Origin of the sequence: Saccharopolyspora antiqui (assembly GCF_052246905.1) — a bacterium.
Taxonomy (GTDB): Bacteria; Actinomycetota; Actinomycetes; order Mycobacteriales; family Pseudonocardiaceae; genus Saccharopolyspora.
Map to the genome: position 1 here is coordinate 973,136 of NZ_JBQQBO010000001.1, position 43,591 is coordinate 1,016,726.

General features: G+C 68.4%; 37 protein-coding genes (1 of these 37 only partly in view). 20 read left to right on the forward strand and 17 right to left on the reverse strand.

The window, feature by feature from the left end; all coding sequences use genetic code 11:
• Positions 1–1,042, reverse strand: the 5' portion of a protein-coding gene (locus tag ACTWQN_RS04200) for a thiamine pyrophosphate-binding protein (RefSeq protein ID WP_443201959.1). Its footprint begins 1,271 nt before the window's first position; 1,042 of the gene's 2,313 nt are visible here — the first part of the coding sequence; its start codon is at positions 1,040–1,042; the stop codon falls past the left edge of the window.
• A gap of 117 nt (positions 1,043–1,159) precedes the next feature.
• Between ACTWQN_RS04200 and ACTWQN_RS04205 the strand changes: the two genes are divergently transcribed.
• A complete protein-coding gene (locus ACTWQN_RS04205; protein ID WP_443201960.1) occupies positions 1,160–1,651 on the forward strand; it encodes an Lrp/AsnC family transcriptional regulator in 492 nt (163 codons plus the stop codon).
• 78 nt (positions 1,652–1,729) lie between these two features.
• Here ACTWQN_RS04205 and ACTWQN_RS04210 read toward each other — a convergent pair whose 3' ends face one another.
• Positions 1,730–2,746, reverse strand: coding sequence for a DNA polymerase IV (locus tag ACTWQN_RS04210; protein ID WP_443201961.1), 1,017 nt, complete (start codon positions 2,744–2,746; stop codon positions 1,730–1,732).
• Positions 2,747–2,934: 188 nt separating this feature from the next.
• Between ACTWQN_RS04210 and ACTWQN_RS04215 the strand changes: the two genes are divergently transcribed.
• Positions 2,935–3,423, forward strand: a complete 489-nt coding sequence (locus ACTWQN_RS04215; protein ID WP_443201962.1) for an NUDIX hydrolase — start codon at positions 2,935–2,937, stop codon at positions 3,421–3,423.
• Between the two features lie 183 nt (positions 3,424–3,606).
• Complete coding sequence (locus ACTWQN_RS04220; protein WP_443201963.1) at positions 3,607–4,764, forward strand: MalY/PatB family protein; 1,158 nt, start codon at positions 3,607–3,609, stop codon at positions 4,762–4,764.
• On the opposite strand, the gene ACTWQN_RS04225 is transcribed toward ACTWQN_RS04220, so the two are convergent.
• Both ACTWQN_RS04225 and ACTWQN_RS04230 read right to left on the reverse strand, forming a co-directional pair.
• Entirely contained in the window at positions 4,750–6,087 is a 1,338-nt protein-coding gene (locus ACTWQN_RS04225) for an MFS transporter (protein WP_443201964.1), read from the reverse strand. The genes ACTWQN_RS04220 and ACTWQN_RS04225 overlap by 15 nt on opposite strands.
• Positions 6,088–6,286: 199 nt before the next feature.
• A complete protein-coding gene (locus ACTWQN_RS04230; RefSeq protein WP_443201965.1) occupies positions 6,287–7,105 on the reverse strand; it encodes an alpha/beta fold hydrolase in 819 nt (272 codons plus the stop codon).
• Between the two features lie 76 nt (positions 7,106–7,181).
• Here ACTWQN_RS04230 and ACTWQN_RS04235 point away from each other — a divergent pair, with 76 nt between their 5' ends.
• Positions 7,182–7,718, forward strand: a complete 537-nt coding sequence (locus ACTWQN_RS04235; RefSeq protein ID WP_443201966.1) for a CGNR zinc finger domain-containing protein — start codon at positions 7,182–7,184, stop codon at positions 7,716–7,718.
• A gap of 63 nt (positions 7,719–7,781) precedes the next feature.
• Here ACTWQN_RS04235 and ACTWQN_RS04240 read toward each other — a convergent pair whose 3' ends face one another.
• Positions 7,782–10,145 (reverse strand): xanthine dehydrogenase family protein molybdopterin-binding subunit, encoded by a 2,364-nt coding sequence (locus tag ACTWQN_RS04240; RefSeq protein WP_443201967.1) that lies wholly within the window; start codon positions 10,143–10,145, stop codon positions 7,782–7,784.
• Positions 10,146–10,484: 339 nt separating this feature from the next.
• On the reverse strand, positions 10,485–10,910 hold the full coding sequence (locus ACTWQN_RS04245; RefSeq protein ID WP_443201968.1) for a DUF4383 domain-containing protein: 426 nt from the start codon (positions 10,908–10,910) through the stop codon (positions 10,485–10,487).
• A gap of 188 nt (positions 10,911–11,098) precedes the next feature.
• Here ACTWQN_RS04245 and ACTWQN_RS04250 point away from each other — a divergent pair, with 188 nt between their 5' ends.
• The 5 genes from ACTWQN_RS04250 (at position 11,099) to ACTWQN_RS04270 (ending at position 15,888) form a co-directional block, all read left to right on the forward strand.
• A complete protein-coding gene (locus ACTWQN_RS04250; protein ID WP_443201969.1) occupies positions 11,099–12,499 on the forward strand; it encodes an Nramp family divalent metal transporter in 1,401 nt (466 codons plus the stop codon).
• 261 nt (positions 12,500–12,760) lie between these two features.
• The gene (locus tag ACTWQN_RS04255; protein ID WP_443201970.1) at positions 12,761–14,161 is read left to right on the forward strand and encodes an Nramp family divalent metal transporter; all 1,401 of its coding nucleotides are present in this window, start codon (positions 12,761–12,763) and stop codon (positions 14,159–14,161) included.
• 135 nt (positions 14,162–14,296) lie between these two features.
• The gene (locus ACTWQN_RS04260; RefSeq protein WP_443201971.1) at positions 14,297–14,788 is read left to right on the forward strand and encodes a GNAT family N-acetyltransferase; all 492 of its coding nucleotides are present in this window, start codon (positions 14,297–14,299) and stop codon (positions 14,786–14,788) included.
• A gap of 44 nt (positions 14,789–14,832) precedes the next feature.
• Positions 14,833–15,333: a GNAT family N-acetyltransferase gene (locus tag ACTWQN_RS04265; protein WP_443201972.1), complete on the forward strand. Its 501-nt coding sequence runs from the start codon at positions 14,833–14,835 to the stop codon at positions 15,331–15,333.
• A gap of 24 nt (positions 15,334–15,357) precedes the next feature.
• The gene (locus ACTWQN_RS04270; protein WP_443201973.1) at positions 15,358–15,888 is read left to right on the forward strand and encodes a GNAT family N-acetyltransferase; all 531 of its coding nucleotides are present in this window, start codon (positions 15,358–15,360) and stop codon (positions 15,886–15,888) included.
• Positions 15,889–15,950: 62 nt separating this feature from the next.
• On the opposite strand, the gene ACTWQN_RS04275 is transcribed toward ACTWQN_RS04270, so the two are convergent.
• A complete protein-coding gene (locus ACTWQN_RS04275; RefSeq protein WP_443201974.1) occupies positions 15,951–17,624 on the reverse strand; it encodes an acyl-CoA dehydrogenase family protein in 1,674 nt (557 codons plus the stop codon).
• Positions 17,625–17,772: 148 nt separating this feature from the next.
• Between ACTWQN_RS04275 and ACTWQN_RS04280 the strand changes: the two genes are divergently transcribed.
• Complete coding sequence (locus ACTWQN_RS04280; protein ID WP_443201975.1) at positions 17,773–18,261, forward strand: SixA phosphatase family protein; 489 nt, start codon at positions 17,773–17,775, stop codon at positions 18,259–18,261.
• 186 nt (positions 18,262–18,447) lie between these two features.
• Here ACTWQN_RS04280 and ACTWQN_RS04285 read toward each other — a convergent pair whose 3' ends face one another.
• From ACTWQN_RS04285 to ACTWQN_RS04310, 6 genes are all read right to left on the reverse strand, one after another.
• Positions 18,448–20,022 (reverse strand): alkaline phosphatase D family protein, encoded by a 1,575-nt coding sequence (locus tag ACTWQN_RS04285; protein WP_443201976.1) that lies wholly within the window; start codon positions 20,020–20,022, stop codon positions 18,448–18,450.
• Between the two features lie 150 nt (positions 20,023–20,172).
• The gene (locus ACTWQN_RS04290; protein ID WP_443201977.1) at positions 20,173–22,683 is read right to left on the reverse strand and encodes a M14 family zinc carboxypeptidase; all 2,511 of its coding nucleotides are present in this window, start codon (positions 22,681–22,683) and stop codon (positions 20,173–20,175) included.
• A 188-nt stretch (positions 22,684–22,871) separates the two neighbouring features.
• On the reverse strand, positions 22,872–24,983 hold the full coding sequence (locus ACTWQN_RS04295; protein WP_443201978.1) for an acetate--CoA ligase family protein: 2,112 nt from the start codon (positions 24,981–24,983) through the stop codon (positions 22,872–22,874).
• Complete coding sequence (locus ACTWQN_RS04300; protein WP_443201979.1) at positions 24,980–25,372, reverse strand: Zn-ribbon domain-containing OB-fold protein; 393 nt, start codon at positions 25,370–25,372, stop codon at positions 24,980–24,982. The genes ACTWQN_RS04295 and ACTWQN_RS04300 overlap by 4 nt, the downstream gene beginning before the upstream one ends.
• 3 nt (positions 25,373–25,375) lie before the next feature.
• On the reverse strand, positions 25,376–26,521 hold the full coding sequence (locus ACTWQN_RS04305) for an acetyl-CoA acetyltransferase (RefSeq protein WP_443201980.1): 1,146 nt from the start codon (positions 26,519–26,521) through the stop codon (positions 25,376–25,378).
• Positions 26,518–27,690 carry an acyl-CoA dehydrogenase family protein gene (locus tag ACTWQN_RS04310; RefSeq protein WP_443201981.1) on the reverse strand — a complete coding sequence of 391 codons (1,173 nt, stop codon included), beginning with the start codon at positions 27,688–27,690 and terminating at the stop codon, positions 26,518–26,520. Before ACTWQN_RS04310 ends, ACTWQN_RS04305 begins: the two co-directional genes overlap by 4 nt.
• 242 nt (positions 27,691–27,932) lie before the next feature.
• Between ACTWQN_RS04310 and ACTWQN_RS04315 the strand changes: the two genes are divergently transcribed.
• The 7 genes from ACTWQN_RS04315 to ACTWQN_RS04345 all read left to right on the forward strand — a co-directional run bounded on the left by ACTWQN_RS04315 (position 27,933) and on the right by ACTWQN_RS04345 (position 35,117).
• The gene (locus tag ACTWQN_RS04315; protein WP_443201982.1) at positions 27,933–28,562 is read left to right on the forward strand and encodes a TetR/AcrR family transcriptional regulator; all 630 of its coding nucleotides are present in this window, start codon (positions 27,933–27,935) and stop codon (positions 28,560–28,562) included.
• Positions 28,563–28,790: 228 nt separating this feature from the next.
• Positions 28,791–29,597: a thioesterase family protein gene (locus ACTWQN_RS04320; RefSeq protein WP_443201983.1), complete on the forward strand. Its 807-nt coding sequence runs from the start codon at positions 28,791–28,793 to the stop codon at positions 29,595–29,597.
• A 127-nt stretch (positions 29,598–29,724) separates the two neighbouring features.
• Entirely contained in the window at positions 29,725–30,480 is a 756-nt protein-coding gene (locus tag ACTWQN_RS04325; protein ID WP_443201984.1) for a DddA-like double-stranded DNA deaminase toxin, read from the forward strand.
• A 2-nt stretch (positions 30,481–30,482) separates the two neighbouring features.
• Positions 30,483–30,929 (forward strand): Imm1 family immunity protein, encoded by a 447-nt coding sequence (locus ACTWQN_RS04330; protein WP_443201985.1) that lies wholly within the window; start codon positions 30,483–30,485, stop codon positions 30,927–30,929.
• Positions 30,930–31,093: 164 nt separating this feature from the next.
• Positions 31,094–32,608, forward strand: a complete 1,515-nt coding sequence (locus tag ACTWQN_RS04335; RefSeq protein ID WP_443201986.1) for a DHA2 family efflux MFS transporter permease subunit — start codon at positions 31,094–31,096, stop codon at positions 32,606–32,608.
• 89 nt (positions 32,609–32,697) lie between these two features.
• Complete coding sequence (locus tag ACTWQN_RS04340) at positions 32,698–33,291, forward strand: cysteine hydrolase family protein (RefSeq protein ID WP_443201987.1); 594 nt, start codon at positions 32,698–32,700, stop codon at positions 33,289–33,291.
• A 917-nt stretch (positions 33,292–34,208) separates the two neighbouring features.
• On the forward strand, positions 34,209–35,117 hold the full coding sequence (locus ACTWQN_RS04345; RefSeq protein WP_443201988.1) for a GlxA family transcriptional regulator: 909 nt from the start codon (positions 34,209–34,211) through the stop codon (positions 35,115–35,117).
• On the opposite strand, the gene ACTWQN_RS04350 is transcribed toward ACTWQN_RS04345, so the two are convergent.
• The 4 genes from ACTWQN_RS04350 to ACTWQN_RS04365 all read right to left on the reverse strand — a co-directional run bounded on the left by ACTWQN_RS04350 (position 35,097) and on the right by ACTWQN_RS04365 (position 38,911).
• A complete protein-coding gene (locus tag ACTWQN_RS04350; RefSeq protein ID WP_443201989.1) occupies positions 35,097–35,525 on the reverse strand; it encodes a hypothetical protein in 429 nt (142 codons plus the stop codon). The genes ACTWQN_RS04345 and ACTWQN_RS04350 overlap by 21 nt on opposite strands.
• Positions 35,526–35,527: 2 nt before the next feature.
• Positions 35,528–36,481 carry a ribonucleotide-diphosphate reductase subunit beta gene (locus ACTWQN_RS04355; RefSeq protein WP_443201990.1) on the reverse strand — a complete coding sequence of 318 codons (954 nt, stop codon included), beginning with the start codon at positions 36,479–36,481 and terminating at the stop codon, positions 35,528–35,530.
• 4 nt (positions 36,482–36,485) lie between these two features.
• On the reverse strand, positions 36,486–37,805 hold the full coding sequence (locus ACTWQN_RS04360) for an MFS transporter (RefSeq protein WP_443201991.1): 1,320 nt from the start codon (positions 37,803–37,805) through the stop codon (positions 36,486–36,488).
• 188 nt (positions 37,806–37,993) lie between these two features.
• Positions 37,994–38,911 (reverse strand): LysR family transcriptional regulator, encoded by a 918-nt coding sequence (locus ACTWQN_RS04365; protein WP_443201992.1) that lies wholly within the window; start codon positions 38,909–38,911, stop codon positions 37,994–37,996.
• 202 nt (positions 38,912–39,113) lie between these two features.
• On the opposite strand from ACTWQN_RS04365, the gene ACTWQN_RS04370 reads away from it, so the two are divergent.
• The 3 genes from ACTWQN_RS04370 to ACTWQN_RS04380 all read left to right on the forward strand — a co-directional run bounded on the left by ACTWQN_RS04370 (position 39,114) and on the right by ACTWQN_RS04380 (position 43,488).
• Positions 39,114–40,493, forward strand: a complete 1,380-nt coding sequence (locus ACTWQN_RS04370) for a M20 family metallopeptidase (RefSeq protein ID WP_443201993.1) — start codon at positions 39,114–39,116, stop codon at positions 40,491–40,493.
• A gap of 111 nt (positions 40,494–40,604) precedes the next feature.
• Entirely contained in the window at positions 40,605–41,876 is a 1,272-nt protein-coding gene (locus tag ACTWQN_RS04375) for an MFS transporter (protein ID WP_443201994.1), read from the forward strand.
• A 79-nt stretch (positions 41,877–41,955) separates the two neighbouring features.
• A complete protein-coding gene (locus ACTWQN_RS04380) occupies positions 41,956–43,488 on the forward strand; it encodes a UxaA family hydrolase (protein WP_443201995.1) in 1,533 nt (510 codons plus the stop codon).
• The last annotated feature ends 103 nt before the right edge of the window (positions 43,489–43,591 follow it).

Here is a 43,591-nt window from a genome sequence, read left to right on the forward strand (position 1 = left end):
GCAGCCGCATCTGATCGGCGCTCAGCAGCGAGCTGTGGTTCTGCGGGTGACCTTCGGTGGCGAGGCCGTATCCCTTGATGGTGTAAGCGAAAACGACCGTGGGGCGGGTGTCGTCGATGGCCCGGAACGCCTCGTCGAGCGCCGCCAGGTCGTGGCCGCCCAGGTTGCGGATCGCGGCGGCCAGCGTCTCATCGTCCACATCGGAGAGCAGCCGGGTGATCTCGGCACCGTCCGGACCGGGCAGCCGTTCGCGCAGCTGTTCCGGCGTGCAGCGCAGCAGCCGCTGGTATTCGGGGTTGCTCATGCCGTCGATGCGCGCCCGCAGCGCCGCGCCGCCGGGCCTGGCGAACAGTCCTTCCAGCAGCCGCCCGTACTTGAGGGTGAGCACCTGCCAGCCCGCGGCGGCGAACATGCCCTGCAGGCGGTTGGCCGCGATGTTGGGCACGACGCGGTCCAGCGACTGCCGGTTGAGGTCGACGATCCAGACCACCTCGCCGAGGTCGGCGACGGTCGGGTCCATGATCGCTTCCCAGCAGGCGCCCTCGTCCAGTTCGGCGTCGCCCAGCAGCGAGTACTGCCGCCCGGTGCCCGCGTCGCCGAGGTGGCTGTCGACGTAGCGGCGGGCCACCGCGCCCCAGATGGGCGCCGTGGCGCCGAGCCCGACGGAGCCGGTCGAGTAGTCCGCCGGGTCGGGGTCCTTGGTGCGGCTCGGGTAGCTCTGCAGGCCGCCGAATTCGCGCAGCGTGCTCAGGTACGACTCGTCGAGCTCGCCGAGCAGGTAGTTGATCGCGTGCAGCACCGGGGATGCGTGCGGCTTCACCGAAACCCGGTCCGCCGCGGTCAGGTGCTCGAAGTACAGCGACGTCATGATCGACACCATCGAGGCGCAGGACGCCTGGTGCCCGCCGACCTTCAGGCCCGAGGTGTTGGGGCGCACCCGGTTCGCGTGGTCGATGATCGCCGTCGACAGCCACAGCACCCGCCGCTCGACCTCGCGCAGGGGTTCGGCCGTCGCCGCCTGGACCGGCACCGCGCTGGTCATCAGGCCTCCTCGAAGAATTGTCACATTGCATTGAAGAGAACACCAAGCGCACAATCTCTGCACAAGTTCCGGATCGGATTTTGCGCATTCTGCACCGGCCCGCGTCGGTGCGAGTTGATGAAGGTGAGCATTGTGCCCAGCGCCCCCACCCTCGACGAGGTCGACATCCGGCTGTTGCAGGCGTTGAACGCCGAACCCCGCGCGACGGTGGTGGCGCTGGCCGAACGCGTCGGCCTGTCCCGCAACACGGTGCAGGCCCGGCTCAGCAAGCTGGAGCGCAGGCTGGGGTCCTTCCAGCGGCGCATCGACCCGGCCGCGCTCGGCTATCCGCTGACCGCCTTCATCACCGTGCAGGTCACCCAGCAGATGCTCGGCGAGCTCGCCGAATCGATGGCCGAGATCCCCGAGGTCGTCGAGGTCTTCGGACTGACCGGCGCGACCGACCTGCTGGTGCGGGTGGTGGCGGTCGACGCCGACGACCTGTACCGGATCGCCGGTCAGGTCCTCGCCACGCCAGGCGTGGAGCGGACCAACTTCGCCCTGGCGATGCGCAGCCTCGTCGACTTCCGCCTGACCCCGCTGCTGGCGAAGGCCCTCGCCGACCGTTGAGGATCACCTGCCGATTTCGCGCGAAACCGACGCCCGCCACGCGTGGGATCCGGCGATTTCGCGCGAAATCGCCTTCGGTCAACCGGAGCGGGCGATTTCGGCGCGAACGCCCAGCAGGCGCACCGGGCGGTCCAGCGGGAACCGGTCGAGGGCGACTTGGGCCGCCTGCTCGATGGCCGCCGCATCGCGGGTCCAGGTTCCCAGCGACACGCCGTGGGTGTGGGTGGCGAAGCGGGAGTCGCGCACCTTCACCACGACCCGGCGGGCCAGGACGTCCTCGGCGGCGAGATCGTCGGCGACGACGTGCGCGAGGCGGGTGATCTCCGAGCGCATTTCAGCGGTGTCGCGCAGGTCCTGCTGGAAGGTGACCTCGCGGCCGTGCGAGCGCGCCTGGTAGGGCTCGTCGGTCACCGGCGTCGAGTCGTAGCCGTGCGCGAGCGCCACCAGCCAGGGTCCGATGTTGGGGCCGAAATCACCGGCGAGGTCGGCCATCTGCGTTCGCGCCAGGTCACCGACGGTGGCGATACCGCGCGTCGCGAGCTTCTTCGCGGTCTTCGAACCCACTCCCCACAACGCCTCCGTCGGCCGCGAGGCCATCACCTCGACCCAGTTCGACATGTCGAGCCGGAAGACGCCAGCCGGTTTGGCCAGCCCGGACGCGAGTTTCGCCCGCAGCTTGTTGTCGCCGATGCCCACCGAACACGCCAGGGCGGTGCGCTCCCGCACGTGGTGCTGCACCGAGCGCGCGGTCAGCTCGGCATCGTCGGTGTCGACGAGCATGAACGCCTCGTCCCAACCGGCGACTTCCAGGATGCCGCCGACCTCCCGCAGCGCGGCCATCACATCTGCGGAGGCGGCGAGATAGGTTTCGCGGTCGGCGGGCAGGAACACCGCCGCCGGGCAGCGGGCCGCCGCGGTGCGCAGCGGTGTGCCGGAGCGCACCCCGAACTCGCGCGCCTCGTAGGACGCCCCGGCCACCACGCCGCGCTGCTTCGGGTCGCCGGAGCCACCGACCAGCACCGGTTTGCCCCGCAACTCGGGGTGGCGCAACAGCTCGACCGCGACGATGAACTGATCGAGATCCACGTGCAACACGACCCGCTCCACGCTGCCAGCATCGACGTGTTCTGCGATTTCCGCCAGAGCGGGCCACCCGCCAGCCGCGCCCACCTGGAGCAACCGCCACCGGCCGCAGCCGAGAGGACATTCCACATAGGACATCTCCAGCGGCTCGGTCGACCGCCGGTACCGCGACGACGTCGCCGGTGCGCGACACTGGCGGGATGGGCAAACGAAGCGCTGGCATCCTGCTGTTCAAGATCGAGGACGACGAGCCGCAGATCCTGGTGGTGCATCCGGGCGGCCCGTTCTGGCGGAAGAAGGACGCGGGCGCCTGGTCGCTGCCGAAGGGCGAGTACGAGCCGGACGAGGACGCCCGATCGGCGGCGGTCCGCGAGTTCGCCGAGGAGACCGGCATGCCGCTGACCGACCACGACCTCTCGCCGCTGGGCGAGGTCAAGCTGCGCAACGGCAAGCTCGTGACCGCCTGGGCCACCGAGGGCGACTTCGACGCGGCCACCCTGCGCAGCAACGAGTTCGAGGTGGAGTGGCCACCGAAATCCGGCCGCCGCCAGAGCTTCCCCGAGGTCGACCGAGCCCTGTGGTGCGATCCGGAAACCGCCCGCGAAAAGCTCAACCCGGCCCAAGCGGCGTTCGTCGACCGCCTGCTCGACCTGCTGCGGAGCACCGGCCGCCTGCCGCAACAGGTTTGACCTGCGGCAGGCGCGACGGCCGTTGGCGACAAGATCGTGGTCGACACCTGGTCCGAAGCCGAGATCTAGCGCACACTGCCCATCGTCTGACCGGGGAAGCCCAGGCGTGCCAACGAATTGTGCGTGCCACCGGGCGCGAATCGGCCCTCGCCAAGGCGTGCTGGCGCCCGCATAATCGCGAAGATGACCATTGCGGAGCTGCACGCCGAGTTCGATGCCCTGCGCGTCGATGAGCTGCGGTTGCGCAGCTCGCAGAAGTGGTCCCTGGTCGATCCCGACGTGCTGCCTGCCTGGGTCGCCGAGATGGACTACCCGTTGTGTCCGGTAGCGCGGCACGTGCTGCGGGAGTTGGTGGCGCGCTCCGACTTCGGCTACCCGGTGATCGACGAGCACCTCAAGGCGTTCGGCGACTGGGTTTCCCGGGAGCAGCGCTGGCAGGTCGATCCGGCGCTGGTCTCGCCCGTCGCCGATGTGATGGCCGGGCTGGACGCGGCGGTGCGCCGACTCACCGCGCCCGGCGACGGCGTCGTGGTGCTGACCCCGGCGTACCCGCCGTTCCTGGAAATGCTGGCGCACCTGGGCCGACCGATCCGGGAATGCCAGCTGGTGGACACGCCGGATGGTTGGCAGATCGATTTCGACGCGGTCGCCGACGCGCTCGCCGCCGGAGCGCGGGCGGTGCTGCTCTGCCATCCGCACAACCCGACCGGCCGGGTGTGGTCGCCCGCCGAGTTGCGGTCGATCGCCGAACTCGCCGATCGGCACGGTGCCTTCGTGATCAGCGATGAGGTGCACGCTCCGCTGCGCTCCGCCGACTTCGTCCCGTACGCCGCCGTCAGCGCATCGGCCGCCTCGCACGCCGTCACGGTGACCAGCGTGTCCAAGGGGTGGAACGTGCCGGGGCTGAAGTCCGCCGTGCTGGTGTGCCAGGAGGCCACGAAGCACATCCTCGACACCATGTCGCCGCACGAGAAGAAGCACGCCTCGGTGCCCGGGATCGCCGTGGCGACCGCGCTGTGGCGCGACGACGGCGGTTGGCTGACGGCAGTGCGCAGCTACCTGGATCGCACCCGCGACCGGCTGCGGGCCTGGGTGGACGAGCATCCGCAGGTCCGGTGGCATCGCGGCCAGGCCGGTTACCTGGCCTGGTTGGACATCCGCGAGCTCGGCCCGAACCCCGCCGAGGTGCTGCTGCGCGAGGCCCGCGTCCGGGTCGTCCCGGGAACGGACTTCGCCCCGCTCGGCTCGGCGGCCGGACGAGGCTTCGTCCGCTTCAACCACGCGACTTCGCTGCCGCTGCTCGACGAAATGCTGGCGCGGCTGGGATCAGTTCTCGATTGACGCCTCGCGGGTCTCCCGGCTGGCGAACAGCGCGATCAGCGTGATCACGCCCATCGCCGCCAGGTACACCCCGACCCAGCCCAGCCCGTAGGAGCTGGCCAGCCAGGTCGCGATGTAGGGAGCGACCGAGGCACCCAGCAAGCTGGCGAGGTTGTAGGACACCGAGGCGCCGGTATAGCGCACCGCTGTTGGGAACAGCTCCGGCAGCATCGCGCCCATCGGCCCGAACGTCATGCCCATCAGCCCGAGCCCGACGATCAGGAACGACACCGTCGCCACCTCGGACTGGGCACCGAACCACGGTCCGAGCAGCAGGCCGAACACGATGATCGCGATGGTGGTGAGGATCAGGGTGGGCCGCCGCCCGAAGCGGTCGGCCAGCCACCCGGCCAGCGGAACCGTCAGGCCGAAGAACACCACCCCAACCAGCAGCATGACCAGGAACGACGAACGCGGGTAGCCGAGGCCGGATTTGTCCGTGCCGAACGACAGCGAGAACACCGTCATCAGGTAGAACAGCACGTAGGTGGCCAGCATGATGAAAGTGCCGAGCACCAGTGCCTTGAAGTCGCCGCGGAAGACCCGGGTGAAGGGCACCTTCGCGCGCTCGTTGCGCGCCACCACCTTCGCGAACACCGGGGTCTCGTGCATGCTCAGCCGCACCCACAGGCCGACGACCACCAGCACCGCCGACACCAGGAACGGCACCCGCCAGCCCCAGGCCTGGAACGTCGCGTCGTCCATCACCTCGGACAGCGCCAGGAACAGCCCGTTGGCGAAGAAGAATCCGATCGGCGCGCCCAACTGCGGGAACGTGCCGAAGAAGGCCCGCTTGCGCGCGGGCGCGTTCTCGGTGGCCAGCAGCGCGGCACCACCCCACTCGCCGCCGAGCCCCAGGCCCTGCCCGAACCGGCACAGCGCCAGCAGCAGCGGCGCCGTGACACCGATCTGCTCGTAACCGGGCAGCAGGCCGATCACCACGGTGGAGATGCCCATCGTCAGCAACGAGGCGACCAGCGTGGACTTCCGACCGATCCGGTCCCCGAAGTGGCCGAAGAGCGCGGAGCCGACCGGGCGGGCCACGAAGGCGATAGCGAAGGTCGCCAGCGACTGCAGTGTCGCGGCAGTCGGGTCACCGGAGGGGAAGAACAGGTGCGGGAACACCAGGATCGCGGCGGTGGCGTACACGTAGAAGTCGTAGAACTCGATAGAGGTTCCTACCAGGCTGGCGAGCACGACCTGTCGAGTCGAGTTCCGCGGAACGGGATCCCCCGACGATCCGGAACCCCGCACTCCCGGTGCTGGGACATGACCGACAGCCATGGCGCCATGACCTCCTCGATAACACGAATGGGCTAAGGCACTCTAACCGCCGACCGACCACCAACCGAGACTCCAATCCCGCATAGTGGGCATCCTCACCACCCACCACCCCCGGCCCCGTTCGGGTTAAGAGTGAAGGGCACCTTTGACCGGCATAGTCGGTCGAAGGTGCCCTTCACTCGTCCTTGTGCCGGGTTGGTCACCCGTTGAGGAAGTCGGTTAGTAGGGCGGTTAGGCGGGCTGGGTTGTCTTCTTGGGCTAGGTGTCCGGCCTGGTCGATCCAGGTCAGGTGGGCGTGCGGGATCCGCTGGGCCAGTTGTTCGGCGCGGTCGGTTGGTAGCCATTGGTCCTGGTCGCCCCAGGCGATCAGGACTGGGCAGTCGACTTCGTCGTAGCGGTTCTCGATTTCGCGGGTGTAGCGTTCGTCGGCTTGGGCGATCTGGCGGTAGAACGCCGGTTGTCCGACCTCGCCGAGCCAGGGCGCGACCAGCGCGTCCAGCACCTCGCCGCGCAGTTCGCGGTGCGCCGCCGTCGTGATGTAGCGGCGGACCAGCGCCTCGTGCAGGTGTGGCGGCAGTGCCGCGAAGACCTCGGAATTGTCCTGCACCAGGCGGAAGAACTCCGAACCCCAGGGCCGCACGCTCACCGCGTCGACCAGCGCCAGTCGTCCATAGTGGACACCGTCCAGCAGGGTGGATCGCAGTGCCACCGCGCCACCGAAGTCGTGCGCGATCACCGCCGGGCCGCGCAGCCCCCAGTGCCGCAGCAGATCGGTGAACACCGCCTGCTGGGCGCCCAGCGAGACGTCCTGCCCGTCCCGCTTCTCGGACTGCCCGTAGCCCGGCATGTCCCAGACGTACACCTGGTGCCGGGCGCTGAGCGCACCGGCGATGTCCCGCCAGACGTAGGACGAGAACGGCGTCCCGTGCAGCAGCACCACCGGATCCCCTTGTCCGTGGCTCGCCCAGCGAACGGTTCCGCACGGCGTCTCGTGCCGCTCCGGCAGCTCCCAGTCCATCCCAACCTCCGTTACCGGCTCCGAGATCCTACAAGTAACGTTACCATCAGAATCGAGATGCCGGTAAACTGGATTCGTGGCGTACAACCGACCAGCCGCTCCGGGCGAGCTGGCATCCGTCGAGGCGTTCGGCAATTCCGCGCGGTTCCTCTACGACGAGGACGCCTTCGCCGACCTGGCGAGCACGCAGGCGTGGTTGCGGGAGCACGAACGGCAGGACGTCGCCGACGAGCTGGACGAATCCGCTCGTGGCGAGCTGGGGCGAGCGCGCGAAGCCATCCGCGAACACCTCGCCGGAACCGATTCCGCAGGGCTGAACGACTACGCGCGCCGCCTCCTGCGGCCGCCGCAGTGGCAGGACGGCGGCGTGCTGATCCCGGTGGCCGACGGCACCCCGGTCGAGCGCCTGATCGGTCGGCTCATCGCGACCCTGGCGGTCGACGGGCTGGCCGGGAAGTCGGGGCGCCTCAAGGTCTGCCACGCCGACGACTGCCGCTGGCTGTTCTACGACCGATCACCCGGCAACAACAGCATCTGGTGCAGCATGGACATCTGCGGAGCACGCCACAAGATGCGCACCTACCGAACCCGCCGCAAGAAGATCGTGAAATGAGTGAGGGGCACCCGTGCCCAAGTAACTGGGTCACGGGTGCCCCTCACCGGGGACTTCCAGAGGTCACACCACGGCTTCGTCGGCTTCGTCCGGGGCGTCCTCGGGGCGCACCGGCAGCGTGTCGAACGCCGCCGGCGGCTCCTGCCAGTACGTCGCGCCGCTACCGGCCTGGATCGCGTTCCACACCCGCTCCGGAGTGGCCGGCATGTCGATGTGCCGCACCCCGAGGTGCTTCACCGCGTCGACCACCGCGTTCTGCACCGCCGGTGTCGAACCCACCGTGGCGGACTCGCCGATTCCCTTGGCGCCCAACGGGTTGTACGGGCTCGGCGTCTCGGTGTTCGCCGTCTCGAACGACGGCAGGTCCGCCGCCGACGGGATCGTGTAGTCGGCGAGGGTGCCGGTCTCCGGGTTGCCGTCGGCGTCGAAGGTGACCTGCTCCCACAACGCCTGCGCGATGCCCTGCGCCGCACCACCGTGCTGCTGGCCGCGCACGATCAGCGGGTTGAGCACCCGACCGCAGTCGTCCACCGCGATGTGCCGCAGCGGGCGGACGTAACCGGTCTCCACGTCCACCTCGACCACCGACACGTGCCCGCCGAACGGGAACGTCGCACCGGCCGGGGCGAAGTCGATGTTCGCGGCCAGCCGATCGCCGTCGTCGGCAGCCGCACGGGCGAGCTCCGCCCAGGCCACCTTCGCGCTCGGCACCCCGGCCACGCCGAGCTCGCCGCCGTCGGTCAGCTCGATGTCGTCAACCGACGCCTCCAGCCGGGACGCGGCCAGTTCCTTGGCCTTCTGCAGCACCGCCGCACCAGCCTCCTGCACCGCGCTACCGGCGAGCTGCAGCGACCGGGACCCGCCGGTTCCCCCACCGCGCGGCACCTGCGCGGTGTCGGACTGCAGGAACTCGATCGACTCCATCGGGATGCCCAGCGTGTCGGCCACGATCATGGCGAACGAGGTCGCGTGCCCCTGCCCGTGCCCGGACGTGCCGACCTTGATCCGGGCGCCGCTCTCGTGCACCTCGACCTCGGCGTACTCCCCCGCGCCGCCACCGGTGATCTCCACGTAGGCGCTCACCCCGATGCCCAGCAGCAGGTGCTCGCCCGCGGCGATGCGGCGCGCCTGTTCGGCCCGCAGCGCGTCGTAGTCGGCCAGCCGCAGCGCCTCGGCGAGCGGACGTTCGTAGTCGCCGCTGTCGTAGCTGGCGCCCACCAGCGTCTGGTATGGGAAGGACTCCGGCGCGAGGAAGTTCCTGCGCCGCAGCTCGACCGGGTCCACGTCCAGCTCGGCCGCGGCCAGATCCATCAGCCGCTCCAACATCGCCGCGGCCTCCGGCCGTCCCGCGCCGCGGAACGCGCCGACCGGCGTGGTGTTGGTCAGCGCCGCCGCCGCGTCGTAGCTGATCTTCGGGATCCGGTAGACGCCCTGCGACATCATCCGCGTCGGGCCCATGGCCAGCGCGCCGCCGAAGCCCGCGTAGGCACCGGCGTCGCCGACGACCCGGCAACGCAGCCCGACGATGCTGCCATCGCGGCGCAAGCCCAGTTCCGCGTACTGCACCTGGGCCCGCCCGTGCGGCATGGCCTGCATGTTCTCCGACCGGGACTCGACCCACCGCACCGGCCGCCCCAGGTGCTGGGCAACCGCGATGGCCACCGCGTGCTCGGAGATCATCCCCGCCTTGCCGCCGAACCCGCCGCCGACGTGCGGGGAGATCACCCGCACCCGCTCCGGGGCCCAGCCGAAGGCCTTGACCACGCCATCGCGCAAGCCGTGCGGCATCTGCGTCGAGACGTGCACCGTCACGTCGTACTCCTGGTCCGGACCGCCCGGCTCTACCGCGATCGCGTTGCCCTCCAGCGGAACCACCGCGACGCGCTGGTTCTCGATGCGGGCCCGCACCACCACGTCCGCACCGGCCAGCACATCCGCACCGGCAGCATCGCGGTAACCAGCGGCCACGTTCGAGCCCAGCTCCGGGAACTGCGGTTCGGACGCCGAGTCCAGGGCGCGTTCCGGATCGGCGACAGCGGGCAGCGGGTCGTAGTCGACATCGACCAGTTCGATCGCGTCGGCGACGGCGGCGGCGCTCTCGCCGACGATCACCGCGACCGGCTCACCGACGAACCGAACCCGGTCGGTGGCCAGCGGCGGGCGTTCGCAGTCCGGGTTGAGCACGACGAACGGCGGCGCGACTGGAATGTCCAGATCTCCCGCCGCGAACGCCGCGATGACGCCCGGCGCGGCAGCGGCCGCCTTGACGTCGACACCCGTCAGCCGCGCGTGCGCCACTGGCGAGCGGACGAATCCGAGGTGCACCAAGCCCTCGAAGTCGAGGTTGCCGACGTAGGTGCCCCGACCGCGGAGCAGTTCCGGGTCTTCGACCCGTTGGACCTCGGTCCCCAGCAATGAACCCACCATGTTCGAAACCCTATCCGTCAAGCCGTCGACAAGCACCAGAAAACCCGTTGCGACCGAGGACCAACAACGAACATCCGGTAAAAATTCCCGCGCCACCGACAATAATGGCCGGTCCTGCGCGGAAAACCGGCCGGGCCGCACCGGCGCATGATCGTCGAGCCGGAACCAGTCCACTCCGGCCTTTTGAATGGGGCCTTTTGAATGGGGCCTGTCGATTGGGGCCTGGTGAATGGGGCCAGTTGAACACGTCCTGTCGAATGCGACAGCGCCGCCCCCTCGGACAAAACACTCTGTCGCCCGCACCAACCGGGAACCGTGCCCGGCTTGCCCGATTCCACCTCAATGACCGGTGGCGGCCCGATGCGACTCGGTCGGGCTGGGCGCCGACGTCACTCCACATAGGATGATGAAGCCCAGCACGGCCAGGCCCGCGTGCAGGAAGTTCTCGGCCGGATCCAGCGAGAACGGCGTTCGGTCTTCACCGGCGGTGCTTTCCGCCGTGCCGTAGACGAACAGCAGCACCCCGACGACCATCTGCGACGCCGCGAACACCACCACGCCACGCCGCCACCGCACGGCGACCAGCGCCAGCACCCCGGCGACCAGCAGCAGGATGCTGTGCGTGGTGTTGAGCTCGAAGATCACCAGCACCGCGACGTCGTCCGAAGCGCGCCAACCGGCGTTGGCCAGTCCCAGGAGGCCGAGCAGGATCAGCACCAGACCTTCCGCGGCGAGCACCAGCGGCCACGGGTTCCGGGGAACCATCGAGCACCTCCGCAGCTGGAGTGCCCGCCGCCGACCGATCGAAAACCTGCCGCCAGCGCCGTTGACCCGGGCCCGACGCGGCGGTACTTTCACTGATCAAGCGGCTGCTTCACGGATGTGAAAACCCTGGGAACTCCGCGCGATCCGGCTTGGCGCGGGGTCAGCACATCAGCACAAAGGAGTGCTCGATGGGAACGACTGTCGCGCCTGACGACGATCCATACCTGCTGACCGCGGACGGCGTCCGGGAGCCGCCGAAGGGCTGGCAGGCCAGCCTGCGCTACCTGGGCCCGGGGCTGATCATCAGCGCTTCGATCGTCGGCTCCGGAGAACTCATCGCCACCACCGCACTCGGTGCCGAAGCCGGATTCGTGTTGCTGTGGTTGGTGATCCTGTCCACCGCCGTCAAGGTCGCGGTGCAGGCCGAGCTCGCCCGCTGGACCATCTGCACCGGCAAACCCGCGCTGTCGGGCTTCAACGACGTGCCGCCGCGACTCGGCCGGATCGGCTGGATCAACGTCCTGTGGATCATCCTGGCCCTGTCCAAGCTGTTGCAGGCCGGTGGCACCATCGGCGGCACCGCGGTCGCGTTCAGCCTGCTGATCCCGGTCGGCGGCGACCCCATGAGCAGCACGTCCATCACGGTGTGGACCATCATCGTCGCGCTCGGCAGCATCGCGTTGCTGTACTCCAGCGGCTACCGCTTCATCGAGCGCGGCGCCTTCCTGCTGGTGGTGGTGTTCTCGGTGGTCACCGTCGCCATCGCGTTCGGTCTGCCGTTCACGCCCTTCGGCTACGGCGGCGGCGACGTACTCACCGGACTCACCTTCAGCATTCCGGCCGGTGCGATCGGCGCGGCGGTGGCGATGTTCGGCATCACCGGCGTGGGCGCCGACGAGATCACCTTCTACACCTACTGGTGCCTGGAGAAGGGCTACGCCCGCTGGTCCGGTCCCCCGGACGGCAGCCAGCAGTGGCGGCAGCGCGCCCAGGGCTGGATCAAGGTGATGTACAAGGACACCTTCCTGTCCTGGGTCATCTACACCTTCAGCACCCTCGCCTTCTACCTCATGGGTGCGGCGGTCCTGCACCCGCAGGGTCTGGTGATCGAAGGCAACGGCCTGATGGAGACGTTGTCGCGGATGTACACCGACGTGCTCGGCGAGTGGGCGAGCACGCTGTTCCTCATCGGCGCCATCGCGGTGCTCGGCTCCACCCTCTGGGCGGGCCTGCCGAGTTGGGCGCGGATGTACACCAACCTGTTCTCGATCGTCGGTTTCCTGGACTGGAACGACATTCCCGCTCGGCGGCGCTCGATCAAGGTGCTGATCGCGTTGCAGCCGATCCTGTGGACCACCGCTTATCTGTTCATCAGCTCACCGGTGGTCATGGTGCAGATCGGCGGCATCATGACCGGCATCTTCCTACCCGCCGTGGTCATCGCCACCTGGTACCTGCGCAACACCCAGGTCGACAAGCGCCTGCACGGCGGCCGCTGGTTCAACGGCCTCCTGGTGGCCAGCAGCATCGCGATCACCCTGCTCGGCATCTACACCGTCCTCAACGTGTTCGGCCTCGGCGTGGGCTGAGTGCTTCGCAGTGGCGTGGTGCTTCGCAGTGGCGTGGTGCTCCGCAGTGGCGCGGCCGTTTGCCGAGACGAGTTCGAAAGGCGTGCTGCGACACGTCGCGATCACGAGCCGTGGGTCCTATGGTTCCGCCTACGGTCGGCGCGCTGCGTCTCGGCTCGGTATCGCCCGTTGACCGGCCCCGTTCGCAACTGTAGCTTTCACATCCATAAGACATACTTCACAAATGTGAAAAAACTCCCGCTCAGCACAAAGGAGTGCCCGATGGGAACATCCGTCGCGACCAGCGACGATCCGTACGTTCTCACCGCGGACGGCATCAAGGAACCACCCAAGGGTTGGAAAGCAAGCCTGCGGTACCTGGGCCCGGGACTGATCGTCAGCGCATCGATCGTCGGGTCCGGAGAACTCATCGCCACCACCGCGCTCGGCGCGGAAGTCGGCTTCGCCCTGCTGTGGATGGTCATCCTCTCCACCGCCGTCAAGGTGGCGGTGCAGGCCGAACTGGCCCGCTGGACGATCATCACCGGCAAACCGGCACTGACCGGGTTCAACCAGGTACCACCGCGGCTGGGCCGGATCGGCTGGATCAACCTGCTGTGGATGTTCATGGCGCTGTCCAAGCTGCTGCAGGTCGGCGGCATCGTCGGCGGCACCGCGGCTGCCTTCAGCATGCTGATACCCGTCGGCGGTGACCCGCTCGGCTTCACCTCGTTGACGGTGTGGACGATCATCATCGTGGTCGGCAGCATCGCGCTGTTGTACTCGAACAACTACAGCCTGATCGAACGCGGCGCCTTCGCGCTCGTGGCGGTGTTCTCGGTGGCCACCGTCGTCATCGCGCTCGGCCTGCCCTTCACGCCGTTCGGCTACACCGGCGGCGACCTGCTCAGCGGCCTCACCTTCAGCATCCCGGCGGGCGCCATCGGCGCGGCTATCGCGATGTTCGGCATCACCGGCGTGGGCGCTGACGAGATCACCTTCTACACCTACTGGTGCCTGGAGAAGGGCTACGCCCGCTGGGTCGGCCCGGCCGAGGACACCGAGCAGTGGCGGCAGCGCGCGCAGGGCTGGATCAGGGTGATGTACAAGGACGTCTTCCTGTCCTGGGTGATCTACACCTTCAGCACCCTGGCGTTCTTCGTGATGGGTGCCGCGGTGCTCAACCCGCAGGGGCTGGTGCTCGAAGGCAACGAGATGATCACCACCCTGTCGCAGATGTACACCGACGTCATCGGCGAATGGGCGGCCATCGCCTTCCTCATCGGCGCCATCGCGGTGCTCGGCTCCACCCTGTGGGCGGCGATCCCGAGCTGGGCGCGGATGTACACCAACGTCCTCGCGGAACTGCACGTGGTGGACTGGACGAACGCGCGGTCCCGGCAGAAGTGGATCCGCGGTTTCACGGTGGCGCTGCCGATCCTGTGGGGCGCGACCTACCTGCTCGTCAGCTCGCCGGTGGTCATGGTCCAGATCGGCGGCATCATGACCGGCATCTTCCTACCAGCGGTGGTCATCGCGACCTGGTACCTCCGCAACAAGGAGGTCGACAAGCGCCTGCACGGCGGCCGCTTGTTCAACACCATCCTGGTGATCAGCAGCATCGCGATCACCCTGCTCGGCATCTACACCCTCCTGAACGTCGTCGGCGTCTCCTTCGGCTGAGCAGGTGAGGGGCACCCGTGACCCAGTAAGTTGGTCACGGGTGCGCCTCACTCTTAACTCCTGCGTGGATCATCTTCCGCGTGGTGGCCAGCCCGAGGGCGAATATCCGTTGGACAGGCGGATGAGAATCACGTCGTGGACCAGCACAGCTCCTACGACATCGCGCCGGTCGGCGTGGCCGAGCCCATCGCCCTGCGACTGCTGCGCGAGTACACCGACGAAATGGCCAGCCGGTACTACGGCCGCCCCGCGACCGACGCCGAGATCGACGCGGCGATAGCCGAAGATCCCAACGCTGGCCTGCACCCGCCGAAGGGCGTGTTCCTGCTGGCCAAGCAGGGGGCCGAGCTGTTCGGATGCGTCGGGATCCGCGAGCTCGAACCCGGTGTCGCCGAGCTCAAGCGGATGTACGTCAGACCGCGGGCGCGCGGTCTCGGCCTGGGCGCCCGGCTGCTGGCCGCCGTCGAAGCGCACGCCCGCGACCTCGGCTTCCAGTCGATTCGCCTGGACACCCGCCACGACCTCGTCGAGGCCCGCAGCCTGTACGCCAAACACGGCTTCCACGAGATCCCCGCCTACAACAGCGGCCCCTACGCCGACCACTGGTTCGCGAAGAAACTACGGTGACCAGCAGATCCGCTGAAGCGCGCACGCCCCGAAAGGAATCGTCGATGCCTCCCGCAGCTGGCGGTACCGCACTCCCGGTCCGCCTGACCGCCACCGACGCCGGTGAAGTGCTGACGTTGCAGCGAGCCGCCTACGTCACCGAGGCACAGGCGCACGACGATCTTCGAATGCCGCCGTTGACCGAGACCCTCGACGACATCCGCGCGCAGCTCGCCCGGCCGTCCTGCCTGGCCTGGGGCTACCGGGAGGCGGGCCGACTCGTCGCGGCGGTCCGCGTCGAACTCGGCGAGACGACCGCCGGGCTGGGCCGCCTGGTGGTCGCTCCCGATCGGCAGGGCCACGGTCTCGGCACCGGGCTGCTGGCGCACGTCGAGCGGCACCTCCCCGCGCGGATCGGGGTGATCAACCTGTTCACCGGCGAGCACAGCACCGCGAACCTGCGGCTCTACCGGCGGTTGGGTTACCAGGAGACGCACCGCACCCCGGAAGGGCACTACCAGCTCATCCACTTCCGAAAACCGCTGCGGCAAGCCAGTGCCCGGTAGCGCTGAGATTCGAAAGGCGGCGGCGTGAGTACCATCAGACCGCAGGTGATCCGGACCGAGCGGCTCGGGCTGGTACCGCTTCGCGTGGACCACGCCGCGGAGATGTCGAACGTGCTGGCCGATCCGGAACTTTACGGCTTCATCGGCGGTACCCCGCTGTCCGCGCAAACGTTGCGTTCCCGGTACGAACGGATCATCGCCGGTGCACCTGATCCCGCGGTGTCCTGGTGCAACTGGGTGGTCCGGCTGCTGGCCGAGGCGCGCCTGGTCGGTACGGTCCAGGCCACGATCGCCCCCGGCGAGCACGGACCGATCGCCGAGATCGCCTGGATCGTCGGCACCGCCTGGCAGCGGCGGGGCATCGCGAAGGAAGCCGCGCGGGGCCTCGTCGACTGGCTGCGCCGCCAACCGGTGAGCGGCGTCGTCGCGCACATCCACCCGGACCACCGGGCATCGGCGGCGGTGGCGACGGCGACCGGCCTCAAACCCACCGGCCAATGGCACAACGGCGAACTCAGCTGGCGCCTGACCATCACCCCCAGCGCCACACCCTGACGCACCAGCGGCAAACGCCTGTCCTTGAACCCGCGCCGCGTCGTGGAAGAACGTTCGGCTGGTCAGCGGGCGGCTTCGGCTGGGACCGCGCCGCCATCGGCTAGCTCCGCCAGCCAGCGCAGCGCTGCCGGGACGCGGTCTGACGGTCGCATGATGTGGTGGAGGTATGTGTTGGCCACCAACAGCTTTCGGTAGCCGAGGCCGGTGCGCGCCTCGTGGTCGGCCTGCTCGAAAAGCAGGGCAGCCGTGATCGTGTGCGCGGCGAGCGTGGTGAACTCGCCGCACATCGCCTGGGCGTACTCGTCGCCTTCCGCCAGCAGCGACTTGCCGAGGGCGCGCAGCCGTGCCACGTCGGCCAGCAGCTGTTCGGCACCTGCGGCGACATCGACGTCGCCGATGCGCTCCAGGCGGTGCTGCGCGGTGTCGGCCAGCAGCTCGTGCGCGTTGTCCTTGCGGATGCAGCGCAGCACGTCCAGCGCGATCACGTTGCTCGAACCTTCCCAAATGGAGCCCAGGTGCGCGTCGCGCACCAGCCGGGGGTTGACCCAGTCCTCGATGTAGCCGTTGCCGCCGCGGATTTCCATCGCCTCGCCGGTCACCACGCGCGCCAACTTGCACAGGTGGTACTTGCCCAGCGGCGTCAGCACCCGGATCAGCCGACGCGCCTCGGCGTCCCCGGCGTCCGCCCGGTCCAGCGTGGCCGCCGCCTCCAGGACGAATCCGAGCCCCGCCTCGGTGTGCAGCATCATCGGCAGCAGGGTCCGGCGCATCAACGGTTGGTCGAACAGCGGCTTGCCGAACACCACCCGCTGCCGGGTGTGCCTGATCGACTCGTGCAGCGAACGGCGCATCAACGCCACCGCGCGCATCGCGTTGGACAGCCGCGACACGTTGACCATCTCGGCCATCTGCCGGAAGCCGCGCGCCAGGTCCCCGACCGGCAGGGCGTAGCAGTCCTCCAACGTCACCTCGCCGCTGGCCATCGAGCGGCTGCCCAGCTTGTCCTTGAGCCGATCGATCCGGTAGGTGTTGCGGCTGCCATCCGGGCGCAGCCTCGGCACCATGAACAGCCCGAGGCCCCTCGTGCCTGCCGGGCCGCCGGGAACTCGGGCCAGCGTCAGGATCACATCCGCGTTCACGTTGGAGGCGAACCACTTCTGGCCGCGCAGTGTCCAATGTGCACCGTTCGGGGTGGCTCGGGTCGCGGTTTGTCCGACGTCGCTGCCGCCCTGCTTCTCCGTCATGAACATCGCGCCGGTCAGCAGCGAGTCGAGCCGGGGTGAGCTCAGGCCGTCGATCTCGGCGGCGAACAGCGATTCGTCGCCGAACTCGCGCAGCACCCGCGCCGCCGAGTCGGTCATCGAAACCGGGCAGAACAAACCGAACTCGGCCTGCACGAACACGTACGACAGCCCGTACTTGACCACGTGCGGGACCTTCGTCGGCCAGCCGAGCACCCCCGCGCGGTGCGACATCGCGGCGAGGCCGAACCGCTCGAAGGCCAGCCGCGACATCTCGGTGTAGGCGGGGTGGTAGACGACCTCGTCGATGCGCTCGCCGCTGGCGTCGTACTGGCGCAGCCGTGGCGGGTTGATCTCCGCGACCGCGGCCAGCTCGTCCAGTTCACCGGCCGCCACCTCGCCGACCTCGCGCAGGACCGGTTCGACGCGGTCCATCGAGTCGGCGTAGCGGGTCAGCAGCGGGCGCAGCGCCGGATCGAGGTCGACGAAGTTCATGTCCAGCACATTTCCACCGCCGCACAGGGCTGTCCAATACGGAATCGACGGCGCGCTGAGTCGTCCGGCGACTCAATGCGGGCGGTCGCCGCACCGGACCTTTACCGTGGAACCGGCAGTCACGGCGAGCAGGTGGGGCGACGAAGAAATGACCGATGCGCAGCGGAAACTGGTCCTGATCCGGCACGCCAAGTCGGCCTGGCCGGGCGACGCCGACGACGTGGACCGCCCACTGGCCGATCGCGGCCGTCGCGACGCACCCGCGGTGGGCGAATGGCTGCGCAAGCACGTCGCCGCGATCGAACTCGTGCTGTGCTCCCCGGCCGTTCGAACCCGTCAGACCTGGGAGCTGGTCGCCCCGGAGATCCCGGCCGAGCCCACGCTCAGCTACGACGACCGGATCTACGCCGCCTCGGCCCGGGAACTGCTCAACGTGATCCACGAATTGCCGCCCTCGGTCATGACGGCCGCCATCGTCGGCCACAACCCCGGCCTCGAAGACCTCGTCCACCTGCTCACCGGCGAACCAGCCGAACTCAAAACGGCGGCGATCGCCCTGCTCCACAGCGACTCCCCCTGGTCAACCGCAGCCGAATCCTGGGCAACCGACGCCACCTACGCCAAACCCCGCGCCTGACCCCACCATTCGAGCGACGAGTGAAGGGCACCTTCGACCGACTATGCCGGTCAAAGGTGCCCTTCACTCCTGCCACATCCGGTGCCACATCCGGGTGACGCCGCTTCGACTCTCCGCCAATTGGGTGGTGGGTGAAGGGCACCTTTTACCCAGTAAGTTGGTGAAAGGTGCCCTTCACCTTGGGAGTCAGGCTGGTTGGACGCCTGGGTGGTTGTGTTCGACGACGTAGGTGGCTCGGGTGGAGACTGGGGCGTCTGGTTGTTCGATGAAGGGGATGACTCGGTAGTCGCTGCGCCAGGTTTGCGGGGTTACCGTGCAGCGGACGTAGCCGCGTTGGGAATTGAAGAACTTCATGTGCGGGTTGGCCGCGAGCAGGGTGCGGCCGTCGTCGGTCATGTCCGCGCCGTTGCCGCCGCTGGTGATCGAAGTGCCGACGAACTCACTGGCCACTGTGGACGAATTCGGGTCTTCGAAGTCCTTCTTCAGGTCCCAGGCGTAGTTCTGGTGCCGGTCGCCGGTGATCACCACCAGGTTGCGCACCCCGCGGTCGACCGCACCGGTGAGCACCGCGTTGCGGTCCGCGACGTAGCCGTCCCACGGGTCCATGTACAGCTCCTTCGCCGGGCCCGCGTCGAGGTCGGTCTCGCCCATCGGGGCCTGGTTGCCGAGGATCTGCCAGCGCGCCCGGGAGTTGGCGAAGCCGTCCAGCAGCCATTGGCGCTGCTGCGCGCCGAGAATCGTGCGGTTCGGGTCCAGCCGCTCCGCGCAGTCGACCGCCGTGCCGTCGCCGCAGGGCTGGTCGTCGCGGTACTGGCGGGTGTCGATCATGGTCAGGTCGGCCAGGTCGCCGAACTGCAACCGGCGGTGCAGGCGGATGTCCGGGCCCTGCGGTATCGCCGAGCGGCGCACCGGCTGGTTCTCGTACAGCGCCTGGAAGGCCGCGGCCCGGCGCTGCCGGAACAGCGCGGGGTCCGCGTTGTTCTCGGAGATCTCGTCGGCCCAGTTGTTCTCCACCTCGTGGTCGTCCATCGTGACCACCCACGGGAACAGCGCGTGCGCGGCCTGCAGGTGCGGATCGGACTTGAACAGCGAGTACTGCAGCCGGTAGCGGCCGAGGGTTTCCGTCTCCGGCTTGAACTCGTCGCCGAGCGCCACGCCGCGCTTGTTGGCCGTCTGGTCGTCCTCGTAGATGTAGTCGCCCAGGTGCACGACGAGGTCGAGGTCCTCGGCCGCCATGTGCTGGTAGGCGGTGTAGAAACCGGCCTTCCACTGCTGGCAGGACGCGAACGCGAAGGACAACGACGCCAGCGCGGCACCCGCCGCGGGCGCGGTCTTGGTCCGGCCGACCGGGCTGAGCTCACTGCCGGTGCGGAACCGGTAGAAGTACTCGCGAGCCGGTTCGAGGCCGGAGACCTCGGCGTGCACCGAGTGGGCGAGCTCCGGCGTCGCGGTCGCCGCACCACGCCGCACGACGTCGCGGAACTGCTCGTCGGTGGCCACCTCGTAACGCACCTGCACGGGCCGGTCCGGCATGCCACCGGAACCGTCGGCCGCCAGCGGCTCTGGCGCCAACCGGGTCCAGAGCACCACACCGTCGGGCAGCGGGTCCCCGGAGGCGACCCCCAGCGAGAACGGGTATCCGCCGCGCAGCCGGGTATCGGCCGCGGCGGTGCGCCACGCTCCCGTGCCCAGCAGCACGGCTGCCGCGCTCGCGCCGCCGATCCCCAACATCATCTTGCGGCGATTCAGTTTTCCGGACATCCGTCACTCCCTTGGCCACCTTTGGACAATCGAAGCGATCCTGCGCACCGCGAGCATCCGAAAAGCCTCCACCAACCGTCGCGGAGGTGAACGGCAGGCAAGCCGCAACCCGAACCTGCCCGCCAGATCACCCCGGCGTCCGCGCATGCGTCACGGCATGCTGATCGCCACCACGCTCTGCCGCAGCGCCGCGACCTGGTCGGCGAGCTGCCGCGCCCACGGGTGCTCGTCGGCGTCCAACCCGCCGAGATCGATGCGGAACCGCACGACATCCGCGCCGCGCATGACGTCGGCGACCCCGCCGTGCTCGGCGATCAGCCGCTGCACCTGCTCGGCGGCCTCCGGGCGCACGCTGATCACCATCTGATCCGCGCTCGACACCGCCGACACCACCTGCGACCCCGCCGCCGGGGCGGCGGCCTGCGGCGCGTTCTCGGGCCTCGGCCCGGTCATGGCGTTGTACAGCAGCTTCGCGGTGCCGCCGGTGAACGCCCGGTAGTTCGGGTCGAAGCCGAAGAGCACGACGCGTCCGCTGCCGACCTGCTCGTCCACGACCGCGCTCTTGCCGTGCAGCTGATCGGCTCCCTCGGCGAAACCGGAGATGTACCAGTCCGGATCGCCGGCGTCCGGGAAGCGCGCCACCGAGGACTCCGCCGGGGCCGTCCACACCGAGTCGTACTCGTACATCCCCCACGCGGTCGGGCCGACACCGGCGGCCAGCGGGCTGTTCGGGTCCAGCTCCATCCGGATCAGCGCACCCGGGATGTCGGAGGTCGGTTCGGCGAACGTGGCCGAGGTGAGCCCGAGGCGGGCGGCCAGCCGCGAGCTGTCCCGCAGCGTGATCAGCGTTCCGCCGCCGCGCACCCACTCGGTGAGCGCCGTCTGCCCCTGCTCGCCGAGCGAGTCAGCGGCCTCGGAATCCGATCCGTTGGGCACCACCAGCACGTCGTAGTCGGACAGCGCACCGGAGCCGATCTGCGCGGCGGTGAGGTCACCGAAACCCAGTCCTGCCTGCTCGTCGAGCCACCAGCGCAGCCACCCGGACGACTCGATCGCGTCGCTGTCGGTCGCCGACACCTGCCAGACCGCCGTCCGCGGCTCGTTGGCGAGCGGTTGCGCGGCCGGTTCGGCCTGCTGCGGCAGCGGCATCGCCAGCGGCCGCAGGTCGGTTCCCGAGTGGCCGCCGCTGATGTTCTCCAGCAGCGGCCCGCTCCAGGCGGTGACGTCGTAGAAGTACGGGAACGGCACGTAGCTGTTCTCGTTGAGCATCGCCTGCACCCAGTGCTTCTGGCCCTGCGCCATGGGAATCCACAGCGTCCCGGCGGGCAGCACGGTCTGCTGGGCGGACCGGCCGTACTCGGTGTAGTCCGGGACCGCCAGCGGCGCGACGAGGCGGTGCACCGCCACGTCCATCTGCTGGAGCCGACGCGCGAGGCGCTGCACCTCGGTTGCCTTGGCCGGGTCGTCGGTGCGCAGGAAGTAGTTCTTGACCTTGATGTCGGGCACCGGGTTGGAGATCTCGCCGTCGTTCCAGTAGAGCTTGTTCGGTTCCAGCTCCCCGGCGACGCCCTCCCGGTAGGCCGTGAGGTGCTCGGTTCGCCACTCGGCGAGCAGGTCGTCATCGCGCGCCCCGGCGGCCATCAGCGTCGCCCAGATCGCCGTGTAGTGCTCGCCGACCCGCTCGGGCGTCGGGTCCTCGGAGTTCTTCTCGAACGTCATCCCGGCCGCGTTGAACCCGGTCAGCGGCACGGTGTCGCCGTAGCCGATGTACATCAGGTCGTAGGAGCGGCCGTTGAAGTAGGGCATGCCGAACCGGCCGAAGGCCTGCTGCATGGCCGGGCCGTACATGTTGTAGACCCAGTTCAGCGGTGTCTCGCCGATGTCGTGGTAGACGGGGTCGGCGTTGGGCGGGAAGAAGAAGTCCTCGCTGCCCATCTCGTGCGCGTCGATGAACAGCTGCGGCGGCAGTTCGCGCAGCTTTTCGAGTTTGCCGTCGGTTTCGGGTTGGGTGCGGGCGAACCAGTCCCGGTTCATGTCGAACCCGTTGGCGTTGCGCCGGGTGTCGGCTTCCCGGCCGTCGGGGTTCTGCGTCGGCAGGACGACGACGATCGCATCGTCGAGGATGGTGCTCGACGTGCAGTCGGTGCGGGCGGCCAGTTCGTAGAGCACCCGCAGCGCGGCGTCCGTACCGCTCTCCTCGCCGCCGTGGACGTTCCCGGCGACCCACAGGATGGCCGGGGTGTTGCGGACGATCTGCTGGGCCACCGGTTCCGGCGTGTGCGGATCGCGGAGGCGGTTGAGCTGCCGCCCGATGTTTTCCAGCGCGCCCGGGCGCACCCACTTCTCCTGCCCGACGACCGCGTAGCGCAGCGGGCGGCCCTGGGTGGAGGTGGCCAGCACGCCGTCGACGACCTTGGGACTGGCGTCGGAGATCGCCCGCAGGTAGGTGTCGGACTCCGCTGTGGTGACGTCCCGTTCGCCCAGGTCGATCCCTAGAACGTCAGGTGCTTTCGGCACCGAGTCGTCGACCGCGGGCGCGGTGAACGGGTCGCAGGACGTGTTCGCCGCGGCGTGCGCCGTCGGCACGACGAGCAACGGCAGCGCGGTGAGCAGCGCGATCGCGCCGGAGGAGAATCTGCTGCGATTTCGAACCTTCGCCATGCGGCCCGCCAATCACTGGTTTCCGAAGCAGCGAAAGTTGATCAGCGGGCCGTTGAAAAGTCAACCGCCGCACGGTCTCGGGTGGTTCCTTCGGGGGATAGCGCAATTTCGTGGGATATTCGCCATCCCCGGGGGCGACGACTGGCGCGCTCGCACAGGAGTCGTGCGATTTCACGAGAAATTGACCTTCACCGGGGCGAAGTGCCGTGCTGCTGCCAGGTCACCAGGGCGTCGAGGGCTTCGACGCGGCTGCCGTCCACCAGCAGCGGATTCACCTCCAGCGCTGCCAGTCGCTCGCCGATGCCCATCGCGAGCTGACCGATGCGCACCACGACGTCGGCAACCGCGTCCAGATCCGCTGGCTTGCCGCCACGCGCCCCGCGCAGCAGCTCGGCGCCGCGAAGTTCGCCCAGTGCCTGCCGGACCTGGTGGTGGTCGACCGGCAGCAGCCGCAGCGCCGAATCGCGCAGCACCTCGACCCACACACCGCCGAGCCCGATCGCCATCGTCAGCCCCCACACCGGGTCGCGGACGACGCCCACCAGGAGCTCCACCCCGCCGCTGCGCTGCGGCTGCACCAGCGTGCTGATCCCGCTGGCCGCGCTCGCCCGCAGCGTCGCGCACACCTCCTGGTGCGCTCGGCGCACGTCCTCCGGACCGGACAGCCCCAGCCGCACGCCACCGATGTCGCTCTTGTGCCCCAACCCGTCGGCGACCGCCTTGAGGACCACGGGATAACCGAACCGCTCGGCGGCGGCGACCGCGGCATCCGCGTCCGGCGCCAGTTCGGATGGGACCACCGGAATCCCGTGCTCGGACAGCAGAGCCGCCGCCCGGTGCTCACCCCAGATGCCCGAACCCCGCACGTCCAGCGGTTCCGGTTCCGGAATGTCCACATGGGACTCCAGAGATTCCGACCAGCGCACCGCGGCACCCAGCGCGCTCATGCCGTGTTCTATTCCTCCTGCGACATAAGGAAAATCGGCCTTCTCCTGGACCATCCGGCCGAACTCGGTGACGTCGGCGCAGACGTTGCCGAGCACCGCGACCGGTCGTGGCGCGCCGCGGATCCGACGCGCGTTCGCCGCGAACGCCTGCACGCTCAACTCCGGGTTCGGTGGGGCAATCCTCGGCAGGTCGGTGAGCAGCAGCACCGCGTCGATGCCCGGATCGTCGGCCACCACCTCCAACGCGCGGCCCAGCAGCGTCCGGTCGATCAGCACGTAACCGGTCACGTCCAGCGGATTCTGCACGGTCGCGAACTCCGGCACGATCTCCTTCAACCGCGCCACGGTTCGCGGCGCGAACTCGGGAAGTTCCAGCCCTTCCTCGGCGGCGCGGTCCGCGATGATCTCCGACGCGCCGCCGGATGGGGTGACCACGCCGATGCGCCGCCCCGGAAGCCGCCCCACCGAGGCCAGCAGCCCGGCGGTGATGATCAAGTCTTCCAGCGAGCGCACCCGGACCACACCGAGCTGCCGGAACGCGGCGTCGACCACCGCATCGTCGCCGACCAGCGCCCCGGTGTGCGCCTGGGCGGTGTGCGAGGCGAGTTCGCTGGAGCCGATCTTCAACGCCACGATCGGCTTCCCGGCCCGCGCGGCACGCCGGGCGACGCGGGCGAACTCCGCCGGTCGGCGGACCTGTTCCAGGAACAGCGCGATGACCTCGGTCGCCGGATCGTCCACCAGGTAGTCGATCACGTCGGTCACCGACAGCACCGTCTCGTTGCCCATCGAGGTGAGCAGGCTGATGCCGACGTTGCGGGCCTGCGCGAAGTTCAGCACCGCGCTGGCCAACGCCCCGCTCTGCAGCACCACCCCGATCGGACCGCTGCGCAGCGGAGCGGGGATCGGCAGCCCGTACGGGGTGATGCCCGCCGCCGCGTTGATGTAGCCGTTGCCGTTGGGGCCTAGCACGACCAGCTGGTGATCGCGGGCGAATTCGGCCACTTCCCGTTCCAGCCGCAGCCCTTCGGCACCGGTCTCGCCGAACCCGGCGGTGAGCACGACGTAGCAGCGGATGCCCAGCGCCGCGCCCTCCCGCAGAACCGGCAGCAGGGCATGCGTCGGCACCATCACGTACGCCAGGTCGACCGGCTCCGGGATCGCCGACAGGCTCGGGTAGGCGCGCTGGCCGTGCACCACCTCGGTGCGCGGGTTGACCAGGTGAACCGGCCCCGGGAAGGAGTTGCCGCGCAGGTTGTCGAAGGTCGCCAACGACCAGCCCGACTTGTCGGTGGCGCCGACCAGCGCGATGGAACGGGGGTTGAACAGCGCCCGCACCGCCGCCGCGGTCACCGCCCGACCACCCGGAAGCAGGGCACCTCGGGGGAATCCGCACCGAGCCTGGCGATCACCAACTCGACCCGGTCCCCGATGCGCACCTGGTCGCCGTCGACGACGCGGGTCATCATCCGCGGCCCTTCGTCCAGGTCGACCAGCGCGACGGTGAACGGCGCCTGCTCGGCGAACTCGCCGAACGCGCGGTGCGCGACCGTGTAGGAGTAGACCGTGCCGCGGCCGGTCGCGGTGAACCACTCGATCTGGTCGCCGAAGCAGTTCGGGCACACCGAGCGCGGGTAGAAGATCGCCGATCCGCAGTCGGTGCAGCGCTGCAACCGCAATTCACCGGCGGCGATGCCGTCCCAGAACGGGCGCGTCTCGGCGTCCTGGATGATCTGCACCACTGGTCAGCCCCTTCCCAGCACGATGGTCGACGTCGACGACAGCACCCCGCCGGTGCCGTGCGCCAGCGCCAGTTCGGCGCCGTCCACTTGCCTTGGCGTTCCGGCGAATTCGTGCCGCAACTGCCGGGTCGCCTCGATCAGCAGGAAGATCCCGTACATCCCCGGATGCGTGTAGGACAGGCCGCCGCCGTTGGTGTTCATCGGCAGCTCGCCGCCCGGCGCGGTGCGACCACCTTCGACGAACGTGCCAGCTTCGCCGGGTTTGCAGAACCCGAGCGATTCCAGGGTCAGCAGCACGGTGATGGTGAACGAGTCGTAGATCTCCAGCACGTCGATGTCGTCGTGCCCGACCCCGGCCATCCGCAGCGCCGCCGGGCCGGAGCGGGCCGCCGCGGTGACGGTCAGATCCGGCATGTTCGCGATGGTGTTGTGCGTGGTCGACTCGCCGTGGCCGAGCACGACCACCGGTCTGGTGACCAGCTCGGGCCACCGGTCCTCGGCGGCGACGACCAGCGCGCCGCCACCATCGGTGACCAGGCAGCAGTCCAGCTTGTGCAGCGGCTCGCAGATCATCGGCGAGGCCAGCACCTCGTCCACGGTCAGCGGATCTCGGTAGTACGCCTTGGGATTCAGCCGCGCCCATTCCCTTGTGGATACCGCGACCCGGGCGAGTTGTTCGCTGGTCGCCGCGTATTCGTGCAGGTACCGGTTGGCCGCCAGCGCATACGCGCCGACCGGTGTCGGCAGGCCGTACGGCCGCTCGAACTGCTCGGCCAGCGTCGCCGGGCGCGACTGGTTGCGGGACCGGTCGCTGCGCTGGGTGCTGCCGTAGGCGATCACCGCGACGTCGATCACGCCCGCCTCGATCGCGGCCGTCGCGTGGCCGAGGTGCGCCTCGAACGACGACCCACCGATGTTGGTGCCGTCCAGATATTCCGGTCGCATGCCGAGGTATTCGGCCAGGGCCAGCGCCGGGGCCCAGGACCAACCGCCCGCGACGAACAGCGCGTCGACGTCGTCGCGCTGCAATCCGGCCTCCGCCAACGCCGCCTTGGTCGCCTGCGCCTGCTGGGACAGCACGGTCAGGTGCGGCGTCTTGCCCAACTCGGATTCGGCCACCCCGACGATGGCCGCTCGACGCCGTGTCATTCGGCGATACCTCCCAGCCGGACGTGGCCCTTGAGCAGGTTGCGGGCGATGGTGCGGCGCTGGATCTCGTCGGTGCCCTCGTAGATCCGCAACAGCCGAAGCTCGCGGTACCAGCGCTCGATGGGCAGTTCGCGCGTGTAGCCCATGCCGCCGTGGATCTGCAGCACCCGGTCGACGACCTGGTTGGCCATCCCGGCGCCGTGCAGTTTGGCGATCGACGACCAGTGCCGCGCGTCCATGCCCTGCTGCACCCGCCAGGCGGCGTGCAGGGTCAGCCACTTGGTGGACTCGATCTCCACCTGCGAGTCCGCGATCTGCCACTGGATCGCCTGGTACTCGGCGATGGGGCGGCCCATCGAGTGGCGGATCTTGGCGTAGTCGATGGCCATCTGCAGCATCCGCTCCGCCGCGCCGATCGCCCGCGCCGGGATCATGTACCGGCCCTGGCCGATCCAGCGCAGTGCCAGCGGAAAACCGCGGCCGATCTCGCCGAGCACGTTCTCGGCCGGTACCCGCACGTCCTCGAACACCAGCGACGCCGGGCCCCACTGCCCCATCGTCGGGATCGGCTCGGACTTCCAGCCCATGTCCCGATCGACCAGGAAGCAGGTGACACCGTTGTCGGTGCTGGCGTCCGGGTCGGTGACGGCGAAGACCATCACGAAGTCGGCTTCGTTGCCGCCGGTGATGAAGATCTTCTCCCCGTTGATCACCCAGTCACCGCCGTCGCGGACCGCGCGGGTGCGGATGTTGCGCGCGTCCGATCCCGCGCCGGGTTCGGTGATGGCGAAGCAGGATCGGCGCTGGCCCTCGATGGTCGGGATGAGGTAGCGCTGCTGCTGCTCCGGATTGCCCGCGTAGAGGATGTTGTCGGCGCTGCCGCCGAAGGCGAACGGCACGAAGGTGCGGCCGGTCTCCATCGCCAGGATCGCCGACATGACCGCGCCGAGGTTCATCCCGCCGTACTCCTCGGGCGTGTTGACGCCCCAGAAACCGGCCTTCTTCGCCTTGAGCTGCAACTCGCGCAGCACGTCCGGGTCCACCGACGGTTTGCCCGCGCGCTCGTTGCGCAGCACCTCGTCCTCCAACGGCCGCACCTCCCTGGTGATGAAGCTGCGGACGGTGTCACGGATCTGGCGTTCCTCTTCGCTGAGTGCGAAGTCGACCATCGCGAAGTCCTCCCGACTCAGGCCGCGCTGCCCGGCAGTGCGATGACTTTCTAGAACCGAACTCTATTGACCGCTGCTCCCCACGCCTATCGTCCGACCGTGGTACACCAACACACGCTACGCCCGGTTCTAGAATGTGATCCCAGTACTCGGACCGGGGTGAGGGGCACCCGTGACCAAGTAAGTTGGGCACGGGTGCCCCTCACTCCGACGAACCAGACGAAACCGACGAGAAGGTGTGCATGGTGCGCAGGACGAGCCGCTCGAACGCCTGGCAGTGGAGCCGGACCGCAGAGACGCGCCGCGTGCTGCTGCAGGCCGCGCGCGAGGTGTTCACCGAGAAGGGTTTCGCCGAGGCCAGCGTCGCCGAGGTCGTCGAGCGGGCCGGATCCAGCGTGGGCAGCCTCTACCACCACTTCGGCGGCAAGACGGAGCTGTTCCTGGCCCTCTGGGAAGATCATCAGGCCACCCACGAGCAGAGCGCGATGAGTTCCGTCGCCAAGGCCCGCACGGGCGGCGAGGAGGACCCGCTGACGTTGTTCAACGTGGGGGCGCGGGCGTTCCTGGAGGGCTCGTGGGCGCGCCGCGACTTGGTGCGCCTGTTCATGGACGGCGACGGCCCGCCCGGCTTCGAGTTGATCCGCCGCACGCGCGGCCGCGAGTGGGTGCGGCAGAACGCGGTGCTGCTGGGCGCGGGCACCGATCCGGTGGATCGGGTGACCGTCGCGGTGCTCACCACGATCATCGGCGAGGCCGGTCGGGAGATCGCGACGTGTTCGAGCAAGCGGGAAGCGAACAAGGTCCTGGAAGCCACGCTGCGGCTGATCCGCCGACTGGACCCGCTTCGCGAAGAAGACGAGGAGGCTGTGTGAGTGACGATTCTTCCCGCTCGCGCAGCCGACCCGGGTGCGGGTGTCCCGCAAAACACCGGGTGCGGGTGTCCCGCAAAACACCGGGTGCGGGTGTCCCGCAAAACATCCCGGGTGCGGGTGTCCCGCAAAACACTGGTCCGGGTGCCCCGCAAGACACTGCGGAGGCATCATGAGCGGCGGTTTCCGCGTCGCTCGTGGCCGCCTTCCGCAAGATGCGAAGGAGATTTGATGGCCGAGACCAACGGTGCGGCGGCGTTCTTCACGGCGTCCGACGGTCAGCTCGTGCCCAGCGCGGACGCGAGCAGCCCGTGGGCGCCGGACATGATGCACGGGCGGCTGTTCGGCGGACTGCTCGCCCGTGCGCTGGAATGCGAGCAGGCCGGGCCCGAGTTCCACTTCACCCGGCTGACCGTCGACCTGTTCCGCAACACCAAGCTGGAGCCGGTGCGGGTGGAAACGCAGCGGGTCCGCGACGGCCGCCGCATCCGGGTCGCCGACGCGACGGTGTTCGCCGGGGATACACCGGTGGCGCGGGCCAGCGCGGTACTGCTGCGCCGGGGCGAGCAGCCCACCGGCACGGTGCCCGCGACGAAGGGCTGGGACGCTCCGACACCCGCCGAACTCGGCCCGGCGCGCGTCGACTTCACCGGCTGGTCGCCGCCGTTCGACGTCTGGCTGCTCAACGCCGAGGGCGAGATGACCGACGACTGGCGAGCCAACGGCACGCGCCGCTCCTGGGTGCGCGACCACCACGAACTGGTCACCGGTGAGTCCATGTCGCCGTTCGTCCGGGTCGCGTTGGCGGGAGATTTCGCCAGCCCGCTGGCGAATTACGGCGACAAGGGACTGGAGTTCATCAACGCCGACTACACGCTGACGCTCAGCCGCCTGCCGCTCAGCGATGCGATCGGCATGCAATCCTCCGGCCACATCAACGAAGACGGCATCGCGGTGGCGGAGTGCACGGTCCACGACACCAGCGGCCCGATCGGCTTCTGCACCGTGACAGCGGTCTGCAACCCGATCACGCATTGACCCACCGGGCTGCTTCGGCGACCCGAAAGCGGCAATCCGCCGAAGCAGCCCAAATTGTCCCCGAAAACGTCAGAGCCTCCCGGAACGATCTCCTCAACGCCTGCTCGCGGCAGCGAAGGAGACCGGCGTGTCAGCCCTCAGCGACCTCGACCAACTTCTGGCCAACATCGTCGACAAGCTCACAACCGCCCGCACCACGCTGACAACAGCTCAAGACGCGTTGGACGCCAGCGAACGATTTCTGGCGGTCCTGCACGGCACGAACGACCTCGAAGCGCAGGGGATCCTGTTCACCCACCAACAGAAAAGCGATCAACTGTTCGAGCAACGGCAGCTCGTGGACGAGTGCAGGCATTTTATAGAGAGGTACCGACTACAACTCGCCATCAGCCAAGCTGAGAAAACATCACCGAGCGTGCCCCACCCGTCAACCACACCCAGCACAACAGCGGATCCGGCAGTCAACCCGCGATGGGCTAACGCCGCGCGCCAGCGTTTGCCGAAGTGGAAGATGGGCAGTGCGACCAAAGGCGTGTTCCTCGATTCCGACGGACACGAAGTTGAGATCGTAAGCGGCCGGGACGAGCAGCGCGATGACGTGACGGCTCGGGCCGCGTTGGTACTCCTCAATTCAAGCAAATTCCCTCGACATCCACTTTCCGCACAAGCTGGCCCAGAAGTGGCCAAGCACGTGGAGGTCAAAGCCGCGCAACGGATGCGTGAACAGGGTATCCCCTATGGGGTGATTGCGATCAACAACTTCGTTTGCGAAGAGGAATACGGCTGCCGGTCGGCGATACCTGCGATACTGCCTAGGGGGTTCACGTTGGCCGTGTGGGAACCCGACGCTGATCAACCCATCATTTTCGAGGGAGAGGCGTAAGCATGGCTACTAAGACGCGGATGGTGGTCACCGCGCTGTTCGGGAGGGAGCGTCGGTTCGCCGCTGACACGATTGGCATCCGTGAGTTGATTCGAGATGGCCTCCGTGCAGAGCGGGCCCGTGGCGTTTGCTTCTACGTGTGGGACCGTCCGCACGACAGGTCCGTTGACGATCGGCCCGGCCACCAGCTCCGGGTGAACGTGGACGAATCCGTGACCTGGGGTGCGATCAACTTCGTGCAGGAAGGCGACGGCGGTGGAGTTTGGGACACCCACAATCCCGAGCCGCTCGTCAATGTGCCCACCGTTTGGTTCGATGCGACGACGCCGACCCCCTTCGAATGCTCTGCGGTCCTGCCGATCGAGGCAATCCACCAGGCTTTGGTGGAGTTCTGCCGGACGGGTAAGCGGCCGCGGTGCGTGCAGTGGCAGGACGGTCGGTGGTTCTGAGGTTCGAGCGGGAGGACACAGTGGCTTCTAGAGCGAAGTTCTAGAAATATCCTGCGAGTGATTCCCGCCACTGCCAAGGGGTTTTGCGCCGATGGGCGCTTCCGCCGTTGCAGGGCTTGCGAATACGGTTCTAGTATTTGCCGCTTCGACGGGGAGGCTCGGACGTGGACGATCAGCTGCGCTACGCGTGGCGCGTCTTGTCCGTGGTCAGCATCGCGAGCGTGCTGACCGCGCTGGGCACCAGTTCGCTGAACGTGGCACTGCCCGAGGTTTCCCGGCATTTCGCGGCCAGCGCCACCGCGGCGAGCTGGATGCTGCTGTCGTTCATGCTCACCACGACCACCCTGATGGTCTTCTTCGGTCGCCTGGCCGACCTGTTCGGCCGCCGACGGATGTACCTGTGCGGGCTGGCCGCCTACACCGCCGCGAGCCTGGCGCTGGGTTTCGCGCCGACCGCGTGGACGGTCGTCGCGCTGCGCGTGGTGCAGGCGGCCGGGGGCACGATGTTGCTGGCCAACAGCGCCGCGCTGCTGACCACCGCGTTCCCGCGCCAACACCTCGGTCGCGGGATGAGCATCTACATCGCGTCGTTCTCCGTCGCACAGCTGCTCGGACCGACGCTCGGCGGTTTCCTCAGCCATCGGTTCGGCTGGCAGTGGGTGTTCTGGAGCACCGTCCCGGTCGGGCTGCTGTGCCTGGTGTGGGGCTCGGCGGTGTTGCGCACCGACAAGGGGCGGACCGCCGAACGCGGCGTTGACGTGCCGGGCAACCTGCTGATCCTGTTCTGCCTGGGCAGTTTTCTGCTCGGGCTTTCCCAAGTCGGCGAGCACGGCTGGACGGACCCGCTGGTGATCGGCTCGTTCGCGCTGTTCGTGGTGCTCGCACCGGTGTTCCTGACCGTCGAGCGGCGTCGCCGGAACCCGGCGGTGGACATCGACCTGTTCCGCGATCCCGGATTTTCGTTCGGCCTGGCCGCAGGCCTGCTCAACACCGTTTCGCGAATGTCCGTGCTGCTGCTGGTCGCGCTGTTCTACCAGGCGGTGCAGGGCGACGACCCGGTGGCGGCGGGGTTGAAGGTGCTGCTGCTGCCGTTGACCACCGTGATCGCTTCGACCAGCGCGGGGCTGCTGCACGGCCGGATGTCGAACCGCGCGATCGCGGTCACCGGAGCGGGGCTGACCGTCGTCGGGCTGGTGGTGCTGGCGATCGCCGTGTCCCCCACCGTCCCCTATGGACCGGTCGCGGTCGGGCTCGTGCTGATCGGTGCCGGATCCGGGCTTTTCATGCCCGCCAACGCCACCGAGGTGATGAACGGTCTGCCCCGCAACCGGGTGGGCATCGGCAATGCGATGCGGTTGACCGTGCAGAACGTCGGGGTGACGATCAGCACCGCACTGGGGCTGTCGATCATCACCAGTGCGCTGCCCGCGGAACTGCGCGACGAGGTGTTCGCCGGAACCATTTCCGGTGTGTCCGGGCAGGCCGTCGACCAACTCGTCCTCGGTTACCGGATAGCACTGCTGTGCATGACCGCGATCGCGTTGTGCGGGGTGGCGACGGCCCTGGTCAAGCGGCGCGACGCCGAGCGGCCGGAACCAGTGGGCGAGGCGGTCGTCGATGGACCGAGCGCTGGCCAGTCGAGGCATCCGGACGGCCAGCGAGCGGCGCACGGCCGCTGACCCGGCCGCCGTGCGGTGACCAGATCGTTCCGGCCCGCGCCGCGATCATGCCTTCCCGGTGGACTCGCGGGCGGCAAGACTCCCGAGGTGTGAACAGAGCACTCATCGTCGTCGACGTCCAGGAGTCCTTCCGGCAGCGCCCGCTGTGGCAGGTCATCTCCAATCCCGGGATCGTCGAGCAGGTCAACCGGCTGGTGGCGCTGGCCCGCGCCGAAGGCGATCTGGTCGTCTGGGTCCTGCACGGCGAACCGGGTACCGGCAACGTGTTCGACCCGGTCAACGGGCACGTGCGCCTGCAGGACGGGCTCGCCGCGGCGGACACCGATCCGCTGCTGACCAAAACCGCGCACAACGCCTTCACCACCACGAACCTGGACCAGATCCTGACGCGACGGGGCATTCGGGAGCTGTCGGTCGCCGGGATTCGCACCGAGCAGTGCTGCGAGACCACCACCCGGATAGCCGCGGACCTCGGCTACGACGTGACGTTCGTCGTCGACGCGACCGCGACCAATCCGATCGCGCATCGCGATGCTCCGGCCGATCAGACGATCGCGGAGTTGCTGGCCGATCCCCGAACCCTGCAGTCCGCGGACATCATCGCCCGCACCGAGTACGCGCTCTCCGGCCGCTTCGCGACCATTCGCACCGTGACGGAACTCACCGGCACGCCAACATCCTGAGACCCCAGGTCCGCCGGACGATCAACACGCTGCGCAATCCACGATGCTGCCACGAGAAAAAGGGAATCGGACCGATTGTCAGGCAATTTGATCCATTTCCGGGCAATTGGTCCTCAATTCTTCGGGACTTTCTTCCCTGTGCAGACAACTCGATCCGGAGTATTGGACCAAAGCGATCGACCGGAGATTCCCAATCCTAGCAGGAAGGTCCATGCGGGAATACTTTGATTCCCTAACTGCGTTGACTACGGTGGATATCGGACGAGCTCCCATTCGACGAGGATCAGAGCTCGCATCCGGTAAATGATCTCCACTCGCAGGACAGGGGAATCGCGATGCGTACAAGTGCACGAGCAGTGGCCGCGTTGGCGTTGGCCGCGCCACTCGCACTGGGAATCGGCGGCGTCGCCTCGGCTGCCCCGCTGGGGGCTCCGACGACGTTGTTGCTGGCAGATCACCCGGACCACGATCACCACGGTGACCACGGCTCCCACGCCGACCCGGGACATGACCACCGTCCCGGCCACAACCAGAGCGGATCCGACAGCAGCACCGGCTCCGAAGGTCACAGCGGCGTGAACGGGCCTGTTGGCGGCACCACGGACTTCGATTTCCCAGGGATGTGATAAACACGAGCAGTCGGTCCGCACCGGCTGCGGTTCTACCGCATCCCATGTCGTGCGCGACGTGGGGATGCCCGTTTGCGGCGGCCCACATCCGTTCGACGATTTCGCCGCCGCGTAGGATGAATACGAGCGATTCGGCCAGCCGGTTCGAGATTTCTCCACCACCCGCTGCGACCTGACGTCTCGCACGAAAAGTTCGCTGGCCGCAATCCGCGTCAGCAAGTTCCCAGTTCCAGGCCGAATCGGGAACCTCGGCTCTCCGGTGCGCGAGCCGGGTAGGCTGATCAGATCGTGACCCGTATCGTCTTCCTGCTGCTGCCGAAGCTGCACCTGCTCGACCTGGCCGGTCCAGCGCAGGTGTTCTCCACCGCAGCCAATCTCGGCTACGACTACGCGCTGTGCTTCGTCGGCCAGGACGAGAACGTGGTCAGCGCACAGGGCCTACCGATTCGGTCCGACACGCGGTGGCCCGAACTGACCGGAGACGATCTCGTCCTGGTGCCCGGCTCGCGCATTCCCGACCCGCCGCGCTGGCCGCGACTGCACGCCGCGAGCGCCGATCGCCTTCGCGCCCACCACGCCGCGGGCGGCATGGTGGCCAGCGTGTGTTCCGGAGCGGACGCACTGGGCCAGGCCGGGCTGCTGCGGAATCGGCGCTGCACCACCCACCACGATCTGCAGGACGAACTAGCCCACCGGTATCCGGCGGCGACGGTGGTGCGCGATGTGCTGTTCGTCGAGGACGACCGGATCATCACCTCCGCCGGAATCGCAAGCGGTATCGATCTCGCCCTGCACCTGGTCGCGACCGAGCACGGTCCGGGTGCGGCGGCGCGGGTGGCTCGCGGCATGGTGGTCTACGCCCGCCGCAACGGCGACGAACAGCAGGCCAGCGTGATGCTGCGGCACCGCTCGCACCTCAACGACGCCGTGCACCGCGTGCAGGACCTCATCGACGCGCGCTTCACCGAACCGCTGCCGCTGGCCGCGCTCGCCACGTCCGCCGATTGCAGCCAACGCACCCTCACCCGCTCCTTCGTGCAGGCCACGGGGCTGACGCCGCTGCGCTACCAGCACACGCTCCGCGTGGAGCGCGCCGAGCACCTGATCGGCCAGGGCACGACGGTCGAGGCCGCCGCGCACGCGGTCGGCTTCGCCGACGCCCGCATGCTGCGGCGGCTACGCGCCCGAGGGCATTGAGGCGGGGATGCGTCCGATGGCGGCGACGGATTCCACCACGAAGTAGATGCCGCGGAAGAACAGCAGGACATCGCCGTGCACCAACCGCATCCGCCGGTACATCAGCAGTCTTCCGGTGTCCTCGCCGGTGAGGATGTCCCGCCACACGTCGGCTTCGGCGGTCAGCACGTAGTCGGCGTCGGGCTCGTCCCGGATCGATGCGTCGACGCATTTCCCGTCGGACCACTGCAACCGCAGGTACTTCCCGGTTTCCCGCAGGCCCAATGCCCAGGACGACGAATAGGACTCGCGGGCCCGGTCGATCCACTCCCAGTAGCTCGCCAGCTTCGTCGCCCGGATCGCCTCGTCGGGGCCGCGGTCGACGACCTCCCGGGCCTCCTGCGCCCACTGCGGACTGAACAGCTGCACGCTCATCCCCCTGCCAGTTCGGGTTCGATCCGTTCGATCATCCGCTCGATGTCCGGCGCCAGGTCGATGCCGACGTCGGAGAGCTTCATGTTCAGCTGGCGGATCATCAGCCGCCGCACCTCTTCCGGTGACCAGCCCAGCGATTCCAGCGCCACCCGTCGGCTGGTCGCGCCGTTGATGGCCAGGATGGTGCGCAGCGTGTCGTGGATCTCCAGCAGCAGCCGCGGATCTTCGCGCACCGAGTCGCGCAGGAACCGCATCCCGAACTGCACGTGCCGCGCCTCGTCCCGGCAGGTCGCCGTGAATCCGGCGTAGTAGCCGGGCAGGAAGCCGCGGTCGCGGCAGTAGGTCAGGGTGATCTTCATGACCGACAGCGCCAGCACGCCCTCGATCCACAGGAAGTAGTTGGTGCCGTAGCGCACCCGCAGCGCCGGGTTCTCCGGGTCCCTGCGCAGTTCGTCGGCCTGGTAGGCGAGCAGGCCGAACGGCCCGACGAAGGTTTCGGCCACGTGGTGGAAGGACGCGTCCAGCACGTCCTGGATCGACTCGCCCGGCAGTCCGACCACCTCGCGGTAGAAGCGGTCGAAGAACACGGTGTGCCGGGCCTCGTCCTCGATCTGGCTGGACATGTAGATCTTCGACTCTTCGCTGCCGCCGAGCATGAACACCGGCAGTTCCACCTCGACCTGCCGTTCGCCGTGGTGGAATCCCGAGGAGATCGCCACGAACGCGTCCCGCTCGACCTGGGTCATCCGGTCGGTCCAGTCCACCACGTCCTGGGTGAAGTCCAGTTCGTAGACGTTCCAGCGCTGGCGCAGGTAGCGCCGGTAGAGGTCCAGGTAGCCGGGTAGTCGTTTGAGGTCGCGGTGCAGGTAGGCCAGCACATCGTCGATGTCGACGCGGCCGATCCCGGTCAGGTCGGCCCGATCGACGGCGTCCTGGGAAAGTTCGGTCATCGCCTCACCCTTCGGCCTTCTCGACGGCGGGCGAGGCGGCCACTCCGGCCGCCGGGCGCCGCCACGGTCCACGGAAAAGCAGCATTACCGGCAGGAACAAAACCATGCACCCCAGACCGATGGACAGCCAAACCGACCAGCTGGCGGCCTCCACCACCCTCGGCAGCAGGAACAGCACCACCACGGCCATCGCCCGGGTCAGGAACGAGTAAACGCCCCACGCACTGCCCTGCAACCGCGGATCGATGTCCTCGGTGTTCTCCGAGTAGTTCGCCATCCAGGGCCCGTACGCGGCACCCATGCCCGCGCCCAGCAGCGCCCCGGTGACCAGCAGTTGGCCGATCGAGATCGAGTCCTGACCGATCAGCACCACCAGATATGCGGTCATCAGCACCGCGAGGCCGGTGCCCGCGGCGGTGATCGGTTTGCGCAGTTGCAGCCGGTCGGAAATCCGGCCGACGACGATCAGCGTGCCGAGGTTGAGCACCCAGAACCCGCTCATCACCGCCGATGCGGAGGCGGCGCTTAGGCCGAAGCTGTCCGCCAGCATCGTCTGCCCGAACAACGACAGCGTCAGGTAGAGCACCAACCAGAACGAGATGCCGGTGACGTGCGCCCACATCGTGGCGTGGCCGAACAGGTCGCGCATCCGCAGCGGCTGGGCGACGTCAGCGGCGGATAGCGAGCGGTGCTCGGTCTGCTGGATCTGCGCCCGCAACCGTGGCGAGAGGTCCGCGATGTTGAACGCGATCACCAGCGAGATGACCAGCGAAACCGCGCCCATGATGAGGAATTGCGAACGCCAGGAGTTGTCGAACAGCGGCAGCGTGAGCCCGGCGATGGTGGCGGCCAGGAAGTTCGCGCCGACCGGCCCCCAAGTCCAGAAGCCGAAGGCCTGTGCCCGGCCCATCCGCGGCGAGAAGTCCCGCACCAGCGGCGCGGTTGCGGCCATCACCACGCCATCCAACACCGACAGCACCGCGCGCGCCAGCAGCAGTTCTCCGGGCGAACTGACCAGGGTCATGCCGAAACACGCCAGCGCGGTCAGCAGCATCAGCGGGATCAGCACCCGGACCCGGCCGAACTGGTCGGTCAGCCGCCCGCCGACCATCGCAGCGACCGCCCCGAAGATCAGGGCCAGCGCCGACACCGAGCCGTAGGTGACCAGGCTCATCCCGAGGTCGTCCAGCAACAGCGGCACCACCGGCGCGATCTGCCCCTCGTAGGAGCCGATCAGGCTGGCCAGCACCGCCATCGCCAGGATTCGCACCCGGCGGGATCCGGTCGGGTACTCGGAGAGTTCACGAACGTACGAGAGCCCCATTGCTCCGCCCTTCCGCGACCGGCTCTCGGCCAACCTCCACAACGGCCCGAGCCCGACTCTAGAATTCCCCTCTAGAAATGCACGGGTAGCCAACAGGGTCTTGGCCGAGCTCGGGAAGTGTCAAGTGTTACCGGCACATTACGCCCGAACGCAGCCGAGGACGATGCGCACTTCGCAGCGTGACCGGCTCACCGCCGTTCATCCGCGCCGTCGTCGCGGATGGTGCGGATCAGGTGGTCGACGAACAGGCGGACCGGCGGTGGCAGCTCGCGCTGAGCCATGGTTTGGATCTGGAGATTTCGTTGCAGCAGCTCCGGGTTGGTCAACGGGATCGCGACCAGGCCCTCCACCTGAAGCCGTCGGCGCACGCTGAGGCGGCCGGTCAGGGTCACCCCGCCGGACAGGCGCGCGAAGCCGTGCAGGGCGATCGAGTGGTTGCTGACGAAATCCGGGTCGAACGCCAGACCTTCCATGCTGCAGCAGATGTCGAACAACTGCCGCAGCGTGGTGCCCTCTTCCATCAGGGCGAGCGGATAGGGCAACAGGTCGGCCAACGAAGCCCGCGAGCGGTCGGCCAGCGGGTGATCGGCGCGGACCAGGGCCTGGATGTCGTGGCGTTCGGAATATTCGACGCGGACCCCCTTCTCCGGCGCCATGCTGAAGGTGACCGCGATGTCCGCGATCCCGTCGCAGACCTCGCGGGTCGCCGCGGCCGGAGTTATGACGTTCAGCCGGAACCGGACGCCGGGATGTGCCGCGCGGAAGGACACGATCGCCTCCGGCAGGAAGTCCTGCGCGAATCCCTCCGAACTGGCGACTTTCACCGTGCTGCGGTGCGATTCGTGCAAATCCCGCATTTCGGCGAGGACCTGTTCTTCCTCGCGCATCCGCCGCCGCGCGTACGTCGCCAGCATCTCACCGGCCTCGGTGAGCACCATGCCGCGCGGCTGCCGCTCGAACAGCGGCATGCCCGCCTCGTGCTCCAGCTTGGCAACCTGGCGGCTGATCGCCGAAGTCGCCACGTGCAGCCGCTCGGAGGCCTCCCGGATCGAGCCGGTCTGCGCCACTTCCAGGAAGTACCGCAGCGGTCCCCAGCTGGACTGCATCCACCACCTCCCGCCGCGCTGGCTTCGCAGCCTACTCGGCGCGCCACCGCCAACCCGGCGGCCGTTGCCGATCCGGCAACGGCGCATTGTCTTTTTTCTGCTGGTCGACCGGTGTTCGGTGTGGTTGAGTTTGCGAAATCCAATTCGCGCACCGGTTGTCGAAAACCCTTGGCGCGCAAGCGATTGCGGGAGGGGCATCGCAATGACCCGAGAGGCGGCCGTCGAGCGGGCGGCGCAGTACTTCGACTCCGGTGCGTTCCGCGCCGACCTCGCGCGCCGGGTCGCCTTCCGCACCGAGAGCCAGGACCAGCAGCGTGCGGACGTGCTGCGGCAGTACCTCGTCGATGAGATCACCCCAGCCGTTCAAGGCCTCGGCTGCACCTCCCACATCGTCGACAACCCGGTGCCCGGCGGCGGACCGTTCCTGCTCGCGCACCGGCACGAGGACGACACGCTGCCCACACTGCTCACCTACGGTCACGGTGACGTCGTGCTGGGTCACGACGCGCAGTGGCGCGCCGGGCTGGACCCGTGGCAGCTGTCGATCGAAGGCGACCGCTGGTACGGGCGCGGCACCGCCGACAACAAGGGCCAGCACACCATCAACCTCGCCGCGTTGGAAAAAGTCCTCGAAACCCGGGGCGGCAGGCTCGGCTTCAACCTCAAGGTCCTGCTCGACATGAGCGAGGAGACCGGTTCGCCGGGTCTGGGCGAAGTCTGCGCGGAGCACGCCGACGAACTCGCCGCCGACCTGCTGATCGCCTCCGACGGCTGCCGCCTCTCGGCACCGCGGCCGACGCTGTTCCTCGGCTCGCGAGGCGCGGTCAACTTCACGCTCCGCCTGAACCTGCGCGACAACGGCTACCACTCGGGCAACTGGGGCGGGCTGCTGCGCAACCCGGCCAGCGTGCTGGCCAACGCGATCGCCAGCATGGTCAACGATCAGGGAAAACTCCTGGTCGAGGGGCTGCGTCCACCGGAGATCCCGGATTCGGTGCGCGCCGCGCTGGCCGATGTCACCGTCGACGGCGGCCCGGACTCCCCGACCATCAACGCCGACTGGGGCGAGCCCGGCCTGACCCCGAGCGAACGGGTCTACGGCTGGAACACCCTGGAAGTGCTGGCGTTCACCGCCGGAACACCGCAGGCCCCGGTCAACGCCATCCCCGGTAGCGCCGAAGCGCACTGCCAGCTGCGCTTCGTGGTCGGCACCGACTGGCGCGACCTTGAGCGGATCGTGCGCGAGCACCTCGACGAGCACGGCTTCTCGATGATCGACATCGAGGTGCGCAGCAGCGTCGCCGCCACCCGGCTGGACCCCGAGAACGAGTGGGTGCGCTGGGCGCTGGACTCGCTGCGGCGAACCACCGGCACCAAACCCGCGCTGCTGCCGAACCTGGGCGGCACCCTGCCCAACGACGCCTTCGCCGAAGTGCTCGGACTGCCCACCGTCTGGGTCCCGCACTCCTACCCGGCCTGCGCGCAGCACGCCCCGAACGAGCACCTGCTCGGCTCGGTGGCCCGCGAGGCGCTGCGGATCATGGCCGGGCTGTTCTGGGACCTCGGCGAGCTCGATCGCTGATTCACCAGCCGCACAACGGGTTTGCGCGGACGTTGGCGATCTCGCGCTTGTTTTCACCACCCCACCGCGCAAGCCCGAATCGCGCGCTCGCAACCGAAAACGGAGACGGTGATGGCCACTTCCACTGCCCCGGCGGCACCGCTCAAGCCCTTCCGGGTGATCGCGGCCGCCTCGATCGGCAATGCGCTCGAATGGTACGACATCGCCGTCTACGCGATCTTCGCGACGGTCCTGTCGAAGGTGTTCTTCCCGGCGCAGGACGAAACGGTGTCGCTGCTGCTGACGCTGGGCACCTTCGGCGTCTCGTTCCTGATCCGGCCGATCGGCGCGGTGGTGCTCGGTGCCTACGCCGACCGCGCCGGGCGCAAGGCCTCGCTGACCCTGTCGATCCGGCTGATGGTGCTGGGCACCGCGATCATCTGCCTGATGCCCTCGTACCAGACGATCGGCATGATCGCGCCGATCGGCATCCTGCTGGCCCGGTTGATCCAGGGCTTCTCGGCGGGCGGCGAATTCGGCAGCGCCACCGCGTTCATGGTGGAGCACGTCCCGGGCCGACGCGGGTTCGTGGCGAGTTGGCAGTTCGCCAGCCAGGGCCTGAGCACGCTGGTGTCGGCCGGTGTCGGGGTGCTGCTGACCACCACGCTGAGCCCGGCGCAGTTGGAGTCGTGGGGCTGGCGGATCCCGTTCGCGATCGGCCTGCTGGTCGGTCCGGTCGGCTACTACATCCGGCGGTTCATCGACGAGGCACCGGAGTTCACCGAAGCGGTGCGGACCCCGCAGTCGCCGGTGCGCACCGTGCTGCGCACCCAGAAGGTCCGGATCCTGCTGGTGATCGGCGCGCTGCTGGTTTCGACGGTGCTCAACTACACGATCACCTACATGCCGACCTACGCGATCAAGCAACTCGGACTGCCCGCGTCGACCAGTTTCACCGCGACCCTGGTCACCGGGGTCGTCCTGACCGCGGTCACACCGCTGGCCGGGCACCTGTCGGACAAGATCGGCCGGGTTCCGCTGATGAGCGTGTTCGCCGTGCTGATCCTGCTGCTGATCTACCCGATCTTCGCGTTGCTGGTCGCCTTCCCCGGCTTCGGCGTGATGGTCGCCATGATGCTGCTGATCGGGTTGTTGAAGGCGTGCTACTTCGGCGCGCTACCGGCGCTGATGGCCGAGCTGTTCCCCATCGAGACCCGGGCCACCGGGATGTCGGTCGGCTACAACCTCGGGGTCAGCATCTTCGGTGGGTTCACACCGTTCATCAGCACCTGGTTGATCGGGTTCAGCGGCACCAGCCTGGCGCCGAGCTACTACCTGATGTTCGCGGCCGCGGCGAGTCTCGTCAGCCTGCTGGTGATCCGCCGACGGATCGGTCTTCGGTGACAAGCTGGGCATTCGACGACTACCATCGGGTTCACCACGCAGAAACGATTTCATATTCGTGAAACGAGGGTGATCCGGTTTGTCGTCGCCGAACTTGGACCAGTTGGGATTCCGCCTGCACGCCGATGATTCGGTCCTCATCGCCCGCAACGACATCGAACCCGGCACCTACGCCGGTGTGCCGGTCGCCGACCCGGTGCCGCGCGGCCACAAACTGGCCACTGTGGACATCGCCGAGGGCGCGCCGATCCGCAAGTACGGCCAGATCATCGGCTTCGCCGCCCAGCCGATCAAGCCTGGCGAGCACGTGCACACGCACAACGTGGTCTACCAGGAGTTCCAGCGGGAACACGCGTTCGGTGTGGAAGTGATGCCCACCGAGTACCTGCCCAGCGCGCAGCGGGCCACCTTCGAGGGCTTCGTCCGACCCGACGGGCGGGTCGGCACCCGCAACTACCTCGCGGTGCTGACCTCGGTGAACTGCTCGGCGACCGCGGCGAAGATGATCGCCCGCCGGGTCGAGGCATCCGGGGTGCTCGACGACTACCCCAACGTCGACGGCGTCTGCCCGCTGACCCACACCCTGGGCTGCGGGCACAGCGGGCGGGGCAACGAGGGCTTCGAGGTGCTGCGCCGCGCGTTGCAGGGCTACGCCGGGCATCCCAACATCGCCGGTTTGCTGGTGATCGGGCTGGGCTGCGAGGTCAACCAGGTCAAGAGCCTCACCGAGGACCTGCGGCTGCCGCCGGGCATGCCGGTGCACGCCATGACCATCCAGGAACTCGGCGGCACCAAGAAGACGGTCGCCGAGGGCGTGCGGCGGATCGAGGAGATGCTGCCGATCGCCAACGCCTACCAGCGGCAGACGGTTTCGGCGGACAAGCTGATCCTGGCGATGGAGTGCGGCGGTTCCGACGCCTACTCCGGCATCACCGCGAATCCCGCGCTGGGCGCCGCGGCCGATCTGCTGATCCGCAACGGCGGGACCGCGGTGTTCGGCGAGACCACCGAGATCTACGGCGCCGAGCACCTGCTCACCAGGCGCGCGATCAGCCGCGAGGTCGGCGAGAAGCTGGTGGACCGGATCTCCTGGTGGGAGAAGCACGTCCAGATCGACGGCAGCTCCATCAACAACAACCCGTCGCCCGGCAACAAGGCGGGCGGGCTGACCACGATCTTGGAGAAGTCGCTCGGCGCGGCGGCCAAGGGCGGCACCACCAACCTCGTCGACGTGCTGCAGTACGCCGAGCCGATCAACGGGCACGGCCTGATGTTCATGGACACACCCGGCTACGACCCGGTCAACGCCACCGGCCTGATCGCTGGCGGCGCCCAACTGCTGTGCTTCACCACCGGGCGCGGTTCGGCGTTCGGCTGCAAGCCAGCACCGAGCATCAAGCTGGCCACCAACACGCCGCTGTACGAGCGGATGACCGACGACATGGACATCAACTGCGGAGTCATCGCCGACGGCGAGCTGACGGTCGCCGAAATGGGCCAGCAGATCTTCGACCACATCCTCCGGGTGGCCTCCGGCGAGGAGACCAAGAGCGAAGAACTCGGCTACGGAGAAGAAGAATTCGTCCCCTGGCACCTGTCCACAGTGCTCTGACGTTCCGAGTGAAGGGCACCTTCGACCGGCTAACCCGGTCAAAGGTGCCCTTCACCCATCCCACATCCAGGTGATCTGGCTCCGCACCGGTCGTGGCTGCGCA

Coding starts and splice junctions, on each gene's coding strand:
- ACTWQN_RS04225 (WP_443201964.1), bottom strand. CDS start 6,087: ATGGCTGTCGGTCATGTCCCAGCACCGGGAGTGCGGGGTTCCGGATCG.
- ACTWQN_RS04290 (WP_443201977.1), bottom strand. CDS start 22,683: ATGGCGAAGGTTCGAAATCGCAGCAGATTCTCCTCCGGCGCGATCGCG.
- ACTWQN_RS04220 (WP_443201963.1), top strand. CDS start 3,607: ATGACCATTGCGGAGCTGCACGCCGAGTTCGATGCCCTGCGCGTCGAT.
- ACTWQN_RS04310 (WP_443201981.1), bottom strand. CDS start 27,690: ATGGTCGACTTCGCACTCAGCGAAGAGGAACGCCAGATCCGTGACACC.
- ACTWQN_RS04255 (WP_443201970.1), top strand. CDS start 12,761: ATGGGAACATCCGTCGCGACCAGCGACGATCCGTACGTTCTCACCGCG.
- ACTWQN_RS04370 (WP_443201993.1), top strand. CDS start 39,114: ATGACCCGAGAGGCGGCCGTCGAGCGGGCGGCGCAGTACTTCGACTCC.
- ACTWQN_RS04360 (WP_443201991.1), bottom strand. CDS start 37,805: ATGGGGCTCTCGTACGTTCGTGAACTCTCCGAGTACCCGACCGGATCC.
- ACTWQN_RS04265 (WP_443201972.1), top strand. CDS start 14,833: ATGCCTCCCGCAGCTGGCGGTACCGCACTCCCGGTCCGCCTGACCGCC.
- ACTWQN_RS04375 (WP_443201994.1), top strand. CDS start 40,605: ATGGCCACTTCCACTGCCCCGGCGGCACCGCTCAAGCCCTTCCGGGTG.
- ACTWQN_RS04280 (WP_443201975.1), top strand. CDS start 17,773: ATGACCGATGCGCAGCGGAAACTGGTCCTGATCCGGCACGCCAAGTCG.
- ACTWQN_RS04215 (WP_443201962.1), top strand. CDS start 2,935: ATGGGCAAACGAAGCGCTGGCATCCTGCTGTTCAAGATCGAGGACGAC.
- ACTWQN_RS04240 (WP_443201967.1), bottom strand. CDS start 10,145: ATGGTGGGTTCATTGCTGGGGACCGAGGTCCAACGGGTCGAAGACCCG.
- ACTWQN_RS04305 (WP_443201980.1), bottom strand. CDS start 26,521: ATGACACGGCGTCGAGCGGCCATCGTCGGGGTGGCCGAATCCGAGTTG.
- ACTWQN_RS04250 (WP_443201969.1), top strand. CDS start 11,099: ATGGGAACGACTGTCGCGCCTGACGACGATCCATACCTGCTGACCGCG.
- ACTWQN_RS04285 (WP_443201976.1), bottom strand. CDS start 20,022: ATGTCCGGAAAACTGAATCGCCGCAAGATGATGTTGGGGATCGGCGGC.
- ACTWQN_RS04365 (WP_443201992.1), bottom strand. CDS start 38,911: ATGCAGTCCAGCTGGGGACCGCTGCGGTACTTCCTGGAAGTGGCGCAG.
- ACTWQN_RS04330 (WP_443201985.1), top strand. CDS start 30,483: ATGGCTACTAAGACGCGGATGGTGGTCACCGCGCTGTTCGGGAGGGAG.
- ACTWQN_RS04245 (WP_443201968.1), bottom strand. CDS start 10,910: ATGGTTCCCCGGAACCCGTGGCCGCTGGTGCTCGCCGCGGAAGGTCTG.
- ACTWQN_RS04230 (WP_443201965.1), bottom strand. CDS start 7,105: ATGGACTGGGAGCTGCCGGAGCGGCACGAGACGCCGTGCGGAACCGTT.
- ACTWQN_RS04315 (WP_443201982.1), top strand. CDS start 27,933: ATGGTGCGCAGGACGAGCCGCTCGAACGCCTGGCAGTGGAGCCGGACC.
- ACTWQN_RS04205 (WP_443201960.1), top strand. CDS start 1,160: ATGAAGGTGAGCATTGTGCCCAGCGCCCCCACCCTCGACGAGGTCGAC.
- ACTWQN_RS04275 (WP_443201974.1), bottom strand. CDS start 17,624: ATGAACTTCGTCGACCTCGATCCGGCGCTGCGCCCGCTGCTGACCCGC.
- ACTWQN_RS04355 (WP_443201990.1), bottom strand. CDS start 36,481: ATGACCGAACTTTCCCAGGACGCCGTCGATCGGGCCGACCTGACCGGG.
- ACTWQN_RS04320 (WP_443201983.1), top strand. CDS start 28,791: ATGGCCGAGACCAACGGTGCGGCGGCGTTCTTCACGGCGTCCGACGGT.